The organism is Deltaproteobacteria bacterium, from assembly GCA_015233135.1.
In the GTDB taxonomy this organism is placed as follows: Bacteria; UBA10199; UBA10199; order JADFYH01; family JADFYH01; genus JADFYH01.
Map to the genome: position 1 here is coordinate 1 of JADFYH010000016.1, position 57,671 is coordinate 57,671.

Annotated in this window: 54 protein-coding genes and 1 tRNA gene (1 of these 55 running past the window's edge); 21 read left to right on the forward strand and 34 right to left on the reverse strand. The window is 47.0% G+C overall.

The genetic code is table 11. From position 1 onward, the window contains the following. The 6 genes from HQM15_06805 to mtnP form a co-directional block, all read right to left on the reverse strand. A partial coding sequence (locus HQM15_06805; protein MBF0492473.1) for a hypothetical protein occupies window positions 1-887 on the reverse strand: 887 nt, incomplete at its 3' end. A gap of 112 nt (window positions 888-999) precedes the next feature. Further along, window positions 1,000-1,905: a diguanylate cyclase gene (locus HQM15_06810; GenBank protein MBF0492474.1), complete on the reverse strand. Its 906-nt coding sequence runs from the start codon at window positions 1,903-1,905 to the stop codon at window positions 1,000-1,002. 51 nt (window positions 1,906-1,956) lie between these two features. Continuing rightward, window positions 1,957-3,366 (reverse strand): serine/threonine protein kinase, encoded by a 1,410-nt coding sequence (locus HQM15_06815; GenBank protein ID MBF0492475.1) that lies wholly within the window; start codon window positions 3,364-3,366, stop codon window positions 1,957-1,959. 283 nt (window positions 3,367-3,649) lie between these two features. Beyond that, window positions 3,650-4,387, reverse strand: coding sequence for a DNA repair protein RecO (gene recO, locus HQM15_06820; GenBank protein MBF0492476.1), 738 nt, complete (start codon window positions 4,385-4,387; stop codon window positions 3,650-3,652). Next, window positions 4,384-4,743, reverse strand: coding sequence for a helix-turn-helix domain-containing protein (locus HQM15_06825; protein ID MBF0492477.1), 360 nt, complete (start codon window positions 4,741-4,743; stop codon window positions 4,384-4,386). Before HQM15_06825 ends, recO begins: the two co-directional genes overlap by 4 nt. Window positions 4,744-4,788: 45 nt before the next feature. After that, complete coding sequence (mtnP, locus tag HQM15_06830; GenBank protein ID MBF0492478.1) at window positions 4,789-5,595, reverse strand: S-methyl-5'-thioadenosine phosphorylase; 807 nt, start codon at window positions 5,593-5,595, stop codon at window positions 4,789-4,791. Window positions 5,596-5,923: 328 nt separating this feature from the next. Here mtnP and HQM15_06835 point away from each other — a divergent pair, with 328 nt between their 5' ends. After that, window positions 5,924-6,898, forward strand: coding sequence for a threonylcarbamoyl-AMP synthase (locus tag HQM15_06835; protein MBF0492479.1), 975 nt, complete (start codon window positions 5,924-5,926; stop codon window positions 6,896-6,898). Window positions 6,899-6,928: 30 nt separating this feature from the next. On the opposite strand, the gene HQM15_06840 is transcribed toward HQM15_06835, so the two are convergent. Continuing rightward, a complete protein-coding gene (locus HQM15_06840) occupies window positions 6,929-7,177 on the reverse strand; it encodes a hypothetical protein (protein MBF0492480.1) in 249 nt (82 codons plus the stop codon). Window positions 7,178-7,471: 294 nt separating this feature from the next. Here HQM15_06840 and HQM15_06845 point away from each other — a divergent pair, with 294 nt between their 5' ends. After that, on the forward strand, window positions 7,472-7,681 hold the full coding sequence (locus HQM15_06845) for a cold-shock protein (GenBank protein MBF0492481.1): 210 nt from the start codon (window positions 7,472-7,474) through the stop codon (window positions 7,679-7,681). 85 nt (window positions 7,682-7,766) lie between these two features. Here HQM15_06845 and HQM15_06850 read toward each other — a convergent pair whose 3' ends face one another. From HQM15_06850 to HQM15_06905, 12 genes are all read right to left on the reverse strand, one after another. After that, a complete protein-coding gene (locus HQM15_06850; protein MBF0492482.1) occupies window positions 7,767-9,194 on the reverse strand; it encodes an alkaline phosphatase family protein in 1,428 nt (475 codons plus the stop codon). Beyond that, window positions 9,194-9,931: an ABC transporter substrate-binding protein gene (locus tag HQM15_06855; GenBank protein ID MBF0492483.1), complete on the reverse strand. Its 738-nt coding sequence runs from the start codon at window positions 9,929-9,931 to the stop codon at window positions 9,194-9,196. The genes HQM15_06850 and HQM15_06855 overlap by 1 nt, the downstream gene beginning before the upstream one ends. 12 nt (window positions 9,932-9,943) lie before the next feature. Further along, window positions 9,944-11,332: a TolC family protein gene (locus HQM15_06860; protein MBF0492484.1), complete on the reverse strand. Its 1,389-nt coding sequence runs from the start codon at window positions 11,330-11,332 to the stop codon at window positions 9,944-9,946. Between the two features lie 279 nt (window positions 11,333-11,611). After that, window positions 11,612-12,898: a GAF domain-containing sensor histidine kinase gene (locus HQM15_06865; GenBank protein ID MBF0492485.1), complete on the reverse strand. Its 1,287-nt coding sequence runs from the start codon at window positions 12,896-12,898 to the stop codon at window positions 11,612-11,614. Window positions 12,899-13,166: 268 nt separating this feature from the next. Then, window positions 13,167-14,069, reverse strand: coding sequence for an ornithine carbamoyltransferase (gene argF, locus HQM15_06870; GenBank protein MBF0492486.1), 903 nt, complete (start codon window positions 14,067-14,069; stop codon window positions 13,167-13,169). 10 nt (window positions 14,070-14,079) lie between these two features. Then, window positions 14,080-15,264 (reverse strand): aspartate aminotransferase family protein, encoded by a 1,185-nt coding sequence (locus HQM15_06875; protein MBF0492487.1) that lies wholly within the window; start codon window positions 15,262-15,264, stop codon window positions 14,080-14,082. Beyond that, on the reverse strand, window positions 15,261-16,112 hold the full coding sequence (argB, locus tag HQM15_06880; GenBank protein MBF0492488.1) for an acetylglutamate kinase: 852 nt from the start codon (window positions 16,110-16,112) through the stop codon (window positions 15,261-15,263). Before argB ends, HQM15_06875 begins: the two co-directional genes overlap by 4 nt. A gap of 108 nt (window positions 16,113-16,220) precedes the next feature. After that, a complete protein-coding gene (hslU, locus tag HQM15_06885) occupies window positions 16,221-17,621 on the reverse strand; it encodes an ATP-dependent protease ATPase subunit HslU (GenBank protein ID MBF0492489.1) in 1,401 nt (466 codons plus the stop codon). Further along, the gene (gene hslV / locus HQM15_06890) at window positions 17,621-18,172 is read right to left on the reverse strand and encodes an ATP-dependent protease subunit HslV (GenBank protein ID MBF0492490.1); all 552 of its coding nucleotides are present in this window, start codon (window positions 18,170-18,172) and stop codon (window positions 17,621-17,623) included. Before hslV ends, hslU begins: the two co-directional genes overlap by 1 nt. Before the next feature lie 100 nt (window positions 18,173-18,272). Further along, window positions 18,273-18,737 (reverse strand): hypothetical protein, encoded by a 465-nt coding sequence (locus tag HQM15_06895; GenBank protein MBF0492491.1) that lies wholly within the window; start codon window positions 18,735-18,737, stop codon window positions 18,273-18,275. Then, on the reverse strand, window positions 18,734-18,925 hold the full coding sequence (locus tag HQM15_06900) for a hypothetical protein (GenBank protein MBF0492492.1): 192 nt from the start codon (window positions 18,923-18,925) through the stop codon (window positions 18,734-18,736). Before HQM15_06900 ends, HQM15_06895 begins: the two co-directional genes overlap by 4 nt. Before the next feature lie 47 nt (window positions 18,926-18,972). Next, entirely contained in the window at window positions 18,973-19,857 is an 885-nt protein-coding gene (locus tag HQM15_06905; protein ID MBF0492493.1) for a tyrosine recombinase XerC, read from the reverse strand. Between the two features lie 389 nt (window positions 19,858-20,246). Here HQM15_06905 and thiC point away from each other — a divergent pair, with 389 nt between their 5' ends. From thiC to HQM15_06925, 4 genes are read left to right on the forward strand one after another with little or no spacing between them, the layout of a single operon-like run. Next, on the forward strand, window positions 20,247-22,103 hold the full coding sequence (gene thiC, locus HQM15_06910) for a phosphomethylpyrimidine synthase ThiC (GenBank protein ID MBF0492494.1): 1,857 nt from the start codon (window positions 20,247-20,249) through the stop codon (window positions 22,101-22,103). 2 nt (window positions 22,104-22,105) lie between these two features. Further along, window positions 22,106-22,936, forward strand: coding sequence for an alpha/beta hydrolase (locus tag HQM15_06915; GenBank protein ID MBF0492495.1), 831 nt, complete (start codon window positions 22,106-22,108; stop codon window positions 22,934-22,936). Beyond that, window positions 22,933-23,412 carry a two pore domain potassium channel family protein gene (locus HQM15_06920; GenBank protein MBF0492496.1) on the forward strand — a complete coding sequence of 160 codons (480 nt, stop codon included), beginning with the start codon at window positions 22,933-22,935 and terminating at the stop codon, window positions 23,410-23,412. Before HQM15_06915 ends, HQM15_06920 begins: the two co-directional genes overlap by 4 nt. Then, entirely contained in the window at window positions 23,409-24,911 is a 1,503-nt protein-coding gene (locus HQM15_06925) for a thymidine phosphorylase family protein (protein MBF0492497.1), read from the forward strand. The genes HQM15_06920 and HQM15_06925 overlap by 4 nt, the downstream gene beginning before the upstream one ends. Before the next feature lie 369 nt (window positions 24,912-25,280). Here HQM15_06925 and hisC read toward each other — a convergent pair whose 3' ends face one another. Then, window positions 25,281-26,357, reverse strand: coding sequence for a histidinol-phosphate transaminase (gene hisC / locus HQM15_06930; GenBank protein MBF0492498.1), 1,077 nt, complete (start codon window positions 26,355-26,357; stop codon window positions 25,281-25,283). Window positions 26,358-26,487: 130 nt separating this feature from the next. Between hisC and HQM15_06935 the strand changes: the two genes are divergently transcribed. Next, window positions 26,488-29,085, forward strand: a complete 2,598-nt coding sequence (locus HQM15_06935; GenBank protein ID MBF0492499.1) for a hypothetical protein — start codon at window positions 26,488-26,490, stop codon at window positions 29,083-29,085. An 89-nt stretch (window positions 29,086-29,174) separates the two neighbouring features. Here the strand turns inward: HQM15_06935 and HQM15_06940 are convergent. Further along, window positions 29,175-29,247, reverse strand: a tRNA-Ala gene (locus HQM15_06940). 183 nt (window positions 29,248-29,430) lie between these two features. On the opposite strand from HQM15_06940, the gene HQM15_06945 reads away from it, so the two are divergent. Continuing rightward, window positions 29,431-29,784, forward strand: a complete 354-nt coding sequence (locus HQM15_06945) for an aspartate 1-decarboxylase (protein ID MBF0492500.1) — start codon at window positions 29,431-29,433, stop codon at window positions 29,782-29,784. A 23-nt stretch (window positions 29,785-29,807) separates the two neighbouring features. On the opposite strand, the gene HQM15_06950 is transcribed toward HQM15_06945, so the two are convergent. The 3 genes from HQM15_06950 to trxB form a co-directional block, all read right to left on the reverse strand. Then, the gene (locus HQM15_06950) at window positions 29,808-32,534 is read right to left on the reverse strand and encodes a hypothetical protein (GenBank protein ID MBF0492501.1); all 2,727 of its coding nucleotides are present in this window, start codon (window positions 32,532-32,534) and stop codon (window positions 29,808-29,810) included. 27 nt (window positions 32,535-32,561) lie between these two features. After that, the gene (locus HQM15_06955) at window positions 32,562-33,770 is read right to left on the reverse strand and encodes a hypothetical protein (GenBank protein MBF0492502.1); all 1,209 of its coding nucleotides are present in this window, start codon (window positions 33,768-33,770) and stop codon (window positions 32,562-32,564) included. Between the two features lie 93 nt (window positions 33,771-33,863). After that, complete coding sequence (gene trxB, locus HQM15_06960) at window positions 33,864-34,802, reverse strand: thioredoxin-disulfide reductase (protein ID MBF0492503.1); 939 nt, start codon at window positions 34,800-34,802, stop codon at window positions 33,864-33,866. A 39-nt stretch (window positions 34,803-34,841) separates the two neighbouring features. On the opposite strand from trxB, the gene HQM15_06965 reads away from it, so the two are divergent. Further along, a complete protein-coding gene (locus HQM15_06965) occupies window positions 34,842-35,852 on the forward strand; it encodes a DUF3187 family protein (GenBank protein ID MBF0492504.1) in 1,011 nt (336 codons plus the stop codon). Here HQM15_06965 and HQM15_06970 read toward each other — a convergent pair. Continuing rightward, on the reverse strand, window positions 35,849-36,280 hold the full coding sequence (locus HQM15_06970; protein ID MBF0492505.1) for a single-stranded DNA-binding protein: 432 nt from the start codon (window positions 36,278-36,280) through the stop codon (window positions 35,849-35,851). The two genes, HQM15_06965 and HQM15_06970, sit on opposite strands and share 4 nt — an antisense overlap. A gap of 127 nt (window positions 36,281-36,407) precedes the next feature. Here HQM15_06970 and glmU point away from each other — a divergent pair, with 127 nt between their 5' ends. Together glmU and HQM15_06980 are read left to right on the forward strand one after the other, a co-directional pair. Beyond that, window positions 36,408-37,787 carry a bifunctional UDP-N-acetylglucosamine diphosphorylase/glucosamine-1-phosphate N-acetyltransferase GlmU gene (gene glmU, locus HQM15_06975; protein ID MBF0492506.1) on the forward strand — a complete coding sequence of 460 codons (1,380 nt, stop codon included), beginning with the start codon at window positions 36,408-36,410 and terminating at the stop codon, window positions 37,785-37,787. A gap of 38 nt (window positions 37,788-37,825) precedes the next feature. Beyond that, entirely contained in the window at window positions 37,826-38,086 is a 261-nt protein-coding gene (locus HQM15_06980; protein MBF0492507.1) for a hypothetical protein, read from the forward strand. Between the two features lie 11 nt (window positions 38,087-38,097). Here HQM15_06980 and HQM15_06985 read toward each other — a convergent pair whose 3' ends face one another. After that, window positions 38,098-40,068, reverse strand: coding sequence for a GAF domain-containing sensor histidine kinase (locus HQM15_06985; GenBank protein ID MBF0492508.1), 1,971 nt, complete (start codon window positions 40,066-40,068; stop codon window positions 38,098-38,100). 100 nt (window positions 40,069-40,168) lie between these two features. Further along, window positions 40,169-41,800 carry a sulfite exporter TauE/SafE family protein gene (locus tag HQM15_06990; protein ID MBF0492509.1) on the reverse strand — a complete coding sequence of 544 codons (1,632 nt, stop codon included), beginning with the start codon at window positions 41,798-41,800 and terminating at the stop codon, window positions 40,169-40,171. A 96-nt stretch (window positions 41,801-41,896) separates the two neighbouring features. On the opposite strand from HQM15_06990, the gene HQM15_06995 reads away from it, so the two are divergent. The 3 genes from HQM15_06995 (at window position 41,897) to HQM15_07005 (ending at window position 43,295) form a co-directional block, all read left to right on the forward strand. Next, complete coding sequence (locus HQM15_06995) at window positions 41,897-42,763, forward strand: DNA integrity scanning protein DisA nucleotide-binding domain protein (protein ID MBF0492510.1); 867 nt, start codon at window positions 41,897-41,899, stop codon at window positions 42,761-42,763. A 12-nt stretch (window positions 42,764-42,775) separates the two neighbouring features. Next, window positions 42,776-43,003: a hypothetical protein gene (locus HQM15_07000; protein MBF0492511.1), complete on the forward strand. Its 228-nt coding sequence runs from the start codon at window positions 42,776-42,778 to the stop codon at window positions 43,001-43,003. A gap of 130 nt (window positions 43,004-43,133) precedes the next feature. Further along, window positions 43,134-43,295: a hypothetical protein gene (locus tag HQM15_07005; GenBank protein MBF0492512.1), complete on the forward strand. Its 162-nt coding sequence runs from the start codon at window positions 43,134-43,136 to the stop codon at window positions 43,293-43,295. 21 nt (window positions 43,296-43,316) lie between these two features. Here the strand turns inward: HQM15_07005 and HQM15_07010 are convergent, their stop codons facing one another. From HQM15_07010 to HQM15_07040, 7 genes are read right to left on the reverse strand one after another with little or no spacing between them, the layout of a single operon-like run. After that, window positions 43,317-44,081, reverse strand: a complete 765-nt coding sequence (locus HQM15_07010) for a hypothetical protein (protein ID MBF0492513.1) — start codon at window positions 44,079-44,081, stop codon at window positions 43,317-43,319. 10 nt (window positions 44,082-44,091) lie between these two features. After that, window positions 44,092-45,225: a response regulator gene (locus tag HQM15_07015; protein ID MBF0492514.1), complete on the reverse strand. Its 1,134-nt coding sequence runs from the start codon at window positions 45,223-45,225 to the stop codon at window positions 44,092-44,094. Then, entirely contained in the window at window positions 45,226-46,848 is a 1,623-nt protein-coding gene (locus HQM15_07020) for a response regulator (GenBank protein MBF0492515.1), read from the reverse strand. Further along, entirely contained in the window at window positions 46,845-48,053 is a 1,209-nt protein-coding gene (locus HQM15_07025; protein ID MBF0492516.1) for a PAS domain S-box protein, read from the reverse strand. The genes HQM15_07020 and HQM15_07025 overlap by 4 nt, the downstream gene beginning before the upstream one ends. A gap of 21 nt (window positions 48,054-48,074) precedes the next feature. Then, window positions 48,075-48,488, reverse strand: a complete 414-nt coding sequence (locus HQM15_07030) for a hemerythrin domain-containing protein (protein MBF0492517.1) — start codon at window positions 48,486-48,488, stop codon at window positions 48,075-48,077. 33 nt (window positions 48,489-48,521) lie between these two features. Next, on the reverse strand, window positions 48,522-49,364 hold the full coding sequence (locus tag HQM15_07035) for a response regulator (protein MBF0492518.1): 843 nt from the start codon (window positions 49,362-49,364) through the stop codon (window positions 48,522-48,524). A 60-nt stretch (window positions 49,365-49,424) separates the two neighbouring features. Beyond that, window positions 49,425-50,804, reverse strand: a complete 1,380-nt coding sequence (locus tag HQM15_07040; GenBank protein MBF0492519.1) for a PAS domain S-box protein — start codon at window positions 50,802-50,804, stop codon at window positions 49,425-49,427. Window positions 50,805-50,951: 147 nt separating this feature from the next. On the opposite strand from HQM15_07040, the gene HQM15_07045 reads away from it, so the two are divergent. The 7 genes in view from HQM15_07045 to HQM15_07075 are tightly spaced (at most 12 nt apart) and all read left to right on the forward strand, a layout consistent with a single transcriptional unit that may run on beyond the window. Beyond that, the gene (locus HQM15_07045; protein ID MBF0492520.1) at window positions 50,952-51,527 is read left to right on the forward strand and encodes a purine-binding chemotaxis protein CheW; all 576 of its coding nucleotides are present in this window, start codon (window positions 50,952-50,954) and stop codon (window positions 51,525-51,527) included. After that, window positions 51,524-53,032 (forward strand): methyl-accepting chemotaxis protein, encoded by a 1,509-nt coding sequence (locus HQM15_07050; protein ID MBF0492521.1) that lies wholly within the window; start codon window positions 51,524-51,526, stop codon window positions 53,030-53,032. The genes HQM15_07045 and HQM15_07050 overlap by 4 nt, the downstream gene beginning before the upstream one ends. Before the next feature lie 10 nt (window positions 53,033-53,042). Next, on the forward strand, window positions 53,043-53,462 hold the full coding sequence (locus tag HQM15_07055) for a response regulator (GenBank protein ID MBF0492522.1): 420 nt from the start codon (window positions 53,043-53,045) through the stop codon (window positions 53,460-53,462). A 10-nt stretch (window positions 53,463-53,472) separates the two neighbouring features. Further along, complete coding sequence (locus HQM15_07060; GenBank protein MBF0492523.1) at window positions 53,473-55,614, forward strand: hybrid sensor histidine kinase/response regulator; 2,142 nt, start codon at window positions 53,473-53,475, stop codon at window positions 55,612-55,614. 12 nt (window positions 55,615-55,626) lie between these two features. Then, a complete protein-coding gene (gene cheB, locus HQM15_07065; GenBank protein ID MBF0492524.1) occupies window positions 55,627-56,700 on the forward strand; it encodes a chemotaxis-specific protein-glutamate methyltransferase CheB in 1,074 nt (357 codons plus the stop codon). Next, window positions 56,697-57,173 (forward strand): purine-binding chemotaxis protein CheW, encoded by a 477-nt coding sequence (locus HQM15_07070; protein ID MBF0492525.1) that lies wholly within the window; start codon window positions 56,697-56,699, stop codon window positions 57,171-57,173. The genes cheB and HQM15_07070 overlap by 4 nt, the downstream gene beginning before the upstream one ends. 4 nt (window positions 57,174-57,177) lie before the next feature. Next, window positions 57,178-57,671, forward strand: partial view of a tetratricopeptide repeat protein gene (locus HQM15_07075; protein ID MBF0492526.1) — the start only. The gene runs 823 nt beyond the window's last position; the window shows 494 of its 1,317 coding nt (coding positions 1-494); the start codon lies at window positions 57,178-57,180; its stop codon lies beyond the right edge, outside the window.

Here is a 57,671-nt window from a genome sequence, read left to right on the forward strand (position 1 = left end):
AACTCGATGAAGTCTTGGCAGCTGGGGGATTCTACCGTAGGGGCGGCCCTCTGTGGCCGCCCGTCACCATTTGCGGTCGGGCACGGAGGCCCAACCCTACGAAGAAGATGACTTCCAACTGCAAACACCCCATGCCCCATACAAAAAGCCGCATCCGTTACACTATTTTTGATCAGCTCTCGCCAGTTCAAGGCATCTCTCCAAACTTCTCTTTGCTCCACGGCTTCAAATACATTGCGATGTAAAATCTGGCGTGAGACTTTATTGATTCGATGCCCCGCAAAGATCTCAAGTCCTGTTGCCACACAATTCGTCGCTCCACCAATAACTCGACCCAAAATAAAGCTACCTGTTCTTCCGCCCAGCGTATGACCCAGCACCTCCGCGGCTCCCAGGTTCAGTAAGGGTAACACATCGTTCGAACCCACATCTTCCCAGTGGTATTCCTGATGATTTAAAGTAGCTTGGAGCTGAGCACTTAATCTCGAATTCAAATAATGCGTTACCAAGAGTCGAGGCACAAAGGCCGCCACTCGGCCCAGGGCGTTGTTTCCCACAAAGGCAATCAGACCTTGACCCACCGCCCTTCCTGCGAAGCCGGCGGGGATGCCCGCGACGACTGCGATGCCTAATTGTAATGCAAAGGATTTGTTGAAAATCTCGTGGTCTAAAAACTCCAATGCCGGTCGGGCACAGAGACCCGACCCTACGGAGAAATACAGAGAGGAAAAAATCGAATGCTTAATTTCGCGTAAGCCTGCAACTGCTTCACTCAAATGGGGAATTGTAGAAATAGTACTTGCTGGCAAAGCAGCTTCAACAGGCTGATGCAGGGGATTGTTTGCAGGTAATGTTAAAGGTTGTGTAGATCTGTTAAGGGTTACCATAATAAGGTTTAGAGCTCCAGAGAGGCTGAAATAGCTCAGCTCTCGATCTTAAAAACTTATCGGTATAAATTAGAATTGGTTGCGTGGTTTTTTTTGATAAAACACAGCCATATTACTTTTTACTATTCAACAATGAAGCCTGAGAAGAAACCCGATTGCGACCATTGGCTTTGGAGAAATACAGGTATTGATCGGCAGTTTTTATCATCTCGGCAGCACTTGAAAAATTATCCGACTGCAAACAGGCCACGCCTGCGCTGATGTTTACCTTAAAACGATTGGCATCGAACTGAAAATCACTTTGGGCAATCGCCGTACAGATTCGCTCGGCAAGCGAAACGGCATCGAACTCGCTGGTTTCACGCATCAAAACCACGAACTCTTCTCCGCCATAGCGAGCAAACAAATCTTCAGTCCGAATAAGTTCCTGGGTAATCTGGGCAATTCGCTTTAAAACGTAATCGCCCGCCGGATGCCCATAGGTGTCGTTAATTTTCTTGAAAAAATCGATGTCAAAAATAATCAGGGAAAGAGGCATGCCCTTGCGTTTTGAATGGGAGAATTCTTGTTCAATCTGATCCAAAAAATAATATTTGGTACGCGCCTGTGTCACAGGATCGAAGTTGGCCATTTTATAGATTTGATTACGTTTTTGCGCTTCCAGATCTGAAACATAGGAAAAAGTGGCCACCGTTTGGGAACTGATCTGGATGGTGTCTTTGTCCTCGAGCACTTTTTTGTCGACCCGTACCCCATTCACGAAAGTGCCATTGGTCGATTTCGAATCCTCCAACAAAACCTCCCCCCCCTTCACTTGCAGCTTAAAATGCTGACGGGAGATGGCGTCGTCTTGCACGGAAATGGAGACGCTTCGGCTTCTGCCCACGACATATTCGCCCTCCTGTAAAAGATGGATCTGCCCCATGGAAGGGCCACTCATAAAGGAAAGCGCGGGATAGCGGGCCTGTTCCTTTGCCAAATCTTCAAGTGGAGTGATGGTCGTTTCGTCTCGGAACATAAGTACTCATGAGTTTAAAAGGAAATGGATAAAAAGAAAAAGGATAAAATTTTAAAATTTCGCCCGAAAAAACTCCAGGATTCTTGAAAGGAAGGCAGGCTTGATAAAAACAATCAAAAGGAGACTAAAAAAGATCAAAAAAATATAGATCGTTAACCTTATCTTTCTGTGCCTTTCCCTCACATAGCCACCCAATTCTTCTGCCCGAAGATGCATTTCGATGATGTTAGTCACTGAGAGTTCTTCATCTGCAGGATGGGGTTCTGGGGCTGTCGATTTGGATTCTCTTTCAGGATTGTTTTTTGCTAATGATTTACTTTCATCATTCCAGCTTAAGTCACCAAAAACAGATTCAAAATCAATCTCCTGAGGGTTAACAACCTGGGTAATCTCGATCGGTTTCTTTTTAGAATCAAACTTAGCCCCGCTGTTCGTATGAGCTCCCTGGGTTCCATCCATCAAGGTCAATTCCTCACGTTGAGTTCTTTCAAAATGAATATCCCCTGTCACATCCTCTTCTTTTTCAAACAGCTGATTCAAAAAATCGCAAATGGAAAGAGCCTTGAACTCGGGAAAATATTTAAGCAATAAGCGTGTAAGATCCTGACTCATTTCCTGGGCATTAGAATAGCGTTCATTGAGATTTCTATTCAGCGCTCTTAAAACGATAGCATCCAGCTCTGCGGGGATATCAGGTCTGAAATGGGAGGGAGGGAAAACATGCATGGTTTTAACCGCCTCAACCGTTTCAGCGTTTGACTTCTTTTTAAAAAGCCGCTGTCCCGTCAGCAACTCCCAAAACAAGATTCCCAGAGAAAAGAGGTCTGAGCGATAATCTATTTCCAGGCCCTCTGCCTGCTCGGGAGACATGTAGGCAAACTTGCCTTTTAAAATCCCTGTTTCCTGCTCTCCCAGTTTGGAGGCCGCTTTTGCCACGCCAAAATCGACAATTTTGACGTTACCTGAAAAACTTGTGATTATATTTTGGGGGGAAATATCGCGGTGAACAATAGACAATTCGTTTCCAGAATCGTCCTTACGGCGATGGATATAGTCTAAACCATTGCAAACCTCGGCAATCACGTGAATACAAAATTCCAGAGGAACTAAAATTGCTTTTTCTAAACTTTTTCGCTGAATTTGACTGAGGGTTTTTCCATCGACATATTCCATTACGATAAAGTAATCGTTATTCACTTTTCCCAAATCAAAAATCTGGGCAATATTGCCATGGGATAAATTCACGGCAATCTTCGCTTCCGAAACTAACATGTCGATAAATTCTTTATTGGCCGCGATGTGGGGTAAAATGCGCTTGATGACGATAAACTTTTTTATTCCCGAAAAGTCGTAGGTCAACCCTTTAAAGATCTCCGCCATGCCGCCCTGAGCAATCTTCTCCAAGATAAAATAATGCCCGAAGGGTCTGGGCTTTGTGGGATCTGTTTTTTTAAACACCATAGGATCACTTCAATCCCGTTATATCGTGGCTTTTACTCCCCACTATCCATTAAACTGATGAATCCAGTCGCCACTCACCACCATGAATTAAAAAAATAAACTCAATTAAATCATAATGCTAGCAAGTAATAATATTGGCACACTTAGTGCTTCTACTTAGGGTCGTCTGCCGGGAATTCATTCCGAATGCCCAAAAAACTGCAAAGAAATTTACCCCTCACTTCCCTCCACCCCATCCAGAGTCATCAGGATAAACCAGAGTAAGAAAGACTCTGGATGGGTTTTACCTCTCCAAGAATCGCGACCAATCCGGCTTGCAATGAAAATGGAAGGAAAGATGCGATTCGACCAAGCTTGAAACCATCTTTATTTGCGAGGAATTCATTTTTTCAACCTCTCCCCCTTGAAGGCTTACATTCCTCAGCCACTCACAAAGTTCTTGGGAAAGACCCAGGGTCTGATCTCCAAAAACCACACACCTTGTACACAATAAGCGAGCCTCTCTTAAACTAAAAAAAATCTTTTCTCCTTCTAATTTTTTTTCACAGCGCGAGCAGCCTTCAAAAGAAGGGGAAATCCCCATCCATTTTAGGTACTCCAAGGCAGTCGCCCAGAAAATTTCAATTTTGTCTCCTGCTTTTTCCAAATTTTTTAAAGCCTTTTGCAAAATCTGGAAGGAGCCGTGTTCGATGTGATTTTCATGACTAAAAAAATCGGCCATTTCTAGCAGACCCATAGCCATCATTAAAGTGAAATAATCTTTTCGGAGGTGAATATATCCAGAGATAAGCGAGGCTTGTTCAATAAACACCAAATTATTGTTTTTTCTTTCCCGAACAAGAAACTGGGCATGGGAGCAAAGGTCTAAGGTTCCACAAAAACGTTTTCGCGAAGCCCTAGCCCCTTTGGCAAGGCCACGAATCTTGCCCTTTTGCAAGGTCATCAAACTAACAATGAGGTCATTCTCCCCATAAGGCCACGTCTTTAAAACGATCGCCTCCACATTAAGCACAGAACTCATAAAAACAATCTCAGTGTAATTCCCAAAAATAGCAGCGTCAAAAGAGCCAACAAAAAGCGCTGTTTTTTTCTTTCGTTAAAATATGAAATTGAGGAAATGGACTGCTCCACCTGCACCTCTTTTAAAAAAAGCTTCAGTTGCTGCTGCACCTCTTCATCATCTAGACCTACAAAACGAACATAACTCTTCACAAAGCCCCTGAGAAAAGTGAGCCCAGGAATTTTGTGCAACTGGTTTTGCTCAATGGCCTCCAGAAATTCGCGACGAATATAGGTACCCTTGGAAATTTCATCCAAGGAAATCCCCCGCAATTCCCTTTCACGCTTGAGTAAAGCTCCAAAACGTTGAGAAAACATCTCACCTCCCACGGTTTGACATTCTCATTTGATTTTCTGTTTTTTTTAATGACTTCTCAGAAAATCCAATCTCTTTTTTGTCTCTTCTGCAATCATTTTTTCATCCGTAATGATGGCGTTTTTTAACGCGCTGCAACAAGCGCAGTGGCGTTCGACAGCTAATTCCTGAATCAGTGCCACTAAAAAACGTCGCGCTTTTTCAACATTGGCCAGCAGAGTTTGAATCACCTGCTCCACAGTGACGGAGTCGTGGTGCGGATGCCAACAATCGTAATCGGTCGCTAACGCAATAGTGGCATAGCAAAGCTGGGCCTCCCGCGCGAGCTTGGCTTCGGTCACATTGGTCATTCCAATCACATCCGCGTTCCAGCTGCGATAAATATTGGACTCGGCTTTCGTGGAGAATTGGGGCCCTTCCATGCAAACATAGGTTCCTTGGACACGATGAGGAATATCCAGTTTTTTGGCGATGGGCAAAAAAGCCTTTCTTAGATCAGAGCAGACCGGATCTGCCAAGGTCACATGGGCCACCACTCCTTCTCCAAAAAATGTGGAGATTCGTTTATAGGTTCTATCAATAAACTGATCGACAAACACCAGTTGCCCCGGCTCAATTTCTTCTTTGAGAGAACCCACCGCAGACACTGATAAAATCTGCCTCACCCCCAAACTTTTTAGCCCCCAGATATTCGCGCGATAATTTACCTCGGAGGGAGTCAATCGATGCCCTTGACCGTGACGAGCCAAAAAAACCACTTCGCGTCCCGAAAGTTTTCCCAGCACAAATTCTGCAGAAGGATCCCCAAAAGGCGTGGTCACTTTCTTTTTTTCGGTGATTTCTAGTTCCTTCATTTCGTAGAGGCCAGAGCCTCCGATGATTCCGATTTTATTCACTTTAACTCCAGGGTTAGTTCAAAGAGAGAAGAGACTTGTGGTCGTTTCGAGGACTGTCTGAGCAGCAGCAAGTTCCGCAAAAACTGGAATAAATCTCTTCTCTATTTGAAATTACTTTTTGACACTATTCCCCTCCTCTATACAAAATAACTCCCATGTGCGCCAAGAAGCTCAAGTTAAGCAGCGAATGCAAGTTTCGTCAACGTAAGCATCCAAGAGCCCATTGCCTTAATTGGGCACAGCGGGTTCGACAAGGAGTGCTGCGCCTAGGCGCAGCGTTTACTTCATGACTTCTAATCTTCAGCTACTCATCCGAGAAGCTGCACAAACTCTATCCCAAGGTGAACTTGTCGTTTTTCCCACTGAAACCGTTTATGGCTTAGGCGCTCGGGCGGATTCGGCTGCTGCAATTCAAAAGATTTACCAGGCCAAAGGACGGCCTCAAAATAATCCTCTCATTGTTCATTTTCACTCAATGTCGCAAATGAAGGAATGGATTAAACTCCCTGAGCAGGCTCAAAAATTAGGTAACAAATTTTGGCCTGGGCCGCTAACCCTTATTGTCCAAGGATCAGAAAGAATTTGTAAAGAGGCACGTGCCGGACTTAAAACCGTTGCCATTCGCATCCCCAATCACCCCATTGCCTTAGAACTTTTACGAGAAGTTGATATTCCTCTTGCTGCCCCCAGTGCTAATCGTTCGGGACACATTAGCCCTACTCAAGTGGAACATGTAAAACGTAGTTTAGGACCTCAAGTAGAAATTATTTTGGAGGGTGGCCCCTGTGAAGTGGGCCTGGAAAGTACCGTGCTGGACCTGACCACAAAACCACCCAGAATTTTAAGACCTGGAAAAATTTTGCGTGAGGAAATTGAAAATGAAATTGGGCCTGTGGACCTTATTGATCAAAAATTGCATGCAAGCGAAACTCTCGCCTCTCCCGGCTTACTTTCAAAACATTATGCCCCTGAAGCAAAGGTACTTTTAATGGAGGGCTCCGAAATTGAATATTTTTGCCGTCCTCACAAAGACGACAAAGTAGCCATTATTTTTCATTCAGCAGACTTGAAATCGAAACTTAATGAACCCGATAATTTAAAAAAAATCTATCTATCGAACAACCCAAGCAACTACGCTCAACAATTGTATTCGACTCTCTATCAGTTAGAAAATTCAGGATACAACTGCATCATCATCGAAGCCCTCCCTCAAGAGCCACAGTGGCAAGCAATTGCAAATCGTGTGAGCCGGATGATTTAGAATCTATTCATTCGGGACGAACCAAGGACACTACGCCCCTAAAGCCCATGTCTCAAATTGTTCCCCAGTTTGGTAGAGCTCCGATTCGTTATCCTCAAAAGACTCACCCACCCTCACGCTTTTTTGGATTACCTCGGCAAATGCCTCCCATAACTCTAACTCAACCTCAATAAAAGGCCTTACAAAACCGCTCTTCAATGCGATATCATAGGCCACCTGCGTCAGATCAGCTAAGAACTTCTCAGGTGAAATCTCAAGGTATACACGCTCCCGGTCCATATTACCTCTCCTTCTGATCATTATTTTATCTAAGGACAACCAACAGACCTATGCTTTCTAATGGAGATTAGGTAAAAATCCTATGATGGGAGTCAATTTGAAAGATGATTTTTGTCAGACTCGACTCCTTCCTTGACTTTAACCTGCAAGCTCCGTTAACATCGCGACAATTGGGCTTAGGTCTTTGATTCATTATGAAATTTTTCTTAAGTAGGAAAGCCAGCTTAAGCCTTAAAAATGAGGCTTTCCAGGTTTGCTTATGAAACATTTCATGCTTTATGGAGGTAGTAACATATGGCATCACGTGCCACAGGTCGCGTTAAATGGTTTAACGATAACAAAGGGTTCGGATTCATCGAGCAAGACAATGGTCCCGATGTGTTCGTTCATTATTCTGCAATTTCTGGGGATGGCTACAAGTCTCTCGCGGAAGGTCAGCAGGTAGAATTTGAAATTACAGAAGGCGCCAAAGGCTTACAAGCTGCAAACGTCAGTAAGATCTAAAAATCTGTTTTCATTAGATGCAGAAACAAAAAACCCACTTTTCAGTGGGTTTTTTTATTAGGGGATGGAGGGAATCGAAAACTGATTAAATCAGAGAAATGCCATCGATACTCGCCGGAATTTCTTTGTTCATCAATTTTAAAATTGTAGGGAACACATCCACACTGCGTGCCGGGCCCGCAGGGAGAGGATGGTTGATAAAAAAGGGAACCGCCATGTGTTCTCTCGCAAAACCACCATGGGTGGAGCGATGTTCATGTTGCTCGAAACGTTTTCTGAGATCCCAGCCGGGTTTTGCCGATAAAATGAGGTCTCCGCTGCGAGGCGATCTGAAAATTTGCAGGGCCTGCGCAAACACATCTGGATAGGAAGTCTCAAAGCTTAGATGCAAACTTTCCCTATCTGTCATCTCCTGGGGAAGCTGGGGAAAGCCGAGTGGGTCGATACCCTCTTCAACCTGATAGGAAATTTTCCCTCTCTTGCAGAAGATGCGGGAAAAACCTTTGTGATTAAAGATGACCACTGAACCATCCTTTGCTTGAGAAATCATTAAATCGATGGCCTCCTGTTTTCTCAAGAGTTCGATCAAATCCCTCCGTTGACTTCTCAATTCTTCAAAGCAGGTCCTGCCGCTCCAAGCCTTGTCCTTACTTGCTTTCAAATCTTTAAAATACAAATGAAGCATGCCATTCCCTGACACCATGCTCGCCACATCAAAACCCCATTTAAAAATCTTAGGGTAATAAAAGACTTTCAAACCTTGTTCTTCCAAAAAATGGGCAACGCCAAAATGCGAGTGAGTGGAAGAAAGTCCATGATCACTCACTACAGAAATTAAAGTTTCATCCAGCCAGTTTTTTTTTTGTAATTTGTCCAGCAGCTCGCCCAAGGCATCATCCAAAGTTCTATAAGCCTCCAGGGTTTTTTCTCCCCAGGGATCAGACAGATGCGCGTATTCATCAATAGCGGGCAAAACCACAAAAGCAAAATCAGGATCCTCGTCCAAGGCAGTCAATAATTTTTTGTACGCTGCCCTATCCACGAGCCCCCAATGATCGGTGAGATGGGCGTAATAAAAATACAAGATCCGACTCATTTTGGTCTTATTGGCCTTAAAAGTACTTCCACGATTGATGGAACTAAAAATATTAACGGGATGCTCGAACAATTGAAACAGGGTTGGGGTCTTCAGCTGTAAATCGCTGTTCATGAAAAAACTTTCCAAGCCCACATAACTTCTGAAACGCCTCCAGAGGGGCCTTCCTTCACCATAAGCCTTTTTATCAAACCAGCGGATCCCTGGGAAATTACAAGTTCCAGGATAACATCCTGTGAGATAGGGAAGATAAGCCGGCCCTGTTGTGGAGGGAAACACCGAAGTCACAGAGGCAAAACGCCCCGTTTTTTTAAAAAGCCGTTCGCAGTGAGGAAGCTTTCCTTCTTCACAGAGCTTTTCAAAAACATCCGGTCGAGAACCATCTGCCAGAAAAATAATGCAGCGCTTGTAGGTCATTAAGAATTCGAATCCATGTCTTTCAATTTCTTATTCATCCGGGTGATGAGTTCAGGATAACCATATTTTGTGATGATAGAATTGAATTGATATTTATAATTTTCAACCAGGCTTGCCTCGTCCACAATCACGTCAAAAATTTTCCAATCTTTCCCCGCTTTCATTAATTTATAATCCAGGGCTAAATTCAAATTTTCTTTGGGCACATAAATAGAAGTCTTGGTTTTGGATTTTGTCTTTTGTGCATCCAGGAAAGTATCTCCCAGATAACGAATCGTGAATTTTTTCCCACGGGTTTTTCCCTGTTCTTTTGAAAGAATGGCCTTTTTCTCGAGCAACTGAGTCATTATATTTACAAAATTATTTTGTTCAGCTGCAGATAAAGACGCCCAATGTTTGTCGAGAGAAAGCTTGGAAAGTTCGCGGATATCAAAAGTTCCAGTGATCACTTCTTTTTTGATCTGGACATTCTTCGCTTTTTCCTCGGCTGTGAGATTGTCTCCTGTCTTATAACTATCCATCTTGGTTTCCAGATCTTGAATGGCCCGGGTAGGAGTTCCCAGAGCCGCTTCTTGACCTGATTCGCGGGTTACAAGCCCCCCTGCCATCGATTTTCCATCCCCTGCCGAGTTTTGAGGCCGCGCAATCGTGGTGTCTTTCTTCGCTTGAGCTTGAACGAAAGAAGTGCAGAACAAGCAAAGCATCATCATTAGAATAATTTTCAAATTTCTTTTCATGGTTTCTCCTTATTAATACTGATAGCCAATCTTACTCATCAAAGTCGCCACCGCATTGTTATAATTAAAAATTGCTTCGAAATAACGCCCCTTCATCAACAGATAGGATTGCAGGGCCTCTCCATAGGCATTTTTATCCCCCACACCAATATCATTATTCGTTTTAGATAAAAAAACCACCTGACGTGCCAAACGGTAAGCCTGCTCCATATTTTCTAAATCGATTTTGGACTGCTTGGCATTGGAATAAGCATCCTGCATGTCTAGATTAAGCCCATCCTCTGCGTAATCTTTTAAGGCACTTACTTTGTAATATTCCAATTGTTTTTGTTTTATCTTGGCTCTGGCCTCTGTAAAATTCAGATCCCCTTTGATACGAATCCCAACACCTGCTCGGGTATAATTGAATGGGTCGTTAAAATCGCTGGTCGACCCTACATTGGCAACAGTATCTACAGTAGACCCCAACTCATAAAACATTCCAACACCCAGGTTAGGAAGTAATTTTCTCTTTTCCAGACGATATTCGGTCTCTTTCGCCTTCACCGCAATGTCCAGCAAGCGCGACTCTGGGCGATATCGTTTTGATTCTTGCAGATAAAAATCCAGATCTTTCAATTGAAAATCTACAGGACGTAAATGCTGATCTTTAATTTGATAAGAAAAATTTCTATCCATCCCTATCTGCAACCTTAAACCTGCAACGGCCAATTCGCCCTTACGAATGGTTTCTCCCAAATGTTTCAAAACTTCAAAGCGCGTCAATTTTATTTTTGCAAGCTCCAGGGGATCTGCCCCCCCTGCTTCAGCCTCTCGTTTGTTGATTTCTTCGTTTATTTTTTTGAGAGCTTCTTCCAACATTTCACGGACATCCGCCGCCAATAAAATTCCGTTATAAAGTTGTTTTACCTTCAGCACAATTTCATTGGTCTTTTGTGTCTTCTTTTCTTGAGAAGCGCCTATTCCCATTCTGGCCAAGCTCTGGGCCAACTTGATCTTTCCAAAAGTAAAGACCGGGACACCAATGCCCACCTTTACACGATTAATCATGGTGATATCACCCTTAAAAAAGGTATCGACCGCATTGGATGCATCCATAGGAACAGGGGCTGCCTCATATTCATAATCAATCACCGGAAGTCCACTAGGCTGCGCCTCTTTAAGCCTCCATTGAGAAAGTTCAATATCCAGTGCCGATTCCTTGATCTCCGAATTATTGCGCAATGCCATGCGCACACAGTCCCCCAAATCCAAAACCAGGTTTTGCTCTGCTGGACCAAAAAAATTCTGAGAAGCTGAAGGATTAGCGTCTGCTGGAACACTGTCGGAAAGATTTAAATCGGATGAAAGGGGATCGGCGTTTTTACTTTCTTGAGCAGAAACGAGAGAAGAAAAAAACAAGAGAGAGAAAAAAAATACGGCAAAGAAATTGCCTAAAATGAATATGCTATTTTTTGCTCGAAAAACTTTCAAAAAATTATCCATGAACATGAATTAATAAATTACGCTATACACTACGTTATACATATTTCCCGTTTTTGTAGGGGCGATCCCTCTGTGGTCGCCCGCACTCGAATGGACTTTGACCCAATGAAAAGCCCAGTTGCGGGCGGGCACGGAGGCACCACCCCTACAAAAAATTGGAATACTATTACGCATACCCTATCCCCCTTAAAAGGGTCAATGAAAGGATTGCGAAGGCGCCTCAGAAAATTCATTGCTCGCCTCCAAAGGCCTTAACGGAAGAGTAAAATAAAAGGAAGACCCCATGCTTTTTTTAGATTCCACCCAAATACGCCCGCCATGCAGCTCGATAATTTTTTTAGCCAAACTCAAGCCCAAGCCTGTGCCCCCATACTCTCGATTGAGATCGTTGTCGGCCTGCCGGAAATCTTCAAAAATTTTCATCTGATCTTCTTCTGAAATACCAATCCCCGTATCTTGCACACAAATCTTTAGCATCTCTCCCGATTTTTGGGCCGAGATCATTACCTTCCCTTTTTTTGTAAACTTCAAGGAATTGCTGATCAAATCATTGATCACCTGTTTCAATTCTTGCTCATCTCCGTAAATGCCGGGAGTAGAATCGGGCCAATCCATCAAAAACTGGCACTCTTGTTGATCAAAATGAGCTTGCAACAAAGCGACTGCTTCCAAAATGAGTCTTCTCAAATCGATTTTTTTAATATTCAACTCGACTAATCCCGACTGATATTTAGTGAGTTCCAAAATATGATCCACAACTTCCAAAAGTTCGCTTCCTGAATTTTTCATCATGTTCAGGTAACGAATATAATCCGTGTTCAAGCATTGATCGGGATCTTCCAACAAAAGTTCTGCCAGACCTAAAATGCCATGCAAAGGGGTTCTCAGTTCATGGGTAATGTTACTGACAAATTGAGTTTTTAGTTTTGCAAGTTCCGAAAGTTTTATATTTTGACGATACAAGGTTTCATAATAATGGGCATTTTCGATAAAAATAGCCCCCAGGGAAAGCAGGGTGGAAAACAACTCAATGTCTTCGCTGTCATAATGCTTGTCTTTTTTGGGCCCCAAATTAAAAAGCCCCAAAAATTTTTTCTCGGTCATCAAGGGAAAGCTGATCTCGGAATACCATTCTGAAAAATAAGTCAAGGCTGGGATTTTAATATCAACGAGTTTAGAATCTTCGATAAGCTGTGATTTTAAAAGAGGATGGGCATCCCGTTTAATCCATAAAATCAGTGGATGCTGGGCCGAAATAGAAACAGTCATCGGATTATAACCCAGGTTTTCTTTGAGGACATACTGTTTCAGCAAGGTGTCATAAATCAAAATGGAGGCATTGGAAGCGCCACTGAGTTCGGTAAGGGTATGCAGCAGAGTTTTGTAGACTTCCTGGGGATTGGAAAGCGAGGCCAGTTTGACGCCATAACGCACAAAAATTTCACGCCAATTGTATTTGTTGCCTCGCTGCTTGAAAAACATTGGGCCATTGTAAAAGATCAAAAAGCAATGAGGCAATGGCTTTCTTTGTTACTTGGAGTTTATTAACTTGAGTTCCGCAGATTTTAGTAAGAAGCCACTCTGAAAAGTCCTCTCTCCCTTGAGGGGAGAGAGTCAGAGAGAGGGTGATCCTGAGTGCACTAGAAATACCCCTCACCCTGACCCTCTCCCTCAAGGGGAGAGGGGAAATGCTTTATAGATGGGTACTTGCCAAGAATGAGCAAAAAATGATTCTTAAAATCTGCGGAACTCAAGTTATTAACAAACTCAAAAGCGCCTTCTGCACATGTAGGCGATTCTCTGCCTGATCAAACACATAGGAATGAGGACCATCCATCACTTCATCGGTAATTTCCTCACCGCGGTGGGCAGGCAGACAATGCAGGACCATCACTTGGGGAGAGGCCCTTTTGATCAGGGATTCATTCACCTGAAAGGGCTCAAAAAGTTTTCGTTTTTTGGAGTCTTCTTTTTGCCCCATGGAAAACCAGGTGTCGGTATTAATTACATCGCAATGCTGCACCGCCTGGATCGGATCAGATCCAATGTGAATATGGGTGGTTTTTTGGGCCTGAGCGCATAAAAGTGCATCGGCCTCAAAACCTTTGGGACAGGCCACTCGCAGTTCAAAACCCAGTTTGAGAGCGGCGGCAATCCAGGAATTGGCCATGTTGTTTCCGTCTCCTAGATAAGCCACCTTTATTTTTTTCAAAGTTTTTTTCACTTCATAAATAGTTAGCAAATCAGCCAAGACTTGCACCGGATGATGCAGATCACTCAAGGCGTTGATCACGGGAACAGTGGCATGACTCGCCAGTTCTTCCAAGCGGCTTTGGGCATAGGTTCTAAAGACAATTCCATGGACATAGCGAGAAAGCACTCGGGCGGTATCGGCATAAGTCTCGCCCCGCCCTACTTGGGATTCCATGGCAGACAAATAAAGACTGTGCCCCCCCAACTCGTTAATCGCGACCTCGAAAGACACACGGGTTCGAGTGGAACTTTTTTCAAAAAGAAGGGCCAAGGATTTCCCCTTCAAGGGTTGAGGATGTTTTTTTACATCCCTGAGCTTTTTATATTGCAGCGCAACCTGAAGCAGCTTTTCGAGTTCTTTTACGCTAATGTCCTCAAAGGATAAAAAATCTTTTTTCATAAGAGTATTCCTACAAAATCTTCTCCAACACCCCCAGCGCCCAATCTATTTCTTCTTTTTTCAAAATCAGAGGAGGCACAAAACGAAGCACGGTGTCATGGGTACAATTAATCAGTAAGCCTTCTTGCATCGCTTGTTGCACGACATTCGGCAGCGTTTGTTTCAACTCGATTCCCAACATCAATCCCAAACCTCTCACTTCTTTGATAATGTCTTTCTTGGTTTGCAGATCTTTTAAAGCATTCAAAAAATAAAGTCCCAAGTCTTGGACAGACTTTAGAAGCTCATTTTGAACCCCCTCCAACACGCAGAGGGCCACGCGGGTCGCAAAGGGATTTCCCCCGAAAGTGGAGGCATGATCTCCCGGTTGAAAGGCGGCAGCCACTTTGTCGGTGGCTAGTAGTGCCCCAATGGGAATGCCACCCGCCAAGCCTTTGGCCAAGGTCATCACATCGGGTTGAATAGAAGTGTGTTCATACGCAAACATCTTGCCTGTGCGTCCTATGGCCGTCTGAACTTCATCCAGCATCAGTAAAACTCCATGTTGATCACAGAGTTTTCGCAATCCTTCTAGATAACCTGAAGGAGGAATGTTGATCCCTCCCTCGCCTTGAATAGGTTCGACGAGCAGGGCAGCGATCTCAGTATCTTTTTCTAACAATTGCTGCACGACCTGGAGATCTCCAAAGGGCAGATAAACAAAGCCTGGCACATCCGGTTCAAAACCTTTTCTAAATTTGGGAGAGGCATTGGCATTGATCATCGCCAAGGTTCGACCGTGAAAGGAGCCTTCGAAGGTCAACAGCTTGAAACGCTCCGGATGGCCATTCACCTTCTGATATTTACGAGCAAGTTTCAGCGCCGCCTCGTTGGCTTCAGCCCCCGAATTACAGAAAAAAGATTTATCGGCAAAAGAAATACTGGCCAGTTTTTCAGCAAGTTCAACTTGATATCTTACTTGATAAAGATTTGAAGTATGAATAAGTTTTTTGGATTGTTCTGCAATCACTTCACTCATCTTAGGATAGGCATGCCCCAACACATTCACCGCAATCCCTGCCACCAAATCCAGATACTTTTTCCCCTCCAAGTCGTAAAGCCAGCAACCCTCTCCCCTTTCGAAGACAATGGGCAGGCGTTTGAGGTTGTTGAAAAGGAATTGGGAGGATTTTTTTATGAGGGCTTGAGTATTCATGTAAACACCGTCCCCACCCCTTGATCGGTGAATATTTCTAAAAGGATGGCATGAGGAATTCTTCCGTCGATAATGTGGGCGCTTTTTACGCCAGCTCTCAGGGCTTCCAGACAACATTCCACTTTGGGAATCATCCCCCCTTTAATAATACCCGATTGAATGAAGCGGGCTGAATCTTCTGAACTCAGCTTGGAGAGTAGCTTTCCAGTCTCATCTTTCACCCCTTCTACATCGGTGAGTAAGAGAAGCTTTTCAGCACGCAAGGCCCCCGCCAAGGCACTCGCTACCAAATCGGCATTAATATTGAGGGCCGCCCCTTTTTCACTCACTCCCACCGGAGCAATCACGGGAATAAAATTGTTTATTTCCAAAGAAGTTAAAATTTCTGGATTTACCTTGGTCACCTGACCCACTTGTCCTAAATCGACCCCTTCGTCTGTAGGAACTTTTTCAGCAACCACAAGATTTGCATCTTTGCCCGATAAACCCACCGCACGTCCCCCATGCTGATTCAGCAAGGCCACAATTTCTTTGTTCACATTTCCCACCAAAACCATTTCGACCACCTCCATGGTTTTCGCATCGGTGATTCTCATCCCTTTGTGAAATTCTGAAACAATCCCCATCTGCTTCAGCAAACCTCCAATTTGAGGACCTCCCCCATGAACCACGATGGGATTCAATCCAATGTATTTCATCAAGACGATATCTTTTGCGAAGGTCTCCTTCAGATTTTCATCCACCATGGCGTGCCCACCGTACTTGATCACGATGGTCTTGCCCGAGAATTTTTTAATATAGGGAAGGGCCTCAATTAAAACTTTGGCTTTTTGCAGGGCTTCTTGCATTTGGGTACCCCCTCTTAAGCTAAGAGGGGGTCAGGGGGCGTTATGGCAATCGGATTCAATTGGACATAACCCCTCCTAACCTCCCCTTAGCTTAAGGGGAGGAAATAATCATAAAATATATCGACTCAAATCCTGATTCTGGGCGATCTCTTTTAAACGATCACTCACATAGCGATCATCAATTTCTATTTTATCTCCAGGAATTTCGGGGGCGATGAAGGAAACATCATCCAACACGCGCTCCATAATGGTATGCAAGCGGCGCGCGCCGATATTTTCGGTTTGTTCGTTCACCCGGCAGGCAAAGCCCGCCATTTCTCGAAGTCCGGTTTCCTGAAAAACAATATCCACTTTTTCGGTTTTGAGCAGGGCCACATATTGCTTGGTCAGCGAGTTTTCAGGTTCGGTTAATATTTTATAAAAATCATTTTCCGTCAGCGAATCGAGCTCCACCCGGATTGGGAAACGTCCCTGGAGTTCTGGAATCAAATCGGAAGGCTTGGAGACATGAAAAGCCCCTGCTGCAATAAATAAAATATGATCGGTTTTCACCATGCCATACTTCGTATTGACTGTAGAACCTTCCACAATGGGCAAGATATCACGCTGCACCCCTTCCCGGGAAACATCGGGGCCCTGGCCTCCTCCGCCTCCGGCAATCTTGTCGATTTCATCCAGAAAAACAATTCCATTTTGCTCTACCCTATCCACAGCAAGTTTCGTTACCTTCTCCATATCCACCAATTTTGAGGCCTCTTCCTGAAGTAAAATTTGTCTGGCCTCCAAAACCTTCACTTTCCGTTTTTTATTCGATTTAGGCATCATGTTCTGAAACATATCCCGCAGGTTCATGCCAATCTCATCCAAATTACCACCCGCCACGATTTCTACCATCGGCATGTGAGCGCTTGCTGCGGCTTCCAGTTCTACAAAACGCTCCTCCAATTTTCCTTCTTTCAACATGCCACGAAATTTTTCTCGCGTATCTTCCGCGGGCGCTGGCGCAGGGGGTGGAGTGATGGCATTCCCTTGCGCATCGGTAGATAAATCCAAATTCGTGCTAACCTCGACATTCTTCGCGCTTTTCTTTGGAGGAGGGATAAGAAGATCCAGCAGTTTTTCTTCCACCAATTCCTCTGCTTTTTTAAACACCTTCTTTTTTTCTTCTTCCTTGAGCATGTTCACGCCCAACTCGGTAAGCTCACGAATGATGGATTCCACATCCTTGCCCACATATCCGACTTCAGTAAATTTGGAGGCTTCTACTTTAATAAAAGGGGCGTTGGAAAGCTTGGCCAGACGACGCGCAATCTCGGTTTTACCCACGCCCGTCGGCCCAATCATGATGATGTTCTTGGGCGCAATTTCATCACGAAGCTCTTTAGGCACCTGTTGGCGCCGCCATCTGTTCCTCAGGGCAATAGCCACGGCTCGCTTTGCGTTTGCCTGACCAATGATGAATTTATCCAGTTCTGCCACGGTTTCTCTCGGTGTAAAACTTTCCATAATTAAACTTCTTCCACGTAAATGTGATCGTTGGTGTAAATACAAATTTCTGAGGCAATCTTCATCGCTGCCTCGGCAATTTCCTTAGCCGACAAATTTGAGTGTCTTAAAAGTGCACGGGCAGCCGCCATCGCGAAGGGGCCACCGGAACCAATGGCACTCACGCCATCATCGGGTTCAATGACATCCCCATTCCCCGACAGGGTTAAAATATTCTCACTGTCCGCAACGATCAGTAAGGCCTCTAACCTTCTCAAAACGCGATCGGTACGCCAGTCTTTAGCGAGTTCTACAGCAGCACGCACAATATTGCCCTGAAATTGATCGAGCTTGGCCTCAAATTTTTCAAAGAGGGTAAAGGCGTCTGCCGTGGAACCGGCAAAACCAGCTACCACCTTGCCATTTTTCATCCGCCTTACCTTCCTTGCCGAATGTTTCATAATGGTATTTTGCAAACTCACCTGCCCATCTCCGGCAATAGCGATTTTTCCATCTTTCTTTACCGCCACAATGGTGGTGGCATGAAAGGTATGGGGAATAATTTCTGAACTCATGGGGGCCTCAATCTATCTATAAAAAATTAGAGAACCTACTCTCATATAGAATCTCACAGATTTTCCAAGGGAAAAATGAGGCTATTTTGTCAGGGAAAGATTAAGCCACCTTTTTTAATTTAATAGCCACTTCATAGTCCAAGGCATTTAGAAGTTTAATCATTTCATCCACTGTTTTGTGAGTGTTTGTTTGGTCCAGTAGACGATAGAAATGGGTGGGTGAAGTCCCCATTCGACGAATAATCGCCCTTTTCGTAAGTTTACTTTTTTCAAGAAGAGTTTGGGCTTCTAAACTAAGTTTATAAAGAAGAGCTTGATGTAAATAATCGCTATCTCTATTGTATTCCAAGACTTGGTCTATAAGAACACTGTCCTCTTTTCCCGATTGAAGCTTGTAGGTGAAGCCTTTCGAAGCCAGCTCTTTATCGACAAAAACTTCTACTATTTTATCTAACAGAGTAGGCTTTAATCTTAAACGCGCATAAGGTATTTCAAATAAGCCTTTTTTAATTTTAACTTCAAAACTTTTTTTTCTATTATTTGGAATTACTTCTAATATTTTCATAGCAAGCCTTCTTTCTGAAGTTCTTCAATTATTTTGATTAAGTTGCGTGTCGCTTTACCTTTGATAACTTTCTTTCCCTGAAGATCCCATTTCAATATTTCTTTCTGATCTTTATACACGTGGACGTGATGTCCATGATCTCCAATCCAACTGATAAAAATATAATTTCCACGTCGAATTTTACCCATAAAATTTAAATAGTATCTATATTGTAACTATTTGTAAATAAAGAAAACTAAGCCTTAGGATGGCTTTTATCGTAAATCTCCATCAATTTTTCTAAAGAAAGATGTGTATATTTTTGAGTGGTCGATAAAGAAGCATGCCCCAACAGTTGCTGCAAGCTCCTGAGATCGGCCCCATTTCCCAACAGATGCGTCGCGTAAGAATGACGGAGTCCATGCGGGCTTATTTTTCGGCCCATGCCCAGCTTGAGCTGATACTGTTCCAATAATTTTTGCAAGCTGCGCACAGAGAGGCACTTTCCCCGTGTTCCTAAAAATAAAGCGCCACCGCCTTCTGGCTGGGATTGGACATAGCATTGCAAGAGGTCAAAAACTTTTTGGGGAATAGGCACAATACGCTCTTTGGAACCCTTGCCCCGTACCCTCAAAATTTTTGAGGAAAAATCGATATCCGTTTTATTCAAGCCCACCAACTCACTCACGCGAAGACCACAACCATACAAGAGTTCAAAAACAGTTTGATCTCTCAGCTTAAACTTTTCTTTTTTGGGAGAGATATTTTCAATCAGATGAAAGGTCTCGTCGACACTTAAAAAACGTGGCAACACCTTTGCTTTTTTAGGGGAAGGAATCAGTCGAGCCAAGTTGGATTGAAGCAAGCCTTTTTTTACCGCAAAATGGTAGAAGGATTTTAGGGTAGAAAGCTTACGCCCTACCGAAGTTTTTGAGTTTTTTTTCAAGAGCCAGGCGATAAAAGCTCGAATCTCCCGCACAGAAATCTTTTCCCAAAGCACTTCTTGTCCCTTCACCAAATCTGCGCACTGCTCGTTCAGAAAATTCTGAAATTCCGACAGATCTCGCGCATAGTTTTTCTGGGTGTGAAGCGCATAGTTTTTTTCGGTGGAAAGATAGCGATAAAAGGCTTGGGTAAGCATGGAGGGAGTATAGACTCCTGTCTTACTATTTTCTCAATCAAAAATAAAAATACTGCCCCATGAACTCCCCTCACGCCCAATCCAATGCCCCACTACTTTATTTACTGTCTTGAGTTACGCAGATTTTAGTAAGAAGCCACTCTGAAAAGTCCTCTCTCCCTTGAGGGGAGAGAGTCAGAGAGAGGGTGATCCTGAGTGCACTAGAAATACCCCTCACCCTGACCCTCTCCCTCAAGGGGAGAGGGGAAATGCTTTATAGATGGGTACTTGCCAAGAATGAGCAAAAAATGATTCTTAAAATCTGCGGAACTCAAGTTACTGTCTAAATTTGCCACTAGACAAAAACTACAGTTCTATTAAATCAAGAACGACATCCAACAGGAGTATTCATGAGTGCACTCACAAGCAAAATGCGGGACGAGCTTCACCAGATTGATTCTGCCATCACCCAGCCCTTTCCGAATTCACGCAAGGTTTATGTGACCGGCTCCAAACCCAGTATTCGTGTGCCTTTAAGGGAAATCCGTTTGAGTGACACGTTGGGTCCTCAAGGCAAAATACCCAACACTCCCCTCACCGTCTATGACACCTCCGGGCCTTACACCGACCCCTCTGCTCAAATCGATTTATTGAAAGGATTAGCTCCTCTGCGCGAAGAATGGATTAGTGAAAGAAACGACACCGAAGTTTTACCAGCTCTTTCTTCTCTTTATGGGCGAGAGCGCTTGAAAGAGAGGCATCTCGATTCATTAAGATTTGAACACATCCGGCGTAATCCCCGTCGTGCCAAGGCAGGCGGGAATGTCAGCCAGATGCATTACGCCAAAAAAGGAATGGTCACTCCCGAGATGGAGTACATTGCCATCCGTGAAAACCAGCGTTTGAATTATTTAGGGCCGCAACATCCCGGAGAATCCTTTGGGGCCAATATCCCTAAACAAATTACTCCTGAATTCGTGCGAGATGAAGTAGCTCGAGGTCGAGCGATCATCCCCGCCAATATCAATCATCCTGAACTGGAACCCACGATCATCGGACGAAATTTTCTGGTGAAGATTAATGGCAATCTGGGAAATTCTGCGGTCACCTCCTCTATTCAAGAAGAAGTGGAAAAAATGTTGTGGGGCATTCGCTGGGGATCAGACACCATCATGGATTTGTCGACGGGGAAAAATATCCATGAAACGCGGGAATGGATTTTGAGAAATTCCCCCGTACCTATTGGAACGGTTCCCATTTATCAGGCCTTGGAAAAAGTAAATGGAAAGGCCGAAGAGCTTACTTGGGAAATCTTTCGCGACACCCTGATCGAACAGGCCGAGCAAGGAGTCGATTATTTTACCATCCATGCGGGTGTGCGACTCGCCTATATTCCCCTCACCGCCAAACGACTGACCGGCATCGTTTCCCGCGGGGGCTCTATTTTGGCCAAGTGGTGCCTGGCGCATCATCAAGAAAATTTTCTCTACACCCACTTTGAAGACATCTGTGAAATCATGAAGGCCTACGATGTTTCTTTTTCTCTGGGAGATGGCCTGAGACCCGGTTCTATTGCGGATGCCAACGATGAGGCCCAATTTGAGGAACTCAAAACTTTAGGGGAGCTCACTCAAATTGCCTGGAAACACGACGTGCAAACCCTGATTGAAGGCCCCGGGCACGTGCCCATGCAGCTTATTAAAGAAAATATGGATCTGCAGTTGAAGTATTGCAACGAAGCTCCTTTTTATACTTTGGGACCTTTAACCACCGACATCGCCCCCGGTTATGATCACATCACCTCTGCGATAGGCGCAGCCATGATTGGCTGGTTTGGCACTTCCATGCTTTGCTATGTGACCCCCAAAGAACATTTGGGCCTGCCGAATCGGGAAGACGTGAAGGCCGGCATCATCGCCTACAAAATTGCGGCCCACGCGGCAGATCTTGCGAAAGGACATCCCGGCGCGCAGAGGCGTGACAATGCTTTATCGAAAGCCCGCTTTGAATTCAGGTGGGAAGATCAATTCAACCTCTCGCTCGATCCCGATACCGCCAAATTGTATCACGACGCCACTTTGCCTCAACACGCGGCAAAAGAAGCCCATTTTTGTTCGATGTGCGGACCGCATTTTTGCTCGATGAAAATCACTCAGGATGTGCGGGAATATGCGGAGAAAAAAGGCTTGGAAGCTGCGGAAAAGGCCTTGGAGCTGGGGATGAAAGAAAAGGCGGAAGAGTTCAAACAAAGAGGGAAGCTGTATTAGGCATGAAACAAAATTCCATCCTCCAAAATCAAACTGTCCAGGTAGCCAACACCCGCCTGAGGGCTCAGCGAATTACACCAGGTTCCCCAAGCAAAATCGATTCCCAAAAACCCACCCTGGTTTTTCTTCACGATGCCATCGGAAGCATCGAGCAATGGAGAGGCTTTCCCGAAGAGCTGGTGCGCCTCACAGACTGCCCAGCCCTGGTTTATGATCGCCAAGGTTATGGACACTCCGATGCCCTCACTCAAAAAAGAAATTCTCAATATCTGGAAGAAGAAGCCCTGAAGATTCTTCCAGAAGTGTTACGAGTCTGTCAGATCAAAAAAACAATATTAATCGGCCATAGCGATGGCGGATCCATTGCCCTTATTTTTGCTGGGGCCTGCCCGAACGATATTCATCTGCAGGGGATTATCACCGAGGCAGCTCATGTGTTTGTCGAGGAAATTACCCTTGAGGGCTTACGCAAGGTCCTTCACTGGGCTGAGATCAGCGATTTCAAAAAGAAACTCTCCAAATTTCATGGCGAAAAAACCGAGACCCTCTTCTCGGCATGGATCGACACCTGGCTGGCAGAGACTCATCGCCATTGGAATATTGAAAAATATCTTTCCCCCATCACCTGCCCCAGCCTGATTATCCAGGGAGAGGAAGATGAGTATGGAAGCCCAGCTCAAGTGGAGGCCATTCTTCGTCAGGTAAAAGGAGAAGCAAGCTCCTTGCTTATTCCCCACTGCGCCCACATTCCCCATTATCAGGCAAAAAAAGAAGTATTGAAGGCCATGCAGGATTTTATTTTGCAGAAAGGACATTCATTGGGCCCCCTATGAAGAAATTAACCAAAGTATTTAAAAAAGAAACCCGCAAGATCTTCAAGGTCTTTCTTGAGCCCACCTTTATTTATCTGACCATTGTAGGGAATTCCATTTTGATGATTGCCACTGTGATCGTCTATTATCTCGAAAAGGGTCCGAAGTCCCAGATGAAAACTTATTTTGACAGCTTGTGGTGGGGCATTTCAACTATCACCACTGTGGCCTATGGCGATATATTGCCTCAGACTTTTTGGGGGAGGATTATCGGGATTGCCCTTATGTATACGGGGACGGTGCTTTTCATCAGCTTTACCGGTCTCATTGTGTCCGGCCTGATGAAAGAAGAAGTGGAGGAAGAAATGGTGCCTCTGCAGCAGGAAATTCAGCTGGAAGAAGAGAAACAGAAAAAGATTGAAGAAAGCCTGAAAGAAATCTCGGAACGATTAGAGCGCCTGGAAAACACAATCCTGAAAACCGGGGTAAAAAAATGAATCCACATTCTTTAAAACTGAAACGTCTGGGCATTGATACCCATCAGGAAGCTGTGGTGTATATGAGAGACGATTGTCCCGTGTGTCGTTCAGAAGGATTTGAAGCCCATTCACGGGTTCAGGTACTCACCTCTCATCATCAAATTATTGCCACCTTGAATATCGTGCACGATGGCATCTTAGACCCGCAGGAGGCCGGCCTTTCGGAAGCAGCCTGGAAACTGCTTTCTCCTCTGGAGGGTGAAACGGCCACCTTTGCCCATCCTCCTCCCGTTCAGTCCATGGGGCATGTGCGAGCAAAGCTTTATGGGCACCGTCTTTCCGGGGAGGCGATGCAATCCATCATTCAGGATGTGGTCGAAGGAAAATATACTGATATCCAGCTTTCTTCTTTAATCTCAGCCTGCGTGGGTGACCGCTTGGACGGCCAGGAAATCATTGGCCTTACCCGGGCCATGATTCAAGTGGGGGAAAAAATTTGTTGGCAACAGCCTCTCATTGTCGACAAACACTGCGTGGGCGGACTTCCCGGCAATCGAACCACCCCCATCGTGGTGGCGATTGTAGCGGCCGCGGGTCTTGTCATGCCCAAGACTTCTTCCCGTGCCATTACTTCTCCGGCAGGCACCGCAGACACCATGGCCACGCTCACCAATGTGGATCTGGATCTCGCCACCATGAAGAGAGTGGTTGAAAAGGAGGGGGCTTGTCTGGCCTGGGGAGGCGCCATTCATTTGAGCCCGGCAGATGATATTTTGATTCGGATTGAACGTGCCCTCGAGGTGGATAGTGAAGGACAGCTGGTGGCTTCCATCCTATCCAAAAAGGCAGCCGCGGGTTCTACGCATGTGCTGATCGACATGCCGGTGGGCCCCACAGCCAAGGTGAGAAGCCCTGAAATGGCTGAGGCCTTAAAACGACACCTGGAACAAACGGGAAAGGCCATTGGGCTTGAAATCTATGTGATGTTGACGGATGGCACTCAACCCATTGGTCGTGGCATTGGTCCTACGTTAGAAGCCAATGATGTTCTGGCCGTGCTCCAGGGAGAAAAAGAGGCTCCTCAGGATCTACGCGAAAAATCCCTTTCCCTTGCGGCCAAGATGATTGAACTTGCAGGCCTCGCCAAAGAAAAAGAGAGTCAAACCCTGGCTCGAAGTATTTTGGAAGATGGCCGTGCCTGGAAGAAATTCCAGGCCATTTGCGAAGCTCAGGGAGGCTTGCATTTTTCTCAAAAAGCCGCGTTCACTCAAGTGGTGCTCGCTCCTCAAAAGGGCATTGTGCAAGTCATCGATAATCGAAAACTGGCCAAGGTCGCAAAACTCGCTGGGGCCCCAGAATCTAGTGCTGCAGGGCTTGTACTCCACGCGCCTCTTCAAAAACGGCTAGAAAAAAACGAGCCCCTTTTTACGATTCATGCAGAGACACACGGAGAAATGGCCTATGCCCTCAGCTATGTGGCTGATCAAAAAGATATTATTACGATAGGACAGATGTAACTACTCAGGTCCCCCTTCCAATTGCTGCGGAACTCGCAATTATTGGTAAGGATTAAAACAGAACTTGAGTTCCGCAGATTTTAAGAATCATTTTTTGCTCATTCTTGGCAAGTACCCATCTATAAAGCATTTCCCCTCTCCCCTTGAGGGAGAGGGTCAGGGTGAGGGGTATTTCTAGTGCACTCAGGATCACCCTTTCTCTGACTCTCTCCCCTCAAGGGAGAGAGGACTTTTCAGAGTGGCTTCTTACTAAAATCTGCGGAACTCAAGAACAGAACTTACGTCACCCCCGAGAAATCGGGGGTCCATTTTACTCTTTGCTCAAGGATTGCTCGGCAGTCCTCGCAATTTCCAGGGCTACCTGAGCAGTTACTTATGGTTCTTCATCACCTTCTCCAAAGCCTTCACAAACTTTTCATTTTCCTCCTGAGTTCCCACACTCACTCGCAAGGTATGAGGCAAGCTGGGCGTGCTTACATTGCGGATGAGTACACCTTCGTTGAGAAGGTCTTGAAAGGTCTTTTCTGCATCTTGCAGTTGAAAAATGATGAAGTTGGTTTGAGAAGTATAAACTTTAATGTGGGGGACGGCACACATCGCCTGGTAGAGCCAAGATCGGTTGATTTTGAGGGTGGTCACTCTTTTTTCAAGCAGTTCAGGATGATCGAGCACGGATTCCACCAAGACCTCGTTCAAAGCACTCACGCAGTAAGGCAACAACACCTTCGAAATTTCACTGATAATTTCCTCATGCCCCAAAGCAAGCCCCAGGCGTACACCTCCCAATCCATAGCCTTTGCTAAAAGTCCTTAACAAAATTAAATTTTTATAACTGGGGAGTTCAGACAATAAATCATAATCTGCAAAATGGCAGTAGGCCTCATCTACCACCACCAGACATTTTGCCTTTTGAATCACCTGTAAAATCTCTTCTTTGGGAAAGAGGTTTGCCGTAGGGGCATTGGGATTAGCCAGAAAAATCAAACTGGGCGGGGTTTTTTCAATTTTTTCCAAAATAGCCTTTAGAGGAAAGCTGAAATTTTCCCCCAAAGGAATCAAATCGACCTTATTCCCCAAGGCCTTGGCCTCCAGTTCATACAAACTAAAGCTGGGATCCAGCGCAAGCACCCTGCTCTTCAAGGAAGTCGCCAAAACAATGGCCTGAATCAGTACATTAGAACCATTCACCACGGCAATGCCTTCACTGGGCCAGTGATAGAATTCAGACAGTTTATTCAACAAGGAATAAGGTTGTGAAAAAGGATAGCGATTCCAAGGAATTAAAACTAGCTTTTCAAGTACTTTCGCCTTAATATCCCCCGGGATATCGTAAGGCATTTCATTTTGATTGAGCTTGATGGCCTCCGGACGAGCCGCAAGTTTATATTTTTTTAGGGCTACAATTTCAGAGCGAATAAGACTTGTCATGCTGGTCTGGCTAGCCATCCCAAAAAAAAGAGTCAAGTTGGCTTTTTAAACACAACTTTTATAACAACCCCTGACGATAATGCTTACGTTGGCAAAAATTATTGCTATAATAAGCTGATTTGATAAATTTAACGCCTTGGAGGAAACGATGTCTAACAATATCCCCGGACCCGGAGTTAACAGACCCCACACCTATACGGAAAGTCTCACTACCACTCCTCTTGGCCCCCAAACCACTACTACCGCTCCAAATACCAGCGGCGTTCCTTCAGAAATTTTACAATGGGCTCAAAGTCAGGCGGTTCCTTATTTACAACAACTCTCTGCCCTGGAGAGCGGTGGAAATTTAAGCGCTTCCGAACTGGCTCAAGTGGCTGCAAACCGCGCCCAAGTGATGGACGAGCTCAATCAATATGGCCTCAGCGCCCTGGCTGCTGGCGTTAGCAGTTCTTGGGACCCTACAAGAGGAAACACAGCCCCTGTTCCCGGTACCCCAGCAGCAACTCCTTTGGGTGGCAATACTACTCCCGATTACATGGACGACAATCAACTCGTCTACGATGGTTCGGTGTATAGCACTGGTAACAGCTTTGCGTTTCAAGCCACCGCCGACAAACGCACCGTGGTTTCGTATCAAAATATTGTCGACTTAAATTTTCCCTCTTCTTCCGATCAAATCCGCGTCACCAGTGAGCCTAATCCCGCAGTGGCTGGCCAAAACCAGATTGTCGTCATTCGACATATGCGGGATGGCACCGACCAACGTTATGTATTTCCAAACTCTAACCGTAGCGACTTTAAATTGAATATCCACGTAGGATCTGTCGACCAGGTGGATGCCATTCCTGCCGCACTGAAAAGCAAATGCAAAGCTGTCGTTGCAGGAGATGAAAACACTCAACCCGCCCCTCAAGGCACCGCACCCACTCGAACTGAAAATGGCACTTACATTTGGGACATTGCTGGAGCAAATGCTAAAGCGGACATTTATCCTGCCGATCTCGATGGAGAGGTCTCGGTGAATGGCACAGTCAACATGAATGTGAATTCTACAAGAGATTATGTGTTCCTCTCCTACGATGCCACAAGCAAACAATATACCTACAAAGTGTGCAATTCCAACAATCCGGATGATGTGAAATGGACTGCAAAAATTGATGATTTCCGAAATTTGAAAGTGAACTTAAATGTTGATCCAGACCATATTGTATTTGGGACAGGCCTTACCGATGCCAGTAGCCCTCAACGCATTAAACTGCAAGTAGCCTCAGGCACCCCCACCACCCGTGCTGCAGACCACGACCTGACGCCAAATGATACCAGCACAACAGACACCAGTGGAGTAACGACAAAAGTGTGGAACACTCAGGATACCGTCACCCTCCGGGCAGGAATGGATGACAATTCGGGGATCGTTTACCAAGTGGATACCGATGCCCTTACTTTAAGATCGGATAACCGCAGCCAATACGCAGTCGTCACCAAAAATGCCGACGGCAACTACAAAATTGAAGTTTACAGCGAGGCCCCTACCGCTGGGCGCGATCCAGATCCGACAAAACTGGTACGCACAGTGAATGCGCGACAAATACAGACCATGAATCTGCAAGGCTTTGCGGCCAGCAACGTGAGCTATAGCTCCGCCCCAGGCACAGCCCCTACAAGTTGGACGAGTGGTATGGATGATAAAATTCACATCGGTGCCCCTGGAGCAGCCACCACTCCTGCGGTGGCGGTGCAAGGGGATGATCCAACTAATCCCGCTGGACCTAATGGCACACGTGTGTGGGATGGCGCGAACTTCAATATTTATACCCGTGGGGATGGAAAAACCAACACCATTATCGCACGCGGTGATGTGCAACTCCACTGCACTTCCAATAGTGAGTATTGGGATGTGGAGCCAAATGGAAATAGTTACGTAATCAAAGTGTACGATGCTGCTCCAAATGCTAGCGGTCACTTTGATGCCACTCATTTAAAAGAGACCTTCAACGTAGATGGCATGGCGCAACATATAAAGTTTGATGTCCCACCCGATCATATTACCTTCGGAGGCGATTTAGGCACGGGGACAGGGAACCATCAGATAAACAACACCCCTACAGCGGGCGCCAACGCCAGAAAATTGAGCTTCTTAGGGACAGCAGGGGCTGACGGTACGCCCTCGGTTGATCCTACCACAGGAGTAACCGCCGAACCTTTACCAGCATACTATCAGAGCATACTTGCAAAAGTACCAGGTCTCACTCGTGACCAACTGATTCAGAAGCTACAGCATTTCTATCCTGAAATTGATGCAAACGGAGATGGTCAAATTACTAACGATGAACTGGATCAAGCCCATAACACTGGTGTTTTCCCTCCTGCTAGACCCGACAACAAAATGGCACAATTTCTGGCAGGTATTGATCCAAGAATTCATCGAGGCATAGCAGCTTCAAACACGACAGATAATGGTGTCTATGATACCACCATGAGAGAAGTTACTCGGTTGAGTATAGAACTTTTAAAGTCTATTTATCCAGAACGAACGTTCTCAGATCGACCTGCATCCGAATCAACAGCCACTGGCGGACAAGGCTGGTGGACCGCAAATCAGATTAAAATGAACGGGCAAATCATTCAGTTGTATGGAAGCAACTCAAATGGCGACCCGCGAGGTCAAGCTTCAGTAAATTATTACGATCCGACCCCGGGTCAAGGCTGGGGAAGATATGCCTCTGAAGGGCTGCAAACAGCCTAATAAAACTGTGCTAAAAGAAAGGAACTCTTTTAGCTTGATGAATTATCCCCACCAAGGGGGCTACCTAAAAACCCCACTTCTGAATTATATGGAGACGAAGGGAATCGAACCCTCGACCTCTTGAATGCCATTCAAGCGCTCTCCCAACTGAGCTACGTCCCCTATTCGTTCACAACAGCAAAGCCGTTGCTCTCTAAAGACCACCCCCATTTGATGGCGACACAACACCTGAAAATGGGGTTTTTTCAGGTAACAAAAGCATTTCTGCTTGTCAATTACTGTTCAGTCGCTTGACACTATTTCACAGTTTGATACAAGGAACCCCTTATAAACTGAGGAAAAAACATGTTTCGATCTATTCTAAAATCTAAAATCCACCGAGCCACTGTTACTGATGCCGATCTTCATTATGAAGGGAGTATTACCATCGATTCTATTTTACTCGATGCTGCAGATATTATTCCTAATGAAAAAGTTCATGTATGGAATGTAACTAACGGACATCGCTTTCAAACCTATGCCCTGCGCGGAGAAATAGGATCAGGCACCATTTGTATTAATGGTGCAGCGGCTCATCTCGCTAAAAAGGGGGACCTTGTCATCATCACCAGTTTTTCTCTGATGGATCAGGCAGAAATTGCTCGACACGAACCTAAACTTGTTTTTGTGAATGAAAAAAACGGGTGGGTAAAAAGATAAAATTATTCCTTTTGATTCTTACGTCATATTGAAAAGGGTGAGCTTCTTTCGAAACTCGCCCTTTTAAATTGACGCCTAATCAGAACCAGCAAACCAAGGGCAAAACCAGAGAAGCCAAGGGGGCTGCCGGAGTAAGCAAAGGCTCCACCCATGGAACAACCTCCCCCCTGAACATCTATATCTTCCCCAGCAGGGGGAGGATTTCCCCCTCCAGGATTCGCACCCACATCCGGCATGCTGACCTGCACCTGGGCAAAGGACGTGCTATTCGTTCCTTGGAAGGCCGTCACACGATAACAGTAAATAGTGTTGTTAGCGACTCCCGCACTGTCCACATATTCTACAGGCCCCGTACTGCTTGGATTCGCAGAAGGAATAGTCCCCACCGTCGTAAAATCGGTATTGGGTCGAACACCTGTCCCGTCTGCAGGACCACATTCGCCTTGGGCACGAGTAATGCGATAACCTTCCTCGGTTGTGGAGTTATCTTTAAATCGTAACGTCACTTGCCCTGGAGCAACCTGCGCCGTCAATTCAGTTGGAGGATTCAATCCTGTGGGAGGGGAACAATCTGAGGGGCAATTCGCAAGGGTTTCCCCCGCATCGCAGGTTCCATTGTTATTGCAAGTGGGGGTAACAGGACACTCCAGTGGACAGGTAGCATTCGTTTCCCCTGCATCGCAAACTCCATTGTTATTGCAGTGAGATGTCACGCCTGTACAGTCCGAGGCACAGGTATCAAGCGTCTCGCCACTATTGCAAATGCCATCCCGATTACAATTGGGGGTCACCACGCAATCACTTGCACAAGTGGCAGTGGTTTCACCCACATCACAGGTTCCATTACGATTACAACCAGGGCCTACCGTGCAATCGTGGGCACAAGAGGAAACCGTCTCGCCTATATCGCAAGTCCCATTAAAATTACAGCCACTATTGGGAACACAATCGGCCGGACAAGAGCTTGCCGTCTCAGTGGCATCACAGGTCCCATTGCCACAGGTAGGAGGAGGGGCAGGACAATCTGCAGGGCAGGTAGCATGGGTTTCGGTCCCATTACAGGTTCCGTCTCCACAAACAGGAAGAGGTGCGGGACAATCTGCAGGGCAAGTAGCATGGGTCTCGGTTCCATTACAGGTTCCGTCTCCACAAACAGGAGGAGGTGTAGGACAATCCGCTGGACAAGTAGCATGGGTCTCGGTTCCATTACAGGTTCCGTCTCCACAAACAGGAAGAGGTGCAGGACAATCCGCTGGACAGCTGGCATACGTCTCACCAGGATCACAAGTTCCGTTACCGCAACTAGGAGTGACAGTGAGAGTACAAGTACTATGGACTTGTCCCATTGCATCCGGCGGATTCTGAGTACAGGTATAACCCGTGGCAGGCTGACACAGGGCAGTACAGCCCACTTCACCATCACAGACTTCAGAGGCTTGGTTCACAATTCCATCCCCGCAAGTGGGAAGATTGGGGGCAAATCCGCAGGTACCGTTCAGCAGGCAAGCAAGCGCAAAGCCCGCATCGGGAATCAACAACGTGGAATTATTTAAGGGAATATTAATTCCAAACTCCGAACTTCCATCGTTGGTGGTTTGAATGGCTGTAATTTTGTCAGTTCCGGTGAGCTCTGGATCCGCAATGTTCACTGTACAGCGAACTTTTCCATCGGCAAGTGCAACACAACCCGGTGAGGGAGGATCTCCGGCAGAAAGAGTTACATTGGTAGACAACAATTTTATTCCTTCCCCCTGCCCTCTCCCTGCATTGGCAGTACAGGAAGGATCGGATGCATCGGGCCAACAAGTGTCCACTTTATAGATATCCACAGAAGCATTTGCAACACCCGTCACGGAGACATTCCACAAATCACAAGCGCCGGCGGTGTCCCGCTCGGCACAAGCAGAATTTACAATAGGAGGCTGAATGCCGTTGTGAACCCCAGGTTGCAGGCCAATACCTATTCCATTTTGAGCAATAATATTCTGGAGAAATCGGTTCCCTGTTCCGGCAAACCAGGCAATGCCTGCATTGCTATTAAACTTAATGGTGTTGGCCTCTATTCGATTATTATTACCGGCACCCAAAATTCCCATCTGATTGCCACCATGAGAACTATCCGCAAGGTCAGAGGAATAAACACCCACATAATTTCCTACCACCTGATTGCTTGCCCCATTCACCCGAATGGCTGAGAACCTGTCATTCACTAGGGTGTTAAAGGAAACACTGTTACCGTTTCCTTCAATACAAACCGAGTTGACTCCTCCGCGGATTTCTATATTGCGTAAGCCATTTCCATCTCCAGCCAGTACAATGGCGCAAGTGGGGTAGGCATCATCATTCGAAAAAGTATTAAAAGCCGAAACATCGATAATGACAGGATCTCCTGTGGTAGGGCCTTGGACCGTTATGCGACCTGCAGCACAGGCACTGCCGTCAGGATTCTTACCAATAATCAAGGGCCCTAGCCCACGAGAAAGAGTAATCGTCTTGTAGGGGGTCCCCGTACCATCTGGAGAGATGTGGTCAAAATTCAAAGTATTGTTTCCTCCAACAGTACAGGCACTACGAATCATTTCCCGAAGAGAATGGGCATAGTAGCGTCCTGCACTCGCTGCCGGAGCATCGTGGTTGTTCAAGACTCCACAATCGCCTAAATCACTTAAATTACACTCTTGCGCATGCAGCAGGTTTGAAAAACCACACAAAATAAAGAGGGTAAAAATTATACATTTTATTTTTTTCATACAGATCCCCTTTTCGAGGTGAAATTTTTAATCATTGACGGCAACATCCGAAAGATCGGGCACATCGCCAAACACATCACTCCCCGCATCCTGAGGGTGCTGGGCAGGTTGTGAGAGGGTTGGACAGGCATTTGAGTAAACTAATCCTGGAACCTCTGTTCCTGCTCCCAAATTCACAATCACTAAGGGAGCATTACTCTGCGTATCAACCCCTCCATCACTCATCAGACCTCGATAAGAAATAAAGATCGAATTGGGGTTAATCCTCTGAAGAACACTGAACAAGGGTTGATTCACTCCAAATTGAATCCCCCCATCCCCATCACCCTGCCCCATCTCACTCGCCAGGGCTGACGCATGCGCAGTCGCCTGATTTAAAACTTGAATGGCATTGGGATGCTCCGCTATTGGCGTTCCTCTTGGTGACAAAGCCTGCAAGTCTGAATCTGCCCCATTATGTGAGTAAAAGAAAACGGTTCCTCTTGCGGTCACGATAGCCACTCGACCTGCCTGATAGGGAGCAGCGGCGCTGCTAGATCCTGAATCGAGAATACTGACGATAGGACCAATAGTGCCTTGCAAGCCATGAATTTCATTAAGAGCAGATTGGGCATTGGGGTGCCTGATCACCAACGCTCTTTCAGAGGGAACATAAGCGCCAGAAGCATCTTGATCGGGACCAATATCTGAGACAGCATCATTGGCGGCAGCGTCCGCCGGACCCGCATCTGCAGCAATTGACGAAACAAAGGCACCGTCACGGGCTAGCCTGGCCGCTTGGGCTTGGTAAACCAGTGCATCCACTCTACTGCAGGCAGAGTTAACGGGAGAAACTTCGGTAGGGCGACCTGCTTCAACACCTGAGGCCGCATCGCTCTCATCCACAGGACGTGACTCCCCCTCAGCGCAAGCAGCGATACCTAAAGCCACGAGCACCCCTAAGACAATTGGACTACGAAGCGCGGTCCCACGAGTTAAAAGCAATCCTGCTGCCAAGATTCCCGTGGCGGCTGCTGTTGCCGCTACTGCCACACCAATCCTGGCTAAATTTCCCCCAAGAGAGCGGGCGGTGATAGAAGTGGTTAAGGCTGGAGCGGATAAAGGGAGAAAGCTCCCAACAGATCTTAGACCTGATCGTGAAACTGTTGTAGGGGGAGGGGGCTGAGGGGGGCTTACAAGACCCTCCAGCGTATGAAAAACGATCTCGAATTTGTGGGCTAAACTTGCAATATTCATAGAGGCTCCCATTTAATGAGGGTTGTTGTCAGTTTAGTTATCGGCAGCCACACACAAAAGTTGCGGATTTTTTTAAAAAATATTTCTCCTTCTTCACAAGCCTTTCGAAGCCAAATAGCGCTCGACATCCAAAGCCGCCTGACAACCTTGACCGGCGGCGGTGATGGCTTGACGATAGACATGGTCCACACAATCCCCGGCGGCAAAAACTCCAGGGATGTTGGTTTGGGTGCCTTTGGTCGTCAAAATATAGCCGTTTTCATCACAAGAAATCTGGGGCCGAAAGGCAGCCGAGTTAGGCGTATGGCCAATGGCCACAAAAACACCTTCCACGTTCAAAATTTTTTCTTCATTGGTTTTCAGGTTCTTAATTCTTGCCCCTTCCACCGTTCCTTTCGTTTCACCTAAAATTTCAACCACCGCAGAATCCCAAACAAATTCAATTTTTGGGTTTTTCAGGGCCCTCTCCTGCATGATTTTCGAGGCACGAAGATGATCGCGTCGATGTACCAGGTAAACTTTTTTGGCAAATTTGGTGAGAAAATTGGCTTCTTCGATAGCCGAATCTCCCCCGCCGACCACAATCAAATCGGAGCCTCTGAAAAAGGCACCATCGCAAGTGGCACAGGTGGAAACCCCGCGTCCCATCAGTTTCTTTTCAGTTTCCAAACCAATAAATTTAGGCGCTGCCCCTGTGGCAATAATCACTGCATGGGCTAGCAATTCCTGCCCCGAAGACAATTTGATTTTTTTGATGTCCCCCTGAAAATCAACCGAATCCACCTGATCAAAAACAAACTGGGTTCCAAAGCGCTCCGCCTGCTTGCGGGCACGATCCATGAGTTCTGGACCCATAATCCCTTCCGGAAAGCCAGGAAAATTTTCTACCTCAGTGGTGGTGGTGAGCTGCCCTCCCGGCAAGGTCCCATCAATCACCAGCGGATTGAGATTGGCCCTTGCATTATAAACTGCCGCAGTAAGCCCTGCAGCACCTGACCCAATAATGATGACTTCTCGAATTTTTTCTGACATAAGGTTCTCCTTGATTAACCTCAAACCACATATCCCCTTATGAAAAAAATACTGCTACTCGCAAGCCTCTTTCTTTTTTTATTTTCCCAGCCTCTTCGCTCCGAGGAACAAAAGGGCTTTGGCCCTCTCACGGTTCAAACCCAAAACCCCCTGCTGGAACTTTTTCTTCAGGCCCCTTCTGAAACTCCACATACCTTGGGATCTGGACATTTTCGCTTTGAGATTCAAGAGACCCTGAGCAATATTTTTGAAAGGGAAAATGCGGCCAATGGAAGTACGAACGATTTGGATATGGAACTCTACAAAACCGCGTTTTCTTTCTCCTACGGTTTGGGAAAAAGATATGAACTGGGAATAAAACTTCCCTTCCTTTCTTTTAGCGGTGGTTTTTTGGATGCCTTCATTCAAAATTATCACAACACCTTCGGTTTCCCGAATGCCGGGCGCGAGGAAGTTCCCAATGGGCGCTTTAATTACAGCGTTAAAATTCCTAGCGGAACTTATGCCCCCAAGAAAACAGATTTTGGGCTTTCCAATATTGAACTCTATTTTAAAACCAGGATCCTGGATGAAGAAAAATGGGCCCCCGCTCTAAGCCTGCGGGCTACTTTAAAAGTTCCAACGGGTAAAAAATCCGAAGGGCTGGGCAGTGGCAATCCAGATTTTCACTTCAATTTGGCTCTGGAAAAATCTTACAAAATTTTTCATTCCTACACGAATCTGGGCTTTCTTTTTTTGGGGGGCATGGAAGAACTGAACTCCAACCTGCATAGAAGCATCTTCAGCTTCTCACAAAGCTTTGAAGTGCAATTTTGCTCAGTGGCTTCTGTCCTCGCTCAAATTCAGGGGAGCAGCCCTTATTTTAAGGATACCGGGCTAGCCAGTCTGGATGAAATTCCACTCGATTTGGTGATCGGATTTAAAGGGAAAGGAAACGACAAAGGGCCTTGGGAACACTTTCGCTGGGAGCTGGCATTTGCAGAAGACCTCGTTCCTTCAGGACCTTCGGTGGATTTTAGTCTGCATTTTAATTTGGGGGCAGAGTTTTAGAACGGGATATCGTCCTCTCCTGCTACCGCCGCAGCTACCTTAGCTTTTGGAGCAGGGGCGGATTCGTAAGACTTACTTCGTTCACCGCCAGCACCGGGGGCAGAGCCTAAAAACTGCACCGTTTGGGCGACCACTTCAGTCGTGTAACGTTTATTTCCTTCTTTATCCGTCCATTCCCGTGTTTGAAGACGCCCTTCAATATAAGCAGAGCGGCCTTTGGAGAGATATTGCCCACAATTTTCAGCCTGTTTCCCCCACACCACAATTCGATGCCACTCTGTTTTTTCTTGATCCTGACCACTCGCATCTTTCCAACGTTCATGGGTTGCCATTGTAAAATTAGCAACGGCAGAACCGCTGGGAGTATATTTCACCTCGGGATCCGATCCTAAATTACCGACTAAAATAACTTTATTGACGCTGGCCATGGGGAACTCCTTTTGAAACTATGAATTCATGTTACGAATTACAATTTCCGGATCACACAGCAAATTTTCCCTGTCAAGTTTAGTAATTCTGATTGCGCTGGAACTTCACATTTTCTATAAAATGAGGATGAAAAATCTTTCTGCCATTATTCTTGCGGCCGGGAAAGGGACGCGAATGAAGTCGGCCTTGCCCAAAGTTTTACATCCCTTGTGCGGCAAGCCCATGCTCGCTTATCCCATTGAAGCGCTCCAACAAATCAAATGCCCTAAAATAGTCTTGGTCGTAGGACATCAGGCTGAAGAAGTTCAAAAAAAGACAGAAACTTATAAAGGACTTTTCTACGCCTTGCAAAATCAACAATTAGGCTCTGGCCATGCCGTACTTGCTGCAGAGCAGACGCTCAAAAAAGAAAGCGGAGATTGTTTTATTCTGTCTGGCGATGCCCCTTTAATTACAAGTCAGACCTTAAAAAAAATTCTAAAACTGCATCAGAAAAATAAACACGCACTCACCCTGGCTACTTTTAAAACCCATCTCCCCAAGGGATATGGTCGAATCGTGCGCAATGCAAAAGGATTGGTCGAAAGAATTGTAGAAGAATCCGATTTAGTAGCAGAGCAAGCGAGCATCAATGAAGTGAATGCCGGCCTCTATGTCGCCACGCTTCCTTTACTCTTTGAAGCCCTAAAAAAGATTAAAAAAAATCCACTCAAGCACGAATATTATTTCACTGATCTTCTACAAATTTTAAGAAAAGAGTCTCACTCCGTTGGCAGTTTTCTTTTAGACAATTCCGAAGAACTGCAGGGCGTAAACAGCAAACTGGAACTTTCTCAAGCCGAAGAGAAAATGCTGACACGCATCCGCAGCCATTGGATGTTGAATGGCGTCAGCTTACAAAATCCGGAAAGCATCTACATAGAAAACGGCGTAAAGATTAGTCAGGATGTGACCCTGGCAGCGAACGTTCGTCTCGAAGGAAAAACCCAAATTGGGAGTGGATGTATCATCGAGCAGGGTGCCCTATTAAAAAACACGATCTTGAAACAAAATGTAAAAATAAAAGCCTACTCTTACCTGGAAGAAAGCATCGTAGAAGATAAAGCGGCTGTGGGGCCTTTTGCTCATTTACGTCCGGGGTCTCATTTGGGAAAATCTTCCAAGGTGGGCAACTTTGTTGAATTGAAAAAAACCCAACTGGGTGAAGGATCTAAAGCCAGTCATCTTTCCTATATTGGGGATGCACGCATCGGTAAAAATGTAAACATTGGCGCAGGAACCATTACTTGCAATTATGACGGAAAAAATAAATTTCAGACGATTTTGGAAGATGATGTTTTCATCGGAAGTGACACCCAGTTAGTGGCTCCAGTGAAAGTCGGCAAAGGCGCTTATATTGGGGCTGGGACGACGGTAACAAAAGAGGTTCCAGAGGGGTCACTAGCAATTTCTCGTTGTGCACAGAAAAATATTTTGGGATATGGAAAGAGAAAAAAAATTAAGTAGCTTTTTCTTGAAAACAAACACTTAGCGAAAGGGCCCTTATGATCTTAGCAGACAAAGCAGCGGATTTTTTGATGGGTATAAACACCTTGAATGAAGAAGATTACACCGCTCTCATTCAATCTAAAATTGACCCTGAATTGCTCGCCGTCTTTCAAGAATACTGTTTGGAATTGGTTCCCGAAGAGGATGAAAGCGTTGTAAGCACCCTGCTGCATTTGATGATTATGGGCTACTTGGTGAAAGAAAATGAAAAAAATCCTCTCACAAAAAGTAAAATTGAACTTTCGGATTTGAATTAACTGCCACGATACTAGTAACTCGGCAAGAGTCGCACATCTGCCACCGTATGCTCTCCTGGCGTAGCCTCTTCTACATTCTTGGGAAAGACGATGGTGAAACGAGTCCCCTTTTGAAATTCGCTTTCCACCCAAATCACCCCGTGATGCATTTCGACAAATTGTTTGGTGAGAGTAAGCCCCAGGCCGGTTCCTTGATACTTGCGGGTATAAGAGGAATCGACCTGGGTAAAGGGATAAAAAATATCTTCCATATCCTTTTCTTGAATGCCTATGCCGCTGTCTTCAATGACTATCTCAAAATACCCCCCTTCGAAGGGAGTTTGATCTCTCACTTGCGGATAGGCCCACAGCCCCTTGGCATTGCCACTATAACGAACCTGCAAGCGAATGGCCCCTGATTCAGGCGTAAACTTGATGGCATTGGAAACCAGATTTAAAAATATTTGTCGAACCTTTCTTTCATCTGCGTAAATAAGCTCCAAATTTCCGGTCACCTCCAAATCAAATCGGATCTTCTTTTTCTGCACCAGGGGCTTCACTGCATTCCGTACTTCCTTGAGGACCTCCAATAAATCAAAATTCTCCAAATGCAGTTCCATTTTACCCGACTCCACTTTAGAGAGGTCTAAAATGGAGTTGATCAGGCTCAAAAGATGATCGCTGCTGGAAAGTACTTCACGCAGATATTCTTTTTGATCGGCATTGAGTTCCCCTACCACTTCTTCCAACAAAAGTTCTGAAAAACCAATCACCGCCGTGAGAGGTGTTCGCAACTCATGACTCATGATGGCCAAGAACTGGCTCTTCGCCTTGCTGGCTTCTTCTAAGTCGATATTTTTTTGTTTCAATTCTTCCACCAGCTGAGCGGTTTCAATGGCAAGCGCGGCCTGATTTGCAAAGTTTTCCAAAACATCCACACGACCATCTTCTACAAAAGCAGTTTTAGTGGCTCCAATAATAGCCCCCACGACACGCCTTTCCGCCACGAGTGGTGTAATAATAAACTTTTTTAACTCCAAGGTCTGCTGAATAGAATTGGCCAGTTGTTCGCTAATGGCGGGTTCCAAGCCACGCACCAGCTCGAATAAATTTTGTCTGAAGATGATTTTGTTTTTTTTGATGGCCTGAAAAATGGAATTCTCTTCAATATTGGGAAGACGTAATTTGGAAATGCTGATCCCCAAAATTTCCTCCAAACGCTTGGTCAGGGCATGATCGCTGGGCACATGAAAATGGATGAGATTTTCTCGGGGGGACAAGACAACCAGCAAACAAATATCATAGCCTAAGCCTTCAATCACACCAGAGAGTACTTGTCGGACGGCCTTTTGAAGGGTCAAAGCCCCCTTGATGGTACTGGAAATTCGATTGAGGGCAATGAGCTGTTTGTTTCGATCTTCCAGGGCCCTTTCTTTGATCCCAGAAAAATGATTCGCAATTTTTACTGCATACACGATGATAGGGAGAAAAATCGCAAGCAGGGAAAGATTTAAGAAAAAAAATCCCCCCAGCACCCCTTGATAATTAAAGGAATCTAAGACTTTAAAATAAAGCAAAGCCACCAAACTTGCATAGAAAAAGAGCGAAGCCAAAGAGGAAAACAAGGCAATGCTATTGGAATAAAAGGTGCCCGCAGCGACACAATAGATGATGTAGAGTGTAAAGTAGGGGCTTTTTTCTCCTCCGGTGAGGTAAACCATTAAAGTGATGGTAAGAAGGTCGGCCATCATCTCCACCAAAAAAGAAAGAACCAGCGCCCTACCTTTCAGAATGTTGTGATAGCAAATCCCAGTCACTAAAAAAGAGAGTGAAATGGCAATGGGAATGAAAGGAGAGATCTTCCAAATTATTTTAAAGTAAAAAGCCGATAGAACCCAAAAAACCACAAAAATAAGCAAACGTAAATTCGCCGTAAAAACATGCCGGCCCTTGTAGTCCGGCAGTTTGATTTCCTTCAAAATATCTCCCGCTGAAAGCCGCATCCTTAACATTAAATTCCCTTTTCAATCTCTCACCCTCTCCCTGCCCTCTCCCGTCAAGGGAGAGGGTGAAGACCGGAATGCCGCGTAACATGATTTATAATTAAAGACTTTTTTTCTTCAATTCATCCAGAATCTCAAGCATTTTTTCAGGTCCCACAAAACCCCCTACGATAGATAAATCGGACTGAAGCTGACCTCCTGCATCAAAAAACAGGAGTGTTGGCCATCCCACCACATTAAAACGAGTAACGGCCTCATTACACTCCGGAGTGTCTTGGGTACAATCAATCTTGACCGCCACCACTTCCAAAAGTTTTTTTTGCACTTCCTTATTTTGAAAAGTTTTTTCATCAATTTCCAGACAGGGCAGACACCAATCGGCATAAAAATCAAGGATCATGGGTTTTTTTTGATCTTTGGAAAGTTGTGCCCCCTGAGAAAAAGAATGCTGCCAAGGGATAGTTGAATTCGAAGCAGACGGATTTTTTAAGAGAATCCAAACGTAATAAAATGCCGGCAAAAGCATGGTGAGAGCCAATATTTTTTTGAAGGATTCCGTATGCTTTCCCCCCCTAAATCTCGAACCCACAGTCGAATAAAAAGTTCCTCCTACCAAAAAGAGAGAGCCCATACCCAAACCGTAAACGAAGAGCAGTAAAGCCCCCCAGGCTATATTTTGTCCTTTGGCAACCAGCAATAAAACGGGCCCTATTAATGGGCCCACACAAGGGGACGCAATGAATCCTAAACTTAAACCTGCTAGAAATGCACCTTTGTAGCCCTCTCCGCCCACATGCCCAAAAAAATTTCGGATACGATAAGGCATTTGAAAGGGAATCACTCCCAACAAACCTAAGGCCATGAGGATAAAAAACAGTATCAGGAAGACAAGAAAATATCTGCTTTGGAATAAGAACCCAAAGCTGAGCCCCAAGGCAGCCGTCACTACTCCCAGCAAGGCATAGGTGATGGAGATTCCAAGAACCAAGGTGAAAGACAAACCTAAATTGTGTAAAACATGACGACCTTTTTTGGCTCCCACTATCGCCAAAGTCAGCGGAATAATGGGAAGGATGCAGGGCGTAAAATCGGTAAGGAGCCCAGCTAGAAAAACCAAAAGGACAAGAAGGGCTGGGCTCAGTTCCAACAACTTTTCTACACGAGCTCCTGAAATGAGGTCGAGCAGATCTCTAAAACCTAAATTACTTTTTTTTTTATCCCCTCCGACAGAAAGCAGAGGGGAAGCGGAAGATCCTGTTTTTTTGGAGGAGCTAATTTCCAAAGGTACTAGTAAATTCAGCTTCATGGGACGATAACAAAGATCGGCGGAACAACCCTGATACCGAATTTCCCCCTCCAGGGTTTTTCGCCCCAAATCTGCATTTGCAGGAACTTTAAAATGATAAACCACTTCAAAATCGCTTAAGTAAACTTGTTCTTCTTTTTTCGTAAAAGGATCCTGTTGTTTCACCCCCGCAGGAATTTTTTTACCGACCTCCTGTAATCCCGCTAATCCTGTGACATTTACCTGGGTCTTCTCCACATAAAGATGGTGCTGCTCAGGAATATGAAATTTTATTTTAAGATCATAGGAGTCCCCTGGGCTGAGGTGCTGGATAGAATCATCCCAGGTAACCAAAAAAGGATTTTTGCTTTCCTGGGAAAAACCCGAAACACAAAATAAGAGTTGTAAAAAAAGAACAAATCCGTAAAAAAATATTCGCATTTTCATGAAAGAACCTTATATGATCGCGATTCCACCTTTCAGGTGTTGATCTCACTTCTATTTTGAAAGTCAATAGAGTTTTTGGGTTTTTGAGGGTTCATCATGAATAGTAGCAATGCATTTTTTATCAAATCCGCCTTAGGCCTGGTCAAAAACACCAAGGCGGCTTCCCTCTTTGTTTTCGTGGATTCTTTCGAGTACTTTCCACTTCCTGAAAATATTCCCCGAGCTTGTCAGCTTATTTTGGTGAGCGAAAAAAAATTAGAGATCCCTGTAGCGCTGCAAAACAAGATTAAAAAAATCATTCAAGTCCCTAGCATTGATCTGGGAAGATTAGGCCTGATCAAATTAACCATGGCCTTGGCCCTCTCTCAGGCCTTGGTAAAACATGGTGATAAGGTTGTTTTCCTCAGTCATCTTCGAGGTCAAAAATATTGGGACACCCTTCTTTTAATTCAAATTGGAAAGGAATCGGAGCTCATTACTTCTAAAAACATCTCCGGCATTTCCGAGTCTGTAAAACCTGAAGTTTTTGAGCACCTTCTCTCTCTCACCTTAGAGTTGGCAAGTAAAGGCAGAGAAGGCAAAGCCATCGGAACCATCTTTGTGGTGGGCGATCAGGACCGTGTGATGCAACTTTCCAAGCAGATGATCATCAATCCTTTCAAGGGCTATGATGAATCGGAACGCAATATTTTAAACCCCCTTTTAAAGGAAACCATTCGAGAGTTTTCAGCCCTAGATGGGGCTTTTATTGTTTCAGATGAGGGGGTATTAATCACCGCAGGCCGATTTTTAGGGGCTGCTCACGACGAAGAGGAATTGCCTCGAGGCTTAGGTTCTCGCCACATCGCGGCGGCCGGGATCACTGCCTTGACAAATGCCATTGCCATCGTTATCTCCGAGTCCACCGGAGACGTCCGCATTTTTAAAAACGGAAAAATTCTCATGGAAATTGAAAAACCTTAAAGGAGTAGGCCTATGTCTAAGAATCAAGAAGTTTATGATGTTAGAACCCTTCCCCGCCGTATGCACAAGGGAAGCGTTCAGCGGAGTGATTTGGAAAAGTATTTAAAAAGCCTTCCGGATGATGCGGCGAATGCCATTGAAACCAAGCCCGGAGATCCTGACTACGAAGTCACCTTAGAAGAAGCAAAAGAAAAAAGAATTCAGGCAAAGTTGGCCGCAACCCAAGGAGCAAAGGCTTAAAAGGAGTTACAAATTTGTTTGCCATTATTGAGTAAATATGTCTCAATAGAATGATTAGGTCCTATTGTATGGTAGGTCCTATTGTATGGTAGGTCCTAATAACGGGGCCGCAATCTTGTGAGGTAGGCATATGAAGACTCTAGGTATTGTATTAGTCGTCGTGGGTGGAGTGTATGTGCTCAATAAGATGGGCTACTTGAAAAAAGTCGGTGTTCAGATGGATAAACTCACGATCAGCATGATCACTTCCTTCAAGGAAGGTTATCAGGAAGCCGCCAGAGTTGCTGTGTAGTTTTCTTCTCTTTTCGTCCTGTCATTTTGTTACTGTCCTTAACCTGAAATATCGCCGGGCTTTGTCGCCCAGCGATATTTTTTTGTCGGAGTGCGCTTGCGCCAGCAAGTCTGCGTATACATCCAGCAGCACCGCTGTTTTTGGATTGTTAGCCAGGGCCGGGGCTTTGAGCAAGTCCGTCAGGGCTTGAGGACTCGCCAGCCCGGTCAGAATCATTCTTTCGACAAGCTCCAAAACAAGATCGGGATGGGCTTGCCAAGGGCCTGATTTCAGCGTCAGGGCAAGCACCGAATCGCAATATTTCCAAGGGGCGGTATCCTCGTTCACTTTTCTTCCAATCGCAAATCGTGCCAGCTCAGCCCCCTGTTCATTAGCCCAAAGATCCGTGGCCAAGGTGGCTTGGAGCATTTGCAGGCCCCCCTTTCCACCCTCGTGCACAATTTTCATGGCCCACTCCACGGCCTTTGGCTTGTGGAACCATTTCGGCTGACTCAAAACGTAAAGCGCCAGTGCTTCGTTGGCCAGTCCTTTGGCGAGGATCACTTCGAACAATTCCTCGGAACGGGAGAGCTCAGCATTCCGGGGATCCGCAAGGACCTCCCACACAATCGTATTGTAAAGCACGCGCTGATCTTCCTGATTTTTTCCATGGGGCTGAGCAGCATGAAGACGAGAAAAAGCCTCATCAATAGACGTGGGGGGCGTAGAAGGGCCAGGAGGTTTGCAGCCCGCAAACAGCCCAAGCAAGACCATCACAAAACCAAGAGATAGAATCCGTCGCTTCATTTGAATAAAATTATTCCTTCTTGGTCTCCACTGCGGATGCGGAAGCCCCCGGAATTGTGATCGTAAAGGTGGTCCCCTTTCCGACTTCGCTTTCGGCCGAGATCGCTCCCTTATGGGCATCGATGATGGAGATGGCCATGCTCATACCAAGACCAGTGCCTTTGCCGACTTCCTTGGTGGTAAAAAAAGGATCAAACATTTTTTCTAATACGTGTTTGGGCATTCCGCCGGCATTGTCTTCGTAGAGAACCCTCACAGTGCCGTTCTTATCGATGCTACTTGTAAACTTGATGGCTTTTTCGCGATTGTCGGTGACACTCTCAAATGCATCGCGACTGTTGCTCAGGAGGTTTTGAAAGATACTCTCTAACTGCACGGAATCTGCAAAGACCATCGGAGGAGGATCTTCTGACAACGCCAACGTCGTCGCAATACTGCGATTGGCAAAATCTCTTTGCATAAAAATAAACGCGTTTTTGATGGGATCGTTGACACAGAGATTGCACCAGTCGGAGTGTTTGTTTTCCCGCGCATAGGTCCGCATATGGTTGACGATCACTCTCATGCGTTCGGCGGCCTTGGTGATCATGTCGAGGTACTTGATTTCATCCTCCGTCGGATTCTGCAGAGAATCCTTGAGGTTCTTTGTATAGCCTACCACCACTGCCAGTGGATTGTTGAGTTCGTGGGCGATGCCGGCAGCAAGCGTTCCTACCGAGGCCAGCTTTGACGATTGAAACAGTTGAGTTTGCAAGCGTTCTCTATCCTTCTCAATCTCCTGCAGCTCCAGGTTACGCTTGATCGAGATCGACAGTTCGTCATAGTCGACCGGCTTGCTGATATAATCGAAGGCCCCCAGCCGCAAGGCTTCCACTGTTGAATCCATGTCTCCATGCCCCGTAATCATGATCACACCTACCTTTGGGGACTTCTCTTTAAGTTTCTTGAGCAACTCAATCCCATCCATATGCGGCATTTTGATATCCGATATCACCACATCCGGAGAGAACTGCTCAAAGCTTTCTAAGCCCTTACGACCATCTTCTGCGGTAATCACTTCATAGTCATCCAACGTGAGAAGCTTTGACACCCTGTCACGGATAATTTCCTCGTCGTCGACAATCAATATTTTACAATTATTCATTTACCGTCCCCCCCCCCCCCCGTTTAAAGAAAATTGGAAAGACCCCTTGTCCCTTTTTTTTTTTTCTCTCTGGTTTTTAATTTTCCCCTTTTCCCCCCCCAAAATACCATAAAAATTGGCCACCCCAACCCCCCCCCCTTTTCCCCCCGGGTGGGGCGAAAAAAATGGCGAAAAAACCTTTTTGGTGTTTTCCCTGGAGTTCCCGATTCCATTGTCGCTTACCCCAACGAGGACTGTGTCCTGCTCGGCCCACGTAGTCACACAGAGCTGCTTGCTATACTCCATTTTCGCTTCCTTGCGCCTCTCCCCCAGCTCATCCAGGGCATCCCGTGCATTGCCCAGCAGATTGATCCAGACCTGTTCGAGCTGGTACGGCTCTCCGACTATCCTGGGCAGGGAGGGATCTAAATTCTGTTTCAGCTCGATGCCATGCAAGCGCAGCTGCTCCCCAAGCAACATGATGGCCGACTCGACGGTCTCATTCACATTCACCTCAATAAATTTCAGAGTCTCCTGTCTGGCGAAAGTGCGCACATGCTGGATGATTTTGGTCATCCGCTTGACACAGTGATTGATATCGTTGAGTGATTTTTCCAACTCCTCGTCCGTCAATGCCTTCCTGTCCTTAAGCTTTTTCATCGTCTGCGCAATAAGTGAAATCCCGCCCAGCGGCTGGTTCAACTCATGCGCCATACCGGCACTCATCTCTCCCAGCGTCGCCAGTTTTGAAGTCTGAACCAGACTGGCCTGCGTCTGGTTCAACTTGGAGGTTCGTTCCGCAATGATCTTCTCCTGCTCTTCGTTCATCTTGGCCACCACTTCGGCAGAAAGTTTCAACTCTCGCGTGCGGTACAGGGAGCTGCGAAGCAGCCTCATTTTTTCGATGGCTTTCTGCACCGACAACAAGAGCTGATCCAGATTAACCGGCTTCGGCAGATAATCCATAGCCCCGGCACGCAAGCTCTGAATGGCAAGCTCCTGGCCACCCTGACCTGTCATCATGATCACTTCAATGTCAGGGAAAAGTTTTTTGGCCTGTGCGAGGAGTTCGAGTCCACTCATCTCTTTCATATTGATGTCGGTGACAACAACATCGATCCTTTTTCGGGTGATGATGTCCAATCCTTCATTCCCATTAAAACAGCAAAGCGCCTGATAACCTTCCTTTTCAAGAATGCGCTTCAGTTTTTCCGCGATCTCTTTTTCGTCGTCGATCACCAGGATGGTGTCTCTTGCGGTAAAATTCATCTTCCGAGAAATCACTTCCTGTGCCCTTCCCAGCGAGGCACGGAAACTTTCGAGCTGGATGGGTTTTTCGATATAGTCGATGGCCCCCATGCGAAGGGCACGAATGGCAACCTCCTGGCTCCCAAAACCGGTCATGACGATCGTTTCGATAAAAGAATTGGGTTGGGTTCTCTCTCGGATCCGCGCCAGAATTTCGAAGCCGTCCATGTCGGGCAGTTTGAGGTCTAGAAAAACAATGTGGGCTTCATCCAGATGAGCCAAGGCCTCCGCACCTGTACCCACACAAATCGGGGTGAAGAAATTCCTTTTCAACTCCGCTTCGAGATATCCCAAAATAATCGGGTCGTCGTCTACGACCAGTATGGTATCACTCATGACTGAGACCCTTTCATACTTTTTTCATCCATCGGCAAAACCACTTTGAAGGTTGTGCCTTCGCCCAGTTTGCTCTCAACCGTAATTTTGCCGCCGTGCTCTTCGATAATTTTCTTTGAAATGCTCAAACCCAGACCCGTGCCTTTGCCCGCTTCCTTGGTGGTAAAGAAAGCCTGGAATATTTTTTCCTGAATCTCCTCGGGAATCCCCGGACCATTGTCAGCCACCCAGGCCTCGACGTGCTTGCCATCGGCGGAAGGCAGGGTCTTGATGCTGATCTTGGCCCCTGGCGTCTTGGAGGTCTCCAGGGCATTGCGCGCATTGCCAACGAGATTCAGCATCACTTGCTCGATCCGGATGGCATCTCCGCGCACCTTCGGAAGTTCCGGATGCAGCTCCAGACTCACCTCGATGCCGTGCGATTCAATCTGCCTGCCAAAGAGCTTAAAGACGCCTTCGATGGGTTCATTCAGACTCATCCATTCGGTAATCGGCCCATCGCTTTTCCGGCTGAACACCCGCATGTGGTTGATGATTTGGGCCATCTTATCCACCTGCTTGATAATGCCCACCAGCTCTTCATTCAGAGCCGCCTCTTGGAACCTCTTTTTTTCCAGATCCCTCATTAAGCCCTGCGAGATCAATTTAATGCCGTTTAGCGGCTGGTTGAGTTCGTGGGCCACGCCTGCGGTCAACTCACCCACCGCGCTCAATTTATCCATCTGCACCATCTGCGCCGCGGCTTCTTTTATTTTGATATTCTGTATTTCAAGTTCACGGATCTTGGCATCCAACTCATCGTGCGCCGCTTTCAGTTCAGAAATATCCCTCACCAGCCACACCACCCCCACGATCTTGCCGGAGTTGTTACGATAAACCGAATGCGACACCAACACAGGAATGGTGGCACCGTCTTTCGTCCGAAAGTTCTCCTGGTCATTTTCAGGCAACATCGCAAAAGCCCGATCCACTGGATCGGCGGCCTTAAATCGCGCCTCTGTTTTTTCGCCCAACTCATAGGCTTTTTTACCCACCAGCTCCTCTTCGGTAAAGTTGAGCTTTTCAATCACCCAGCGGTTGACATTTCGAATAGTTCCATCCAAATCGAGGACAAGCAACATGTCACCCAGAGAATCCACGATATTCTTGTGCAAGTCGTTGGCGCCCAGATCTTCAGCGGTCGGTTTATTTGCATTCTGACTCATATTCATAGCAGGCCTCAAAATTTAAAATGGCTTCTGGAACAATTTGTCATATTCAACATAGAGAATAGATTCTTCTTTCTGAATACGCTGACTGAGGGTGCCAATAAGTTGTCCCAAATCCACCGCAAAGTCCAGATTGCTGGTGTCACCCGAGTCGTATTTTTCGAAAAACCGCAGCGCCCCTGCAGCCACCTGTTCAAGCTCCTCTGCAAATATCTCCAGAGTACGCTTGAGCCTTGGGTCAGCGGCGGCAGCTCTCCGGAGTACAGGGTAGAGCTGCTCATTTTCTTTACCAAGATGCACGAGCAATCCGTTTTTGGCTTCAAAAAGGACTTTATTGCTGGCCTCGGTTCCAATCCTGAGTTTTTGAACCTCACCCAGCATTGCGACCAACCAGGCATGTTCCCGAGTCAACGCTTCTATTAATTTGCTCATGTTGTACTCCCTCTCTGCGGAGACGGATTACTCCTAAATCCCCTCTCCCTCCTGCAAACTTTTAATCACTTCCCGATTCAGTTCTGCCTCACGCGTTCGGTATTTCAAGGCCCTTCGGATGGTCAGTTTTTCAACGGCCTGATTCATCAAGATCAGCAGGTATTCCACATCGATGGGTTTTTTTAAAAAACCCATCGCGCCATTTCGCAGAGCAAGGATGGCATTGGCTTCGTCACCGAAACCCGTCAGGATAAGCGATTCAAAATCTTCTGTCATTTTTCGCATCTCACTTAAGGCCTCAATGCCCCTCTTTTTTGGCATATTGAGATCGGTCAGCACGATATCGATTTTTTGTTCTTTGAAGATTTTCACCGCCTCTTCGCCGTCCTGCGCCGAAAAGACCTTCCAGCCCTCGCCTTCGAGCACCCGCACCATCTGCACCCGAGCATCGTCATCGTCTTCCGCCAACAGTACTGCGGGATAAAAGACAGCCGATTGGCCTTCCTCAAGCTTCTCCCGGGCTCTTCCCAAGGCCACAAAGAGTTGTTCCAGATCAATCGGTTTTCTAATGTAATCCAGCACACCGGCGTGGATGGCACGAATGGCCGTCTTCACCTCCCCAAAGGCCGTCATGAGAATGCACTGGGTGCTGGGAACCAGCTGCTTGGCCCGGGTGATCAACTCCAGACCGTCGTAGCCCGGCATTTGAAAATCGGTCACGATCACCTCGGGCCGCTCTTTTTCAAACAATTCAAACGCCAACTTGCCATTTTCAGCCGCTTTCACCTCAAAGCCTTCCCTTCGGATTACTTTGGCCAATTGCTCTCTGGCCACTGGATCGTCTTCGGCAATCAAAACATTGTAAGTTTTTTCCATGGTGCTGTTTTCCTTTCTCCTTAAATTCATCCGTAGACTGTCGTTATTAGGTTCTGGGTTCTAGTGAGTGGAAGTTTCCGGGGGGGGGGGGGGCGGGGCGCGTGGGGGGGTGGGGTGGGGGGGGGTGTGGGGGGGGGGGGTGGGGGGGGGGGGGGGGGGGGGGGGGGGGGGGGGGGGGTGGGGGGGGGGGGGGGGTGGGGGGGGGGGGGGGGGGGGGAGGGGGGGGGGGGGGGGGGGGGGGGGGGGGGGGGGGGGGGGGGGGGGGGGGGGGGGGGGGGGGGGGGGGGGGGGGGGGGGGTGGGGGGGGGGGGGGGGGGGGGCAGGCAGTATGATTTTGAAAGTAGCCCCCTCTCCTTCCCGACTCTCCAATTCAATTTTTCCTTTGTGTTCATCAATGATTTTTGTGACGATCGACAAGCCCAGGCCCGTGCCCTCTCCCTGCTTGCGTGTGGTAAAAAAGGGCTGGAAGATTTTTTCCTGCAGGTTCCTGGGAACACCCAAACCGTTATCGCGGACTTCCAACACAACCCCCCCCCCTTCTCCAGAGGGGCCTTTCGCCGTACGGGTGACAACTTCGATTTTTTTGCCTTCCTTGTTTATTTTTTCCAACTCCAGCTGGGCATTACCGATCAGATTCAAAACCACCTGTTCCAGACGGACCGCATCACAGCGGATCTTGGACAAGCCCGGCTCCAGCGTCTTGACCAGCGTGATCTGACGATCTTCCAACTGCGTCCCCACAAACTTCAGGGCCCCCTCGACTAAATTGTTCAGGCAGTACAGTTCATGGGGTGAGTCCTCGGAAGTTTCTCGGGCAAACATGCGCATATGACGGACGATCTCTGCCGCCTTGACGATCTGTTTGACCACCTCGGTAAAATCTTCCTGGACATTCTCCAACTTGTAGCGGTTCTTGCTGATCTCCCTCAGGGAGGATTCACAAATGATGCGCATGACATTGAGAGGTTGATTGATCTCGTGGCAGATGCCGGCAGAAAATTCGCCCAGGGTCGTAAGCTTGGCTGCCTTCACCAGCTGACTAAGCTGCTGCTGATACTGCTGCTGGACTTCATCCTCAATTTTCTTCCTGTCCACGATGTCGCGGGCCACACAAACAATTCCATGAACCTCACCGCTGTCATCCAGCAGGGTCGAGCTCGAAAAAAGAACCGGCAATTGCTGACCACTTTTTGTCAGCAGGATTTGTTCCGAACGATCGGTAATGCCCTCTCTAACAACCAGGCTGTCCATTTTTTTTCCGGTGAGCTCTTCAGGGAAATAGCCCAGCAATCGTGTCACGGCCGGATTACATTTTTGAACCGTGCCATCCGGTCGCAAAACAAAGAGCATATCCATCGTCGATCCAAAGATGTGGTCGAGTTCCCGTTTGAGATCCTCGACCTCCACTTCAGCTGGCTGGGGTTCAATGGCATTTCTCACGTTGTGTCCTTGTCTGATGATACTCAACAGAAAAGTGTACAGTAATTTTTTCTCTCTGGGAATATAAAAAGAGTTATTGTTGTCTTCATTTATTTTTGTTTCAATATCTGATGGTTTCTGCCGTTATTGATTGTTTGAGGGTGGACTATGAACGATACTCAATCGCCCATGACAAGAACGAATCTAAAAGAAATTAGCCTGTTCGAACGGGATTTGTACGGCAAAGCCCCACCAGCGGAAGCTTCGCTTAGCCTGATGAAGATTGCTCTCTCGGGCGAGTGCTACGCAGTAGATGCGCTGCTCGTTCGGGACATCGTGGTTCCCACTTCGATAACGCCGCTGCCTTTTGTCCCGAAACACATCGTCGGCGTTATGAACCTTCGAGGGGCTGTTCTTTCGATCTGTGACTTGAGGTCTTTCCTGGGAATACCGACAAATTCGGCGAACCCTGCAAGCACCCGCATTGTCGTTGTTGAAAGCGGCGGTGTCGCCACAGGGATCCGTGCCGATTCGGCCCGGGAACTCATCACGATTGCGGCCTCGACCCTCAGGGAATCCAACAAAAAAACCGAGCGCAACGAAAACAGCCTAGTCTCGAGCATCATCGAATGGAAAGGCAAGGCCTTGGGCATCCTGGATGTCCCAAAGATCCTCGCGAGGACTCGGCTGACCACTCCAACTTTGGTAAACCAGGGGCCAATTTCAATCATGGAGAGCACATGAAAAACATAGGAATCTTGACACGACTGATCACAGGAATTTCTTTTGTAACTATCGTCTTTCTGGCATTTTCTTTGATTACATTTTTTAATCTCAGAAAAATGTACGACCTGGCCGAGGCGGTCCAGAATGATCACTATCCAACGGTTGTTGCCGTCAGTAATTTTGGAAAGATCCTCCAACAATTCAGACGCCACCAACTCCGTTACGTTACAGAGACCAGCGACAGCGAAATGAAGAAGTATGCCACTAATCAGGCGGATGAGCTGGCTCTCATTACCAAGGACATTGAAGCCCTGCGCGCGCTTCCGTTTGATCCAGAGGAGAAAAGTTTATTTTCTGATCTGGAGAAAAAATGGAAAGACTATCTGAAAAACAACGAAGAGCAGGTGATGAAACCCGCCCGGGAAAACAAGAGAGACGAGGCCAACCAGGGTCTCGCGGCGTCACATGGTCTGTTTCAAGAGATCTTTGATCTCAGCGAAAAGCTGGAGGCCGTCAACAGTCAACAAATTACAGAGGGAGAACAGGTCATCCAACAAAAGTTTAAAGAACAAATTCGAAACTCTTTAATCGGTTTAAGTCTTGTTCTATTTCTTGCTGTCAGTCTTATCTATTGGTTGACCCTTTCGATAAAAGCAATTGCCAATCAAGCCGCCACCGCAGCCGCAGGAGACCTAAGCAAACGAATCCCCTCCAAAGACAGCCTCTCCAAGGCCATCAATAAAATGATGGACAACCTTAGTGCCACCCTCAAGACCGGTCAGGAGGCCACCCACCATCTTGCCAGCGCGACCCTGCAGCTGAAGACCTCAATTGCAGAGGAATCGACCGCAGCAGCGCAGCAGAACGCGGCGTCAGCAGAGGTTCTGAGCACCTCGAAAGAATTGGCAAGCTCTGCCCAGCAAATTGCCAAAAACGCACAGGGCGTTGCCAAAACCGCCGATCAGGCAAAGATGAACATGGAAGAAATACAGACCCATATCACCTCGATGATCCAGAAGATTTTGAAACTGGGTGAACGGAGTCAGGCCATCGGTACCGTGGTGAAGATCATCGACGACCTGGCCGAACGCACCAACCTCCTAGCACTCAATGCCGCCATTGAGGCCGCCCGGGCAGGTGAAGCCGGCAAAGGCTTTGCTGTGGTTGCTGGGGAAGTGAACAAACTCGCAGAAAGATCCACCGAGGCGACGGGGGACATCCGCGAGCTGATTAAAGAGATTCAGGGAGAAACAAACTCCGCCGTCGTGGGAGTTGAAGACACCACCAAGCGCGTGAGTGCTGGCCTTGAGGCCGCAAAGGAAGCCGCACGCCTGACCGGCGAGATTTCGATTGCCATTGGGCAACAAAGGAGCGGCATCGAGCAAATTGTGATTGCCATCAAGGGAATCGATCAGGTCACCAAACAGTTCGTAGACTCCACCCAGCAAACCTCGGCAACGGTCGCTCAGCTGGATGGACAGGCAAACAAACTCAATCAGTTAATCAGTAATTTTAAAGTTTAAGGAGAAAAATATGTTTCCAAAACTCACACGCGTTTTGATAGTGGATGACAGCACCGTCGCCCGGCACATCGTAAGAGACTTGTTCGATCAACTCGGCTTCACAAATCTCTCCGAAGCCCCCGATGGTGCAAAGGCCTACGACCTGCTGTGCACCCGGTTAAAAGAGGGGCAGCCTATCGAACTGGTCATCTCGGACTGGAATATGCCGATTCTCGATGGCATTGGGCTGCTCAAGAAAATCCGCTCCAGCGCAGACTTCAAACCCTTGCCGCTCTTGATGCTCACCTCCAACGATGAAACTCATCTGATGATGGAAGCCATCGAAGCCAAGGTGGATCACTATCTGGTAAAACCTCCCACGCTGGAATCGCTTCGAAAAAAGCTGGAAATCATCTGGAAAAAATATCATCCGTCAGAGACTCCCTCTTAAGGATTATTGAATGGCCCTCGACAAAAAAAAACTGAATATCCAGTTCTGCGAGGAGGCCAAGATCTGGGTGGATTCTCTTGAACAAGGAGTTCTGCTGCTCGAAAAAAATCCTGATCAGCCCGCCCAGGCAGAGATCCTCAGTGCTTTAATGGGTGCCGCCCACACCTTGAAGGGCACCTCCCAGATGCTGGGTTTTCAAAAAATTCAGCACCTCACTCACCGGATGGAGGATGTGCTTTCATCACTCAAGGCAAGCACACTCACCTTTTCGCGAGAAATCGCGGATGCCCTTTTTGCAGCCTTGGATGGGATCAAACGCTCCATGGAGGGGATCCGAAACGGAGACGCTGAGGCCGAGCTGGATACAACGGGACTAGACAAGCTTCTTGGAAATGAGACGCAAGCCCCTAGGGCACCTGCTTCCTTGAGCAATGCCGCTCCAAATGTGCAAGCCCCTGCAAAGGATGATTTCGTGCGTGTTCCCATGAGCCGGGTGAATACCCTGCTAAATCTTATGGGAGAGCTGGTCATTTCAAAAGTGAAGTCTTCCCAGAAGCTCAGTAAATTAAAGGGATTATCCAAAAAAGCAAAGGCCCTGGGGAAGCTCCTGGAAAATTCGTCCCCTCAGGCCCTATTGCATTGGTCAGCTTTTTGTAACGAATTTGAAGGCTTCTCGGACGAGTTTCAAGCCGAGACTTATCATCTGGATCCCGTCATCGGGGCCTTACAGCAAAGGATGAAAGAGCTGAGGATGTTTCCGTGTTCGACGATTTTCTCGTCCTTTGAACGACTCGTTCGCGACATGTCCCATGAACAAGGCAAACTCATTCACTTCAAAATTGAGGGCCAGAGCACCGAGTTGGATAAAAAGGTGCTAGACGCCATCAAGGGGCCACTGGTGCATTTGTTGAGAAACGCTGTGGACCACGGCATTGAATCCGGCGACGAACGCAAAAAACTGGGTAAATTGGAAACCGCCACCCTCACTCTTTCCGCTTTTCAGGAGGGCGACCGGGTCGTGATTCAGGTGATGGACGATGGCCGCGGGATTGATCCGGAAGAAATTGCCAACATCGCTGTGAAGAGAAATGTGGTCAGCTCCGAACAATTGAAAAACAGGACCTCCCAAGAAATTCTCAATCTCATTTTTTTGAAAGGATTTTCAACCGCAACAAATCTGACCGAGTATTCAGGACGGGGAGTCGGAATGGACATTGTCCTCTCGGAAGTGGAACGCCTGAAAGGAAAAATAAAACTGACGAGCCAGAAGGGGCAGGGAACAACCCTTCGAATGGAGTTGCCACTCACGATTGCCATCACGCAGATCCTTTCGGTGCAGGCGGGGAACCGACGCTATGCGCTTCGAATTTCGGACGTGGAGGAAATCTGCCGGGTAACGCAAGATGATTTTGCTGCCCTTGAAAACCGCCTAACTCTGCAACGCTTTGGTCGCACAATTTTTGTAACACATCTAGCGGACGTCCTGGGGATCCCCAGGAAACCGGCCCCAGATCCTCAGGCGATGATCGATGTGGTCATTGTGCATTCCCTAGATACCCTGTTTGGCTTTATCGTCGAACGCTTACTGGGCGAAGACGAGGTATTCATCAAGGGATTAGGCACGCACCTCGGAAGTATCAAAGGCATCAGCGGTGTCACCATTCTGGCCAACGGAGAGGTGATCCCCATTCTGGATGGCAGTGACTTGATGCGGATAGCCCAGGGCGGCGGGTTTCAAAATGCGATGGAGAGTCTGGCAGAGCCCCACTGTAACAAAGCTGCACAGACAGCGAAAAGGATTTTGGTGGTGGAGGACTCCCTCTCCATACGCGAGTTGCAGAAGAATGTCCTGGAGAGCAATCACTTTGTCGTTGAAACCGCCAGGGATGGACTGGACGCACTCGAAAAACTGGCCCAGGCCGAGTTTGATATCGTCGTGTCGGATGTTCAGATGCCGAGAATGGATGGCTTTACCCTCTGCAAAAATATCAAGGCCGATGCAAAACTCAAAAAATTGCCGGTAATCTTCTTAACCACGGTTTCAAACGAAGAGGATAAACGCAGGGGCATCGAAGCAGGCGGGCAGGCCTATCTTTTGAAGAGTCAGTTTGACCAGGCCAACCTGATCACATTGATTGAACGTCTGACTTAACTGGAGAAACCAATGGAGGTCATTCGCATCCTCGTTGTCGAAGATTCACCCCTCGTCGCAACCATCCTGAAGGGCCTGCTGGGCAGCGACCCGGATCTTCTCGTGGTTGGAGTTGCCCGAGACGGCGAAGAAGCGCTGCGTTTAATTCCGCGCGTGAAGCCCGATCTCATCACGATGGATCTTTATATGCCGGGCATGAATGGGGTGGAGGCCACGCGACGCATTATGATCGAATATCCGACTCCAATTCTTATTCTGGCATCGGCGTTGACCGGAGAAAAAAAAGTAGAGGCCTTCCAAGCCATGGCCTATGGGGCGCTCGATCTCATCGGCAAAGATTTGTACAACGGAGATGAAATCGATGAAACCACCCGCAAAACCTTGATTGACAAGATCAAGCATCTCGCACGCGTAACCGTTTCCAGGCGATCCCCCACCCTCATCCCAAAGACATCCCCACTCTCCCGTAAGCCGCTCCGCAGTGCGGAGGGGACGACGCAAATCCCGAGGAGGGACACCTCGGAAAAACTGATCGGGATTGTCTCCTCCACAGGTGGCCCGGCAATACTTGCGGCACTTTTTTCGAAGTTGCCGGCCGATTTTCCAGCCCCCATCGCAGTGGTTCAGCACGTGATGCCCGATTTCTGCGCAGGACTCGTCGCCTGGCTGAACGAGCAAACTCCACTGTCCGTCAAATTGGCTACAGACAACGATCTGCTTCGTGCGGGCAATATTTATCTGGCCCCGCCCGACATCCACATGGGGCTGAACTCCTTCCATCGAGTTCAATTGCGACAGGGCCCCCCACTTGAGTTTGTAAAGCCGTCGGGCACCTTGCTGTTGAATTCAATTGCGGAAAATTACCGCTCTCTGGGCATGGGCATCGTACTGACGGGTCTAGGGGTGGATGGAGCTTTGGGGCTCAAAGCCATGCGGGATGCAGGAGGCTACACGATTGCACAGGATGAAGCCTCGAGTGTCGCTTGCTGGATGCCGCGAGAAGCGGTACGCCTGGGGGCAGCCTCTTGCGTTGTGCCCGCGGACGAAATCGCCGATAAAATGATTGGATGGGTGAAACAAAAATGAAACGACCCTACATCACATTCACACTGGCAGACGAAGAGTTCGGCATCCCCGTAGACGATACCAGGGAAGTGGCTGAATTGTCAGCCATTCATCGATTACCCGAGCTTCCGGATTTTCTCCATGGGGTGATGCAACTCCGTGGTCACAGTGTCCTCGTCATGGACCTGCGCAAACGCTTTGGCCTTGCGACCCACACAAGACCGCACACGGCGCGGGTGCTCATTATCAAAGTTCAAGAAATGGTGCTGGGCCTCGTGGTAGATCGGGTGAATGGGGTCCTCGAGATCGATTTCTGTAATGTTGATACGACCGAGAAATTGGGGGCCGGACATTTCAGCGCGGGAACGGTCACGGGAATTTTTCAAATGGAGGAGCGGATGATTTTCCTTCTCAGCCCGGCCAAACTTCTTAACCCCGAAGAACAGGGCCGACTCACCCAAATGACACCGATGGCAGGGCCCATGGCAGGATAAGCGCATGTCACCTCTCTCAGACGATCCCCATTTCGGGCAAATCCGCAATCTTCTCAGCCACTACTGCGGCCTTCAGTTTTGCGACAGTTCCTCCGATTTTCTGGCGCGTGGGGTGCTGCAAAGAATGCAACACTATCGATACCTGCATTACGCCGAGTATTTGAATCACCTGATGTTTCATGCTCGTCGAGAAGACGAACTCGCCGCCTTGCTAGATCTGGTCACGATCGGCGAGACCTATTTCTTTCGTTATGCCCCCCAACTTGAGATCTTCGCAAAACGGATACTTCCCAAACTGGGCATCGACAAGACGCTCGCGGCCGGGCGTCCAAGCCTCAGAATCTGGTGTGCAGCCTGTTCAAGCGGAGAAGAACCCTATACCCTGGCCATTCTGATTCGTGAAAACCTGCCGTCTCTTCACGAATGGGATCTTTCGATTTTGGCCACGGATGTAAATCGCATCAGTCTCGACGCAGCCCGAAAGGCGGTGTATGGGCA

What these genes read in the sequence shown, in the direction of transcription:
- HQM15_06810 (MBF0492474.1), bottom strand. Translation starts at nt 1,905, where the DNA reads ATGTTCCGAGACGAAACGACCATCACTCCACTTGAAGATTTGGCAAAG.
- HQM15_06815 (MBF0492475.1), bottom strand. Translation starts at nt 3,366, where the DNA reads ATGGTGTTTAAAAAAACAGATCCCACAAAGCCCAGACCCTTCGGGCAT.
- recO (MBF0492476.1), bottom strand. Translation starts at nt 4,387, where the DNA reads ATGAGTTCTGTGCTTAATGTGGAGGCGATCGTTTTAAAGACGTGGCCT.
- HQM15_06825 (MBF0492477.1), bottom strand. Translation starts at nt 4,743, where the DNA reads ATGTTTTCTCAACGTTTTGGAGCTTTACTCAAGCGTGAAAGGGAATTG.
- mtnP (MBF0492478.1), bottom strand. Translation starts at nt 5,595, where the DNA reads ATGAAGGAACTAGAAATCACCGAAAAAAAGAAAGTGACCACGCCTTTT.
- HQM15_06835 (MBF0492479.1), top strand. Translation starts at nt 5,924, where the DNA reads ATGACTTCTAATCTTCAGCTACTCATCCGAGAAGCTGCACAAACTCTA.
- HQM15_06840 (MBF0492480.1), bottom strand. Translation starts at nt 7,177, where the DNA reads ATGGACCGGGAGCGTGTATACCTTGAGATTTCACCTGAGAAGTTCTTA.
- HQM15_06845 (MBF0492481.1), top strand. Translation starts at nt 7,472, where the DNA reads ATGGCATCACGTGCCACAGGTCGCGTTAAATGGTTTAACGATAACAAA.
- HQM15_06850 (MBF0492482.1), bottom strand. Translation starts at nt 9,194, where the DNA reads ATGACCTACAAGCGCTGCATTATTTTTCTGGCAGATGGTTCTCGACCG.
- HQM15_06855 (MBF0492483.1), bottom strand. Translation starts at nt 9,931, where the DNA reads ATGAAAAGAAATTTGAAAATTATTCTAATGATGATGCTTTGCTTGTTC.
- HQM15_06865 (MBF0492485.1), bottom strand. Translation starts at nt 12,898, where the DNA reads ATGTTTTTCAAGCAGCGAGGCAACAAATACAATTGGCGTGAAATTTTT.
- argF (MBF0492486.1), bottom strand. Translation starts at nt 14,069, where the DNA reads ATGAAAAAAGATTTTTTATCCTTTGAGGACATTAGCGTAAAAGAACTC.
- HQM15_06875 (MBF0492487.1), bottom strand. Translation starts at nt 15,264, where the DNA reads ATGAATACTCAAGCCCTCATAAAAAAATCCTCCCAATTCCTTTTCAAC.
- argB (MBF0492488.1), bottom strand. Translation starts at nt 16,112, where the DNA reads ATGCAAGAAGCCCTGCAAAAAGCCAAAGTTTTAATTGAGGCCCTTCCC.
- hslV (MBF0492490.1), bottom strand. Translation starts at nt 18,172, where the DNA reads ATGAGTTCAGAAATTATTCCCCATACCTTTCATGCCACCACCATTGTG.
- HQM15_06895 (MBF0492491.1), bottom strand. Translation starts at nt 18,737, where the DNA reads ATGAAAATATTAGAAGTAATTCCAAATAATAGAAAAAAAAGTTTTGAA.
- HQM15_06900 (MBF0492492.1), bottom strand. Translation starts at nt 18,925, where the DNA reads ATGGGTAAAATTCGACGTGGAAATTATATTTTTATCAGTTGGATTGGA.
- HQM15_06905 (MBF0492493.1), bottom strand. Translation starts at nt 19,857, where the DNA reads ATGCTTACCCAAGCCTTTTATCGCTATCTTTCCACCGAAAAAAACTAT.
- thiC (MBF0492494.1), top strand. Translation starts at nt 20,247, where the DNA reads ATGAGTGCACTCACAAGCAAAATGCGGGACGAGCTTCACCAGATTGAT.
- HQM15_06915 (MBF0492495.1), top strand. Translation starts at nt 22,106, where the DNA reads ATGAAACAAAATTCCATCCTCCAAAATCAAACTGTCCAGGTAGCCAAC.
- HQM15_06920 (MBF0492496.1), top strand. Translation starts at nt 22,933, where the DNA reads ATGAAGAAATTAACCAAAGTATTTAAAAAAGAAACCCGCAAGATCTTC.
- HQM15_06925 (MBF0492497.1), top strand. Translation starts at nt 23,409, where the DNA reads ATGAATCCACATTCTTTAAAACTGAAACGTCTGGGCATTGATACCCAT.
- hisC (MBF0492498.1), bottom strand. Translation starts at nt 26,357, where the DNA reads ATGGCTAGCCAGACCAGCATGACAAGTCTTATTCGCTCTGAAATTGTA.
- HQM15_06935 (MBF0492499.1), top strand. Translation starts at nt 26,488, where the DNA reads ATGTCTAACAATATCCCCGGACCCGGAGTTAACAGACCCCACACCTAT.
- HQM15_06945 (MBF0492500.1), top strand. Translation starts at nt 29,431, where the DNA reads ATGTTTCGATCTATTCTAAAATCTAAAATCCACCGAGCCACTGTTACT.
- HQM15_06950 (MBF0492501.1), bottom strand. Translation starts at nt 32,534, where the DNA reads ATGAAAAAAATAAAATGTATAATTTTTACCCTCTTTATTTTGTGTGGT.
- HQM15_06955 (MBF0492502.1), bottom strand. Translation starts at nt 33,770, where the DNA reads ATGAATATTGCAAGTTTAGCCCACAAATTCGAGATCGTTTTTCATACG.
- trxB (MBF0492503.1), bottom strand. Translation starts at nt 34,802, where the DNA reads ATGTCAGAAAAAATTCGAGAAGTCATCATTATTGGGTCAGGTGCTGCA.
- HQM15_06965 (MBF0492504.1), top strand. Translation starts at nt 34,842, where the DNA reads ATGAAAAAAATACTGCTACTCGCAAGCCTCTTTCTTTTTTTATTTTCC.
- HQM15_06970 (MBF0492505.1), bottom strand. Translation starts at nt 36,280, where the DNA reads ATGGCCAGCGTCAATAAAGTTATTTTAGTCGGTAATTTAGGATCGGAT.
- glmU (MBF0492506.1), top strand. Translation starts at nt 36,408, where the DNA reads ATGAAAAATCTTTCTGCCATTATTCTTGCGGCCGGGAAAGGGACGCGA.
- HQM15_06980 (MBF0492507.1), top strand. Translation starts at nt 37,826, where the DNA reads ATGATCTTAGCAGACAAAGCAGCGGATTTTTTGATGGGTATAAACACC.
- HQM15_06985 (MBF0492508.1), bottom strand. Translation starts at nt 40,068, where the DNA reads ATGCGGCTTTCAGCGGGAGATATTTTGAAGGAAATCAAACTGCCGGAC.
- HQM15_06990 (MBF0492509.1), bottom strand. Translation starts at nt 41,800, where the DNA reads ATGAAAATGCGAATATTTTTTTACGGATTTGTTCTTTTTTTACAACTC.
- HQM15_06995 (MBF0492510.1), top strand. Translation starts at nt 41,897, where the DNA reads ATGAATAGTAGCAATGCATTTTTTATCAAATCCGCCTTAGGCCTGGTC.
- HQM15_07000 (MBF0492511.1), top strand. Translation starts at nt 42,776, where the DNA reads ATGTCTAAGAATCAAGAAGTTTATGATGTTAGAACCCTTCCCCGCCGT.
- HQM15_07005 (MBF0492512.1), top strand. Translation starts at nt 43,134, where the DNA reads ATGAAGACTCTAGGTATTGTATTAGTCGTCGTGGGTGGAGTGTATGTG.
- HQM15_07010 (MBF0492513.1), bottom strand. Translation starts at nt 44,081, where the DNA reads ATGAAGCGACGGATTCTATCTCTTGGTTTTGTGATGGTCTTGCTTGGG.
- HQM15_07015 (MBF0492514.1), bottom strand. Translation starts at nt 45,225, where the DNA reads ATGAATAATTGTAAAATATTGATTGTCGACGACGAGGAAATTATCCGT.
- HQM15_07020 (MBF0492515.1), bottom strand. Translation starts at nt 46,848, where the DNA reads ATGAGTGATACCATACTGGTCGTAGACGACGACCCGATTATTTTGGGA.
- HQM15_07025 (MBF0492516.1), bottom strand. Translation starts at nt 48,053, where the DNA reads ATGAGTCAGAATGCAAATAAACCGACCGCTGAAGATCTGGGCGCCAAC.
- HQM15_07030 (MBF0492517.1), bottom strand. Translation starts at nt 48,488, where the DNA reads ATGAGCAAATTAATAGAAGCGTTGACTCGGGAACATGCCTGGTTGGTC.
- HQM15_07035 (MBF0492518.1), bottom strand. Translation starts at nt 49,364, where the DNA reads ATGGAAAAAACTTACAATGTTTTGATTGCCGAAGACGATCCAGTGGCC.
- HQM15_07045 (MBF0492520.1), top strand. Translation starts at nt 50,952, where the DNA reads ATGAACGATACTCAATCGCCCATGACAAGAACGAATCTAAAAGAAATT.
- HQM15_07050 (MBF0492521.1), top strand. Translation starts at nt 51,524, where the DNA reads ATGAAAAACATAGGAATCTTGACACGACTGATCACAGGAATTTCTTTT.
- HQM15_07055 (MBF0492522.1), top strand. Translation starts at nt 53,043, where the DNA reads ATGTTTCCAAAACTCACACGCGTTTTGATAGTGGATGACAGCACCGTC.
- HQM15_07060 (MBF0492523.1), top strand. Translation starts at nt 53,473, where the DNA reads ATGGCCCTCGACAAAAAAAAACTGAATATCCAGTTCTGCGAGGAGGCC.
- cheB (MBF0492524.1), top strand. Translation starts at nt 55,627, where the DNA reads ATGGAGGTCATTCGCATCCTCGTTGTCGAAGATTCACCCCTCGTCGCA.
- HQM15_07070 (MBF0492525.1), top strand. Translation starts at nt 56,697, where the DNA reads ATGAAACGACCCTACATCACATTCACACTGGCAGACGAAGAGTTCGGC.